General features: G+C 63.7%; 58 protein-coding genes (1 of these 58 cut by a window edge). 11 read left to right on the plus strand and 47 right to left on the minus strand.

Annotated elements, in window-relative coordinates:
- The first annotated feature begins 85 nt into the window (after positions 1-85).
- Both ACODTA_RS25590 and ACODTA_RS25595 read left to right on the plus strand, forming a co-directional pair.
- Entirely contained in the window at positions 86-2,167 is a 2,082-nt protein-coding gene (locus ACODTA_RS25590) for a hypothetical protein (protein ID WP_066969931.1), read from the plus strand.
- 17 nt (positions 2,168-2,184) lie between these two features.
- Complete coding sequence (locus ACODTA_RS25595; RefSeq protein ID WP_066703447.1) at positions 2,185-3,282, plus strand: DUF4238 domain-containing protein; 1,098 nt, start codon at positions 2,185-2,187, stop codon at positions 3,280-3,282.
- Between the two features lie 78 nt (positions 3,283-3,360).
- On the opposite strand, the gene ACODTA_RS25600 is transcribed toward ACODTA_RS25595, so the two are convergent.
- From ACODTA_RS25600 to ACODTA_RS25610, 3 genes are all read right to left on the minus strand, one after another.
- A complete protein-coding gene (locus ACODTA_RS25600; RefSeq protein WP_096367890.1) occupies positions 3,361-3,858 on the minus strand; it encodes a GNAT family N-acetyltransferase in 498 nt (165 codons plus the stop codon).
- 79 nt (positions 3,859-3,937) lie between these two features.
- Positions 3,938-5,341 (minus strand): HEPN domain-containing protein, encoded by a 1,404-nt coding sequence (locus ACODTA_RS25605; protein WP_066703444.1) that lies wholly within the window; start codon positions 5,339-5,341, stop codon positions 3,938-3,940.
- Complete coding sequence (locus ACODTA_RS25610; protein ID WP_066703440.1) at positions 5,338-5,874, minus strand: hypothetical protein; 537 nt, start codon at positions 5,872-5,874, stop codon at positions 5,338-5,340. The genes ACODTA_RS25605 and ACODTA_RS25610 overlap by 4 nt, the downstream gene beginning before the upstream one ends.
- Positions 5,875-5,887: 13 nt before the next feature.
- Here ACODTA_RS25610 and ACODTA_RS25615 point away from each other — a divergent pair, with 13 nt between their 5' ends.
- Complete coding sequence (locus tag ACODTA_RS25615; protein WP_233423699.1) at positions 5,888-6,916, plus strand: hypothetical protein; 1,029 nt, start codon at positions 5,888-5,890, stop codon at positions 6,914-6,916.
- Between the two features lie 52 nt (positions 6,917-6,968).
- Positions 6,969-7,745 (plus strand): hypothetical protein, encoded by a 777-nt coding sequence (locus tag ACODTA_RS25620; RefSeq protein ID WP_066703428.1) that lies wholly within the window; start codon positions 6,969-6,971, stop codon positions 7,743-7,745.
- A 4-nt stretch (positions 7,746-7,749) separates the two neighbouring features.
- Here the strand turns inward: ACODTA_RS25620 and ACODTA_RS25625 are convergent, their stop codons facing one another.
- The gene (locus ACODTA_RS25625) at positions 7,750-8,367 is read right to left on the minus strand and encodes an SOS response-associated peptidase (protein ID WP_066703426.1); all 618 of its coding nucleotides are present in this window, start codon (positions 8,365-8,367) and stop codon (positions 7,750-7,752) included.
- A gap of 57 nt (positions 8,368-8,424) precedes the next feature.
- Here ACODTA_RS25625 and ACODTA_RS25630 point away from each other — a divergent pair, with 57 nt between their 5' ends.
- Positions 8,425-8,946, plus strand: coding sequence for an SOS response-associated peptidase family protein (locus ACODTA_RS25630; RefSeq protein ID WP_066969933.1), 522 nt, complete (start codon positions 8,425-8,427; stop codon positions 8,944-8,946).
- Here ACODTA_RS25630 and ACODTA_RS25635 read toward each other — a convergent pair.
- The 7 genes from ACODTA_RS25635 to ACODTA_RS25665 form a co-directional block, all read right to left on the minus strand.
- Positions 8,943-10,469 (minus strand): hypothetical protein, encoded by a 1,527-nt coding sequence (locus tag ACODTA_RS25635; protein WP_066703424.1) that lies wholly within the window; start codon positions 10,467-10,469, stop codon positions 8,943-8,945. The two genes, ACODTA_RS25630 and ACODTA_RS25635, sit on opposite strands and share 4 nt — an antisense overlap.
- A gap of 109 nt (positions 10,470-10,578) precedes the next feature.
- Entirely contained in the window at positions 10,579-12,237 is a 1,659-nt protein-coding gene (locus ACODTA_RS25640; protein WP_066703421.1) for a hypothetical protein, read from the minus strand.
- Between the two features lie 177 nt (positions 12,238-12,414).
- Positions 12,415-12,828 carry a hypothetical protein gene (locus tag ACODTA_RS25645; RefSeq protein ID WP_228227682.1) on the minus strand — a complete coding sequence of 138 codons (414 nt, stop codon included), beginning with the start codon at positions 12,826-12,828 and terminating at the stop codon, positions 12,415-12,417.
- A gap of 268 nt (positions 12,829-13,096) precedes the next feature.
- Entirely contained in the window at positions 13,097-13,297 is a 201-nt protein-coding gene (locus tag ACODTA_RS25650; RefSeq protein WP_066703418.1) for a hypothetical protein, read from the minus strand.
- A 46-nt stretch (positions 13,298-13,343) separates the two neighbouring features.
- Entirely contained in the window at positions 13,344-16,403 is a 3,060-nt protein-coding gene (mobF, locus tag ACODTA_RS25655) for a MobF family relaxase (RefSeq protein ID WP_066703415.1), read from the minus strand.
- 3 nt (positions 16,404-16,406) lie between these two features.
- The gene (locus ACODTA_RS25660; RefSeq protein WP_030090598.1) at positions 16,407-18,701 is read right to left on the minus strand and encodes a type IV secretion system DNA-binding domain-containing protein; all 2,295 of its coding nucleotides are present in this window, start codon (positions 18,699-18,701) and stop codon (positions 16,407-16,409) included.
- Positions 18,691-18,981, minus strand: a complete 291-nt coding sequence (locus ACODTA_RS25665; protein WP_030090597.1) for a hypothetical protein — start codon at positions 18,979-18,981, stop codon at positions 18,691-18,693. The genes ACODTA_RS25660 and ACODTA_RS25665 overlap by 11 nt, the downstream gene beginning before the upstream one ends.
- A 658-nt stretch (positions 18,982-19,639) precedes the next feature.
- On the opposite strand from ACODTA_RS25665, the gene ACODTA_RS25670 reads away from it, so the two are divergent.
- A complete protein-coding gene (locus ACODTA_RS25670) occupies positions 19,640-19,858 on the plus strand; it encodes a hypothetical protein (RefSeq protein WP_030090596.1) in 219 nt (72 codons plus the stop codon).
- Between the two features lie 113 nt (positions 19,859-19,971).
- Here ACODTA_RS25670 and ACODTA_RS25675 read toward each other — a convergent pair whose 3' ends face one another.
- On the minus strand, positions 19,972-20,199 hold the full coding sequence (locus tag ACODTA_RS25675; protein WP_066703412.1) for a hypothetical protein: 228 nt from the start codon (positions 20,197-20,199) through the stop codon (positions 19,972-19,974).
- 731 nt (positions 20,200-20,930) lie between these two features.
- On the opposite strand from ACODTA_RS25675, the gene ACODTA_RS25680 reads away from it, so the two are divergent.
- The gene (locus ACODTA_RS25680; RefSeq protein ID WP_157077779.1) at positions 20,931-21,095 is read left to right on the plus strand and encodes a hypothetical protein; all 165 of its coding nucleotides are present in this window, start codon (positions 20,931-20,933) and stop codon (positions 21,093-21,095) included.
- 72 nt (positions 21,096-21,167) lie between these two features.
- On the opposite strand, the gene ACODTA_RS25685 is transcribed toward ACODTA_RS25680, so the two are convergent.
- Positions 21,168-21,746, minus strand: coding sequence for a hypothetical protein (locus ACODTA_RS25685; protein WP_030090593.1), 579 nt, complete (start codon positions 21,744-21,746; stop codon positions 21,168-21,170).
- A 211-nt stretch (positions 21,747-21,957) separates the two neighbouring features.
- Positions 21,958-22,932, minus strand: coding sequence for a DUF2493 domain-containing protein (locus ACODTA_RS25690; protein WP_030090592.1), 975 nt, complete (start codon positions 22,930-22,932; stop codon positions 21,958-21,960).
- Positions 22,933-23,444: 512 nt separating this feature from the next.
- On the opposite strand from ACODTA_RS25690, the gene ACODTA_RS25695 reads away from it, so the two are divergent.
- Entirely contained in the window at positions 23,445-23,801 is a 357-nt protein-coding gene (locus ACODTA_RS25695) for a hypothetical protein (RefSeq protein ID WP_066703409.1), read from the plus strand.
- A 32-nt stretch (positions 23,802-23,833) separates the two neighbouring features.
- On the opposite strand, the gene ACODTA_RS25700 is transcribed toward ACODTA_RS25695, so the two are convergent.
- From ACODTA_RS25700 to ACODTA_RS25800, 21 genes are all read right to left on the minus strand, one after another.
- Positions 23,834-24,154, minus strand: coding sequence for a single-stranded DNA-binding protein (locus tag ACODTA_RS25700; RefSeq protein ID WP_062787869.1), 321 nt, complete (start codon positions 24,152-24,154; stop codon positions 23,834-23,836).
- A 399-nt stretch (positions 24,155-24,553) separates the two neighbouring features.
- Positions 24,554-24,745, minus strand: a complete 192-nt coding sequence (locus ACODTA_RS25705; protein ID WP_062787870.1) for a hypothetical protein — start codon at positions 24,743-24,745, stop codon at positions 24,554-24,556.
- A gap of 65 nt (positions 24,746-24,810) precedes the next feature.
- On the minus strand, positions 24,811-25,248 hold the full coding sequence (locus tag ACODTA_RS25710) for a hypothetical protein (RefSeq protein ID WP_030090590.1): 438 nt from the start codon (positions 25,246-25,248) through the stop codon (positions 24,811-24,813).
- Positions 25,249-25,251: 3 nt separating this feature from the next.
- Complete coding sequence (locus ACODTA_RS25715) at positions 25,252-25,512, minus strand: type II toxin-antitoxin system Phd/YefM family antitoxin (RefSeq protein ID WP_489070025.1); 261 nt, start codon at positions 25,510-25,512, stop codon at positions 25,252-25,254.
- A gap of 190 nt (positions 25,513-25,702) precedes the next feature.
- Entirely contained in the window at positions 25,703-26,215 is a 513-nt protein-coding gene (locus ACODTA_RS25720; RefSeq protein ID WP_062787872.1) for a DUF736 domain-containing protein, read from the minus strand.
- 163 nt (positions 26,216-26,378) lie between these two features.
- Positions 26,379-26,699 carry a DUF7673 family protein gene (locus tag ACODTA_RS25725; RefSeq protein ID WP_030090587.1) on the minus strand — a complete coding sequence of 107 codons (321 nt, stop codon included), beginning with the start codon at positions 26,697-26,699 and terminating at the stop codon, positions 26,379-26,381.
- 73 nt (positions 26,700-26,772) lie between these two features.
- Entirely contained in the window at positions 26,773-27,102 is a 330-nt protein-coding gene (locus ACODTA_RS25730) for a hypothetical protein (protein WP_062787874.1), read from the minus strand.
- Complete coding sequence (locus tag ACODTA_RS25735; RefSeq protein ID WP_083216155.1) at positions 27,099-27,293, minus strand: hypothetical protein; 195 nt, start codon at positions 27,291-27,293, stop codon at positions 27,099-27,101. The genes ACODTA_RS25730 and ACODTA_RS25735 overlap by 4 nt, the downstream gene beginning before the upstream one ends.
- Before the next feature lie 45 nt (positions 27,294-27,338).
- Entirely contained in the window at positions 27,339-27,689 is a 351-nt protein-coding gene (locus ACODTA_RS25740; RefSeq protein WP_030090586.1) for a DUF3768 domain-containing protein, read from the minus strand.
- Positions 27,686-28,636 (minus strand): adenine nucleotide alpha hydrolase family protein, encoded by a 951-nt coding sequence (locus ACODTA_RS25745; RefSeq protein ID WP_062787876.1) that lies wholly within the window; start codon positions 28,634-28,636, stop codon positions 27,686-27,688. Before ACODTA_RS25745 ends, ACODTA_RS25740 begins: the two co-directional genes overlap by 4 nt.
- A gap of 56 nt (positions 28,637-28,692) precedes the next feature.
- A complete protein-coding gene (locus ACODTA_RS25750; protein ID WP_030090573.1) occupies positions 28,693-29,529 on the minus strand; it encodes a Mom family adenine methylcarbamoylation protein in 837 nt (278 codons plus the stop codon).
- A gap of 18 nt (positions 29,530-29,547) precedes the next feature.
- A complete protein-coding gene (locus tag ACODTA_RS25755; protein ID WP_066703984.1) occupies positions 29,548-30,831 on the minus strand; it encodes a hypothetical protein in 1,284 nt (427 codons plus the stop codon).
- Between the two features lie 20 nt (positions 30,832-30,851).
- The gene (locus tag ACODTA_RS25760; RefSeq protein WP_030090571.1) at positions 30,852-31,496 is read right to left on the minus strand and encodes a hypothetical protein; all 645 of its coding nucleotides are present in this window, start codon (positions 31,494-31,496) and stop codon (positions 30,852-30,854) included.
- Positions 31,497-31,589: 93 nt separating this feature from the next.
- Positions 31,590-32,348: a PRTRC system ThiF family protein gene (locus ACODTA_RS25765; RefSeq protein ID WP_030090570.1), complete on the minus strand. Its 759-nt coding sequence runs from the start codon at positions 32,346-32,348 to the stop codon at positions 31,590-31,592.
- Positions 32,345-32,998, minus strand: a complete 654-nt coding sequence (locus tag ACODTA_RS25770) for a PRTRC system protein A (RefSeq protein ID WP_030090569.1) — start codon at positions 32,996-32,998, stop codon at positions 32,345-32,347. The genes ACODTA_RS25765 and ACODTA_RS25770 overlap by 4 nt, the downstream gene beginning before the upstream one ends.
- Entirely contained in the window at positions 32,995-33,825 is an 831-nt protein-coding gene (locus tag ACODTA_RS25775) for a PRTRC system protein B (protein WP_030090568.1), read from the minus strand. Before ACODTA_RS25775 ends, ACODTA_RS25770 begins: the two co-directional genes overlap by 4 nt.
- A 10-nt stretch (positions 33,826-33,835) precedes the next feature.
- Positions 33,836-34,831 (minus strand): hypothetical protein, encoded by a 996-nt coding sequence (locus ACODTA_RS25780; protein ID WP_228227686.1) that lies wholly within the window; start codon positions 34,829-34,831, stop codon positions 33,836-33,838.
- A gap of 167 nt (positions 34,832-34,998) precedes the next feature.
- Complete coding sequence (locus ACODTA_RS25785; RefSeq protein WP_030090566.1) at positions 34,999-35,205, minus strand: PRTRC system protein C; 207 nt, start codon at positions 35,203-35,205, stop codon at positions 34,999-35,001.
- 45 nt (positions 35,206-35,250) lie between these two features.
- Entirely contained in the window at positions 35,251-35,682 is a 432-nt protein-coding gene (locus tag ACODTA_RS25790; protein ID WP_030090565.1) for a PRTRC system protein E, read from the minus strand.
- Between the two features lie 33 nt (positions 35,683-35,715).
- Positions 35,716-37,335, minus strand: coding sequence for a PRTRC system ParB family protein (locus tag ACODTA_RS25795; protein ID WP_371421310.1), 1,620 nt, complete (start codon positions 37,333-37,335; stop codon positions 35,716-35,718).
- A 97-nt stretch (positions 37,336-37,432) separates the two neighbouring features.
- Positions 37,433-38,446, minus strand: coding sequence for a deazapurine DNA modification protein DpdA family protein (locus ACODTA_RS25800; RefSeq protein ID WP_062787883.1), 1,014 nt, complete (start codon positions 38,444-38,446; stop codon positions 37,433-37,435).
- Positions 38,447-38,533: 87 nt separating this feature from the next.
- On the opposite strand from ACODTA_RS25800, the gene ACODTA_RS25805 reads away from it, so the two are divergent.
- Positions 38,534-39,022, plus strand: coding sequence for a hypothetical protein (locus ACODTA_RS25805; RefSeq protein WP_030090562.1), 489 nt, complete (start codon positions 38,534-38,536; stop codon positions 39,020-39,022).
- A 3-nt stretch (positions 39,023-39,025) separates the two neighbouring features.
- Here the strand turns inward: ACODTA_RS25805 and ACODTA_RS25810 are convergent, their stop codons facing one another.
- The 12 genes from ACODTA_RS25810 to ACODTA_RS25865 form a co-directional block, all read right to left on the minus strand.
- Positions 39,026-39,526, minus strand: coding sequence for a thermonuclease family protein (locus ACODTA_RS25810; RefSeq protein WP_369805560.1), 501 nt, complete (start codon positions 39,524-39,526; stop codon positions 39,026-39,028).
- Entirely contained in the window at positions 39,526-39,726 is a 201-nt protein-coding gene (locus ACODTA_RS25815) for a hypothetical protein (RefSeq protein ID WP_030090560.1), read from the minus strand. The genes ACODTA_RS25810 and ACODTA_RS25815 overlap by 1 nt, the downstream gene beginning before the upstream one ends.
- A 42-nt stretch (positions 39,727-39,768) precedes the next feature.
- On the minus strand, positions 39,769-40,377 hold the full coding sequence (locus tag ACODTA_RS25820) for a DUF6927 domain-containing protein (RefSeq protein WP_062787886.1): 609 nt from the start codon (positions 40,375-40,377) through the stop codon (positions 39,769-39,771).
- Positions 40,378-40,420: 43 nt separating this feature from the next.
- A complete protein-coding gene (locus tag ACODTA_RS25825; protein WP_030090556.1) occupies positions 40,421-41,362 on the minus strand; it encodes an ArdC family protein in 942 nt (313 codons plus the stop codon).
- A gap of 101 nt (positions 41,363-41,463) precedes the next feature.
- Entirely contained in the window at positions 41,464-43,569 is a 2,106-nt protein-coding gene (locus ACODTA_RS25830; RefSeq protein ID WP_037505400.1) for a ParB/RepB/Spo0J family partition protein, read from the minus strand.
- A gap of 105 nt (positions 43,570-43,674) precedes the next feature.
- A complete protein-coding gene (locus ACODTA_RS25835) occupies positions 43,675-45,366 on the minus strand; it encodes a strawberry notch C-terminal domain-containing protein (RefSeq protein WP_366017764.1) in 1,692 nt (563 codons plus the stop codon).
- Positions 45,367-45,568: 202 nt separating this feature from the next.
- Entirely contained in the window at positions 45,569-46,573 is a 1,005-nt protein-coding gene (locus ACODTA_RS25840) for a tyrosine-type recombinase/integrase (protein ID WP_489070034.1), read from the minus strand.
- Positions 46,570-47,484, minus strand: coding sequence for a tyrosine-type recombinase/integrase (locus tag ACODTA_RS25845; protein ID WP_489070036.1), 915 nt, complete (start codon positions 47,482-47,484; stop codon positions 46,570-46,572). Before ACODTA_RS25845 ends, ACODTA_RS25840 begins: the two co-directional genes overlap by 4 nt.
- Positions 47,478-49,025: a tyrosine-type recombinase/integrase gene (locus ACODTA_RS25850; RefSeq protein WP_489070038.1), complete on the minus strand. Its 1,548-nt coding sequence runs from the start codon at positions 49,023-49,025 to the stop codon at positions 47,478-47,480. Before ACODTA_RS25850 ends, ACODTA_RS25845 begins: the two co-directional genes overlap by 7 nt.
- Before the next feature lie 145 nt (positions 49,026-49,170).
- Positions 49,171-51,624 (minus strand): strawberry notch-like NTP hydrolase domain-containing protein, encoded by a 2,454-nt coding sequence (locus ACODTA_RS25855; protein ID WP_489070040.1) that lies wholly within the window; start codon positions 51,622-51,624, stop codon positions 49,171-49,173.
- Between the two features lie 75 nt (positions 51,625-51,699).
- Positions 51,700-52,545, minus strand: coding sequence for a DUF7146 domain-containing protein (locus ACODTA_RS25860; protein ID WP_030092781.1), 846 nt, complete (start codon positions 52,543-52,545; stop codon positions 51,700-51,702).
- 164 nt (positions 52,546-52,709) lie between these two features.
- Positions 52,710-54,014 (minus strand): replication protein RepA, encoded by a 1,305-nt coding sequence (locus ACODTA_RS25865; protein WP_062787891.1) that lies wholly within the window; start codon positions 54,012-54,014, stop codon positions 52,710-52,712.
- Here ACODTA_RS25865 and ACODTA_RS25870 point away from each other — a divergent pair.
- A complete protein-coding gene (locus ACODTA_RS25870; RefSeq protein ID WP_126000574.1) occupies positions 53,997-54,221 on the plus strand; it encodes a hypothetical protein in 225 nt (74 codons plus the stop codon). The two genes, ACODTA_RS25865 and ACODTA_RS25870, sit on opposite strands and share 18 nt — an antisense overlap.
- Positions 54,222-54,556: 335 nt before the next feature.
- A protein-coding gene (locus ACODTA_RS25875) for an AAA family ATPase (RefSeq protein ID WP_062787893.1) crosses the window boundary here: on the plus strand, positions 54,557-55,723 show its 5' portion. Its footprint extends 36 nt past the window's final position; 1,167 of the gene's 1,203 nt are visible here — the first part of the coding sequence; it begins with the start codon at positions 54,557-54,559; its stop codon lies beyond the right edge, outside the window.

A 55,723-nucleotide genomic window follows, 5' to 3' on the forward strand; every position in this document is an offset into this window, starting at 1 on the left:
ATCGTAGACCCTCACTCTCAGGAGTTAGGGCCTCCGACAATCCCGGGGCGGTTCAACACTGCTTGCGACACGGAATCAGACCGACATGATTGCCAAGCTGGGCCAATCGCCGCGGCCTGCGATGTCCAAGGCGATCGGCGCCGAGATCCGGTCCGCAATCGAGACGCTCGGCGGTCATATCGAAGCAAAACGCCGCCGCGAGGCGACCGTGACGCTCCTCGCGCTGTTGTACATCGATGCCGCCTATGTGGTGCCCCGCCTGCGCCGGGCAGGTGTGCTGCGTGCTTCGCGTTACGGCTACGCCGGCAATCTGATCGGCACCCTCGCCAAGACCGCACTCCAGATACGGCCGTTGTTGAACGCTCCAGAACGCGCTCGCTATTTCGAGTCCGTGATTGCGCTCAGCAAATTGGCCTCCAACGCGCGCGCGCTCTACGACGAAATCGTCAAAATCCTCGGGAGCCGGCGAGATTGCGTTCTCAAGACCCTGCTCGTGATTCTCAATAACCAGTTCTACCAGGGCTGGGTCGCCGACCCTTCGCAGCCGTCCTGGTCGCCTCGCCGCTACACCACGGAAGAATATGTAGACGGCGCCTCGCTGATCTTCTCGATCTATGCCTCGCTGTTCCCGATCACCGACGAATGCTGCAATCACGTCGATATTGCTGCCATCACGACGGACGCGGTGGTCTATGAACGACTGCTCCTCGCGGCCGTGCGCCTCACAAAATTCAAGGACGCGGAAACCCAGATTGATGGGTTGCCCTATCAAGCGACGCTCGAAGGCGAGACCGTCACAATCTCATCGATCGACCCGGACATAGAGCGCTCCGTCCGCTTGGGCTACATTCAGAGCGACAATCAAGCGATCATCCGGATCCACCGTTTCCGGAACTCAAACCCGCCGATGTCCATGAGTGACTTTCTCGACATGGGCTTTGAACGTGACGCCTTTCCCGGCTTGCTCGAACTCGCGGAAAAGCCGGTCAGACGCTATCGAATGATGCTGCCGACGGCGCCGGAAATCTTCTCGATCTTCGCTGGGGACCAGATGTTTCGCGAGGAGGTGGAGAGCCTCCTCCTCCTCGATGTCAACAACTTTGGGAACGTCAGCGATCTGATCGCCGATGTGAATGAGCATGTCACCACCACCGACATCTTCAAATTTCAGAGGTACTTCACCTTCCTGAGCGGTGTGTACCAAAGGGCCTTGGCGCGGATTGAGGACGAGGCCGAGCGCACATTCCTCACCTTCACGTCGACCGTCTTTGTGATGTCTCACGACAATCTCTTCATGCAGATGATGTTGATTTTTAGGAGCGAAGCAAAGGTGCGCTCCCTGATCGATCTGATGAAAATGACCATCAGCACCGGTCACATCGATCTGCAGTATCGACCGTTGATCGACCTCGGCGGCTACTACGTCATTGCCCCTCAGGTGCTGGCCGCCTCGAATCTCGTCCGTAACACCATCGTGGCCAACGGCCTGCGACCGATCGCACTCGGCCCCGAAGACCAGATGGTGAACGCAGTGATCGACGCGCTCAAATCCGCGGGGTTCAAGGTTGAATCCGGCGTGGAACTGCGTGCTGGCGGGCTCGATTTTGAACTCGACATCGTCGCCTGGCGCGATGGCCATCTGTTTTTCTTCGAATGCAAGAACGCCTACCACCCGTGCTCACCACACGAGATGCGCAACAGCTATGATCACATTAAGGTCGGGCGCGACCAGCTGGACAAGCGGCGGCGGGTCTTTTCGGAGACGACCCACAAGAGCCAATTGTTGAAGAAGCATGGCTGGGCGGTCGATCCGTCTGCCGAAGTCCACACCGGAATCGTCACCGCAAATCGTATCTTTCATGGTGCGGCCCTGAACGGCCATCCGGTTCGCCAGGCGCATGAACTCATCAATGTCCTGACCATGGGCAAGCTGAGCGGTGAGGAGCGCAGTCTGTCGATCTGGGCCGGAAGCGAATTCCATGCGCTCGATCTTGTGACCTATCTCGAGGGCGATTCCATCGCCGCCAAACAACTTGCGGCGCTCGACCCCACAGACTGGGAAGTCGCGATGGGATACAGGCGACTTACGCTCGCGACCTATGTCCTTGATCCTCTGAAACTTCAGGGGATCATGGAGGCAAGCTACCCGGCCGTTGAACACGCATGATGCGGACACGCCGATAGATGGCCGACAACAAGAACCAGCACTTCGTCCCTCGGGTCCACCTTCGGCCGTTCACGGTCAACGGAGAGGGGCTGGCGATCAACCTGTTCAATCTCGATCGCATGAAGGCCATTCCCAACGCACCCGTCAGGAATCAATGCTCGGGCGACTATTTCTACGGGCAAAACAAGCTTCTCGAGAACGCGATCAACTTCATCGAGGACCCTTATGGGCCGATCGTCCGCCACTTGTCCGATGGCGGCGCGGTCGGTTCAGCGGTCAAGGTCGTCCTCAAGCGGTTCATCTATCTCCAATACCTCCGGACGGAAGCCGCCTCGCTGAAAGCCAGTGAAATGGCGCTGGCGCTGCAAGATGTTCCTGGATCCGACCTTCCCGTGCCAACGGTGAAGGAGGCATCGAAGGAGGCCGTCCAGGCCGCGATGCTGAACTACAAGGACACGATGCGGATCGTCGACGATCTCACGCTTTGCATCGCGCGAAACCGGTCAGACCTCCCATTCTTCACCTCCGACGATCCGGCCATCCTGACCAACCGCCTGCATATTCAACGGCCGCGCAAGGGCCGACCGAGTTTCGGGGTAAAGACCGCTGGGGCCATCTTTTTCCTGCCGCTCTCACCTTCTCTCTGCGCAATCCTTTACGACGGGGCTGTCTACACCTCTGGCCACCGGGCGCACTGGATCGACATCGATCGGCACCAGGATATCGAGGCGCTCAACGCCCATCAGGTTCTTGGCTGCTGGGCCAACGTGTATTTCCGGGAATGGGGCGATCGCGATACAATTGCGTCGCAGGTAGAGGCCGGTAAACCCGGACGGCCTGCCACTCGGCAAACGGTGACCCAGGCCGTCCTCGAAAAGAGCGACGATTGGGGCGAATATTACGCCGTCAGGAAGCCCACCGATATCAGAAACGGGGAGAAGGTCCTTGTCCATGTAGCGACGAACCACCCAGCCCCTTCGACCTGGCCCTCATTTCTGCGCTTCCGCTCGAACGCGCACGCCTACTCGAATGACACCGGCGCCGGCTTGACCCGCCGATGGTGCCTTGAACAGGGATTCGTGCAGGGAAGCGGCTATCGAAAGATCTCGGTCTAGCGTGTGGGCGCCGATAGCGCGATTTCCGCTGACGCACCCGGCCCGGAACGCAGCGCAAGAAACAGCGAATAGGGCTCTCTACTCGCCGCCAAATGCGGGATGATATGTGACGATGCCGCTGTGGTGCTGCTGATCGAACGAGAGCCGCTGAAAAAACTCTGGCGGGGCTCCTGCTAACCGCAGGTCGGGATCGACGGCAAAGCCGAACCGGCGGTAGTAAGCGGGATCGCCGAGAACCACGCATCCTTTCGAGCCTTGCCGCTTCAGGTCGGTGAGACCTGCCTCGATCAGCGCACTGCCGACGCCCTCTCGTTGGCAATTTGGGTCAACCGACACGGGGCCAAGCCCAAACCACCCGTCGAGAATGCCGTCGATCATGACTGGGGAGAATGCGACATGGCCTACGATATTCCCACCGTTGGCAGCGACAAGCGAGATCGTCAGCGCACCCGCATTGCGCAGCCCATCAACGATTGAGGCCTCGTTGCCGTCACTGTGCTCCGCTGCGAGGAAAGCGGAAGTAGTTACGGCGCGGATAAATTCCTCGTCCGCAGGTTTCTCGGGTCGTATCTGCATCGGTATCATCATAGCAAAGTGTCGAAGGCCCTCAACGGTAGGGCGGCGGCCTATCGATAGGTTCAGCCTGACGAAGGTCTCATGCAATATCGCCCAACAGGTCGCCCATGGCGTTGTTCGAGGTCGGTGTCCAAGCCGTGAGCCGTTCGGCGATTGCACAGAAGCAGCGCGCGAAGGCGACCTGGCCGCGATGAATGTCAATCGCGTGGTCAGGCTCGCCCGTATGAACGATGGCGCTGCGGGCATAGTAGATCGCCAGAACGCTGGCCTGATAGTTCGCCACGCCTGGCACCCCTTTGATGCAAATCCCAATCCGGCGCCGCAGGCGCTCTGCAATCGCGGGGGCATATTGGTCCGTGAGCAGCGTCTCGAACGCCACCGCCAGCGCGACGATCGCCTCCGCCTCGTTCGCCCGGGCACTGAACGACTGCCGGAACCAGTCCAAGGCAGTGAGCAGACGGCGGTAAAGGCGGTTCTCCGGTTTCGAATGCGTGGCGATACTGACGTGACGAAAATAGCCTCGCTCCACCGTGTTCAACGCCTGCGTCACCTTCGCCGCAAGCCGCCGCATGCGGGACGTCGCCAGTGCGGTGGTGGAGAGCGTCGCGGCGACGTCAGAGAGCTTGGCCAGCTCGAGCTGGGAGACGTTCATGGGCACGCGGCGCGTGGACATCGGGCGGCCAGGGATCGCCTCACCGATCATATAATGGGCGATGTCGAGCGTCTCGAAATTGTTGACGAAGGACGAATTGCGGTGCCGGTCGAGCGGCCCGACTGCCTCCTGCGACAGGCTATGCAGCATCAGCAGGTTCGCCGCTGCCACCCTGATCTTGAGTGAATAGACGAACTGGTTCTCGTACATATCGCCAGTGAACGACGTGAGGCGGACCAGCATGAGCGGGTTCTTTCCGAACCACTTTGCCGAGTAAGCGAAGTGCCGGAAATCCGACTTGTCTATGCGCTGCTTCACGCCGAGCCCCCTTGCCATCCGCTCGATGCTGGCGACGGCCGCGTCGAACGAATTGCTCTGGGTACTCACGGCGAAGCCCGCGCTCCTGAAGATCGCCTCGGAGCGGAGCTTGCTGTCCTTCGCGAAGATCCGCGGCATCTCCATCCCGAAACCTGTCAGCGGATAGAGGACGAAGCCCGGCCTGTCGGCGCCTGCGGTCGCGAGCCCGGCGATGACCCGCGCGGGCACATCCCCGCCCCCATTCTTGGCGGTGTGCAGGATATAGTCGTCGAGCAGAGAGCGCCCGATGTAGAACTCGTTCGACCATAGCGTGCGCGCGATCGCCGCGCGGAGCTGCAGGATATGATGCTCGATCGCCTGGCGATCCTTGGCAGACAGCTTGGTTTCGTCCGTGACGAGATCGTCGATGCTGTCGAACTGGGTCAGCAGGTTGTGCTTGGCCTTCAGGAAATCGTCGGACTGTTTGAGCTTCTTGCCGAGCGTGACGGTCAGACCGCCGAGCGTCGAGGTCATTCGCCCCCCTCGCTCTTGCGGGACGCCTGCCATTCTCGCGCCGCCGCCTCGATGTCGAACCCTTCGATCGACAGGCCGACAATCGTGTTGATGAAGGCCTTCGCCTCGGCGATCACGGCTTCAGCCTCCTCGGGATTGCTGAAGGCTCCTTGGTGCACCACGGCATTGCGCACCGTGTTGATCTTCTCGGCCGACGCTTTGAGCGCCTTTCCGATCGGACTCTTGTCCGGCGTCTCGAAATAGATCGGAACGAACAGCCGAGTGACCTTTAGCGGAAGGCCATTGGCCCAACGCAGGAACATGTCGACGATGGTGTCATCGAATTCGGTCTTGCGGGCCCATTCCGTCCGAATGGCATAGTTGGCCGCGATCTCCGCTGCCGTGGCGCAACGGACGATCGCCGCAGATGGCTCTTCTCGAAGGTGCAGGCCGGATAATTTGGTCCATTGTGACTGCAATTTTTCGAGATCGGTGCGTTCGTTATAGGGCTTTGACGATTTCTCGCGATGTGCGTTGCTGTTTGCCTTAGCCATTTGCCCCCCAATTTTGCTGCCCGCCGCCCGATCAGGGCAAGCTCTTCAATATCTTTTCTACGATGAAGGTATAGCTTGCGATGCGGGCGGGCTGATCGGAATTGCCCTGCTTATAACGGGGGATTCCATGACCGCAGTTACGGCGGCGAACGTCTTTTACATCAAGCTGGGCCGGGGCGGTGACTGGGAGACGGAGAGCATCCGCGACGGCGTGCTGCGCTTTGGCTACCGCGAAGTGCCGCACGACCTTTGCGTGGCAGGCGACTGGCCCGGCGTTTGGGACGCGATGAAGGATCGTCGAGGGGACGCCGGCGCTGCAACTCGCGATGTGAAGCAAATCCGGGCATTTTACGAGAGCGACGAGGATACCATCTTCATCACCTTCGTCGGCGGCTTGCTCTATTGGTGTCGGCCGGTCGGCGAGATCGAGATCCTGCCCGACAACAGCCATCGCCGCGCGACCCTGGATGGCTGGCACAGCACGTCGGTCGGCGGCAGTCTGTTGACGGCTGACCGGCTGTCCGGGCGACTGCTCAAGGTCCAGATGTTCCGCGGGACGATCTGCGACGTGCGCGCGGCCGACTATCTGCTGCGCCGGTTGAGCGATGAGCTGTCACCGGAGGTCGCAGCGGCGGAAGAGGCGGAACGCGCCCTCACAGCGGCGATCATTCCCCTGATGCGACTGCTGACCTGGCAGGATTTCGAACTGCTGGTTGATCTGGTCTTCTCGAGTAGCGGATGGCGCCGGCTCAGCCAGGTCGGCCGGACCCAGAAAACGATCGACCTCGAACTCGTGCTTCCGAGCACTGCCGAACGCGCCTTCGTGCAAGTGAAATCTCAAGCCACTCGGGCAGCTCTCGACGACTATGTCGGCCGGCTGGCCGAAGCGGAGGCCTATGATCGCATGTTCTTCGTATGGCACACCGGCAACATCCCAGAGAATGAAGGCCCGGACGGGGTAATCCTACTCGGGCCGCAGCGCCTCGCGCGAATGGTCCTCGACGCAGGGCTGTCGTCCTGGCTCCGGGAGAAGGTCTCGTGAGCACTATCACCCCCGGACCGGCGCGATCACGGCCGGCGCGAAAGGACTGACCGTGGACTACGAACCCTATCCCGACGAGGTGGATGACGAGCCTCGATATCGTCCGGTGGCTGAGATCGGACAGGCCGAACTCTACGAAGCCCTGATGACCCTGGCAGGGTTCGGCGAGAATCCATTTTTGAGGATGCAGGCGAGCCAGCTGTGCCTGGTCGACAACATGCTCAATCACATCGAGCAGGAGATCCTTGAGCATCAGCTCGACGACGAACCGCCGCGCGGCCGGATGGCGCAGCTGTCGGCCCTGACACCCATGTGGATCTATGCGGCCTACGAACTGCTCCGCACCTGGCGCCAACGGTGCGAGGAGGTCATCAAGCTCGCGGAGAATGGCGGGATCAATCTCAAGGCCACCAACCTCGAACGCGATCTCGGCTACCGGCATTACGATAGGGAGCTGCGGGCCCAACAGCTTCGCGATGCTCAGGAGCGACCCGAACTCGTCGATCAGATGCGGATCGATCTACGCCGGACGGAAATGGGCTTCACCAGGCTGGAATTCCTGCGCGTTGCGCTCGCCAAGCATGAGGTGAGCAAAAAGGGAAACAAGAAGCCCATCGCCTTCGCGCCCGGGCTCGCCACCGTCGATCGCCATTGCGGATCGATGCAATATGAGCTCTCCAACGGTGGCTCGATCATCGACTATGTTACGCGGCGCGATATGGCTGAGACGATCCGCTATATCCCCGAGATGGAGAATCCGAGCGACGAGGATCTTGCTGGATTCAGGGTCTATATGAACCCGCCGGATGTCGAGCCCCCGGCGGCCTGAGACCTCAAAGCAGCGACGCTTGCGCCGCGGCCGGTGGATAGACCTGCAGCGGCAGGAGGCTGCCCTTCGGCAGGAGGCCAAGCACCTCCTCTGCTGGTACTGAGGGATCAAGCCAGTCGGCCCACCGGTCGCGCGGTAGCGGGATGATCTGACGGGAATGATAGGGCGCGACATCCTCGCCGGGCTCCATCGTCAGCATGGTGAACGCCTCGCCGATTTCCGGATGCGATCGCCAGATGCCGGCGATGCAGAACCAGGGATGGTCCTTCATCGTGAACAGCCATTTTGTCTTGCGCTTCTGGCCCGGTTCGAGCGGCGCCGTGAACTCATAGAAACCGTCGGCCGGAATGAGGCAGCGGTGCGAAGTGAACTCGCGGCCCTCGGAGCGGAAATTATAGACCGGCCGCCCATTCTGGCCAGGCCAGCTCCATCGCCGATTGACGAGCTCGCCCGATCCCCTGCCCTCGCCGCTGCGCACGATAGGCGCGACGTCGCTGATGTTGATGTCTGCGCGGGCCGCGACATTGGGCGTCCCTTCGGGCATTTTGATCTTGATCTTGAGGTCGTCGAAATCCTCAACGATCGAGGCGATATCGACCTCCAGGCGATAATCATTGCACATCGGTCATCCGTTCCACTGGTCCTTGCGACTCATCGTCGTTCTATATATGTTCTTGTCATGGCGACGCCAACACCGTTCGACTCCGAGGCCCCCCTCGAAAAGCTCTTGCCCATCATCCGGCGAAATCCGGACGATATGCAAGAAATGGAAATGGTCGAGGCCCGGTGGGGCTCCAATCCACGCTTCAGCGGCGGGGCCTCCTTCCGCTTCGTGCGCTCGGAGGGCCAGATCTTCCCCAGCCAGCGCTGTCTGGTGCCCGCCTCGGAATTCCACATGACCGTTAGCGGCGGCAAGCAGTATCGGGTGCGGCTCGAAGACGGCAATTTCTTCTATCTCGCGGCGATCTGGGAGCCGGCCATGGCAGAGTGGCCCCTGTCCTTCCGGGTCATCACCGTCGCGGCCAATCCTGAAGTCAGCCACTATCAGGATCGACACGATGCCATCATCCTGCGCCGGCAACGCATGCAATGGCTCGACCACCTGCTCCCAGAGATCGACCTTCTCGAAACACCGCCGGCCCGCACCTTCATCGTCGAGGAAATAAACGGCGGCCCGAGGCAGAAGAGGCTTGCCGTCTAGTCCGGGATCTGGATTTCCATCGCCGCCATCTGAGCGATCAGCTCTGCCCTGGTGATCCGAACATCAAAGCGCCATTCAAGGAGCCGCACACCGTGGCGAGCCAGCAGCGCGCGCTTTTTCTCGTCGCGGAATTGCGTGAGCTTGAACCCCTCTTCGCCGCCGAAGAGCGTCACGGGCGCGTAGTGCTGCTGCCCCTGATACTCGATGGCGAGGCCCAGCTCCGGCACATGGATATCGACGGACTGCATGCCGAGGAACGCCGGGCGCCATTGATGGACCGCGGAGGGCCATAGGGTTCGAACCAGATCGAGCAGCGCCACCTCGGACACCCAGCCCCGTCCGATCTCGGGAATCGACCTCTCGCGGCGGAACGCCTCTTCGGCAGCGACCATGGCGGTCGCAAAGAACGCGGATGCCCCGGTGTCGGCGGCCCCGATGTTGATGGAGAAAATCCGGCCGCGCCGCGCACCGTGGTTCGTGAACTGCGCCATATGACGCCGATAGGCGGCCCAATCCGAAGCGGGCGGCATGGGCGGTATCATGGTCGACCCGAAATCCGGCCGAAGCCTGATCATTTCCTCCAGGACAGGCGGCTCCAGCGTGAATTGCGCATCGAGATGGCCCAGGAATGCCTCGAATTCCTCCAGCAGACGCCCCGCAATGAGCGATGATTCCGCATGTTTGCGCGCCAGTACGCGAATATCCTGCGCGCGCAGCGGCGATCCTGTCAGGAATCTGAGATAGATGACCTCGTCGAACAGAGGCTCACGATCGCGGCCGGGCACCGCCTCGACCAGCGTAAGTGCCTCGTCGAGCCGATCAGCCTGTGTGAGTTCAAGAACGCGCTGCCAATGCGGATCGGGATCCCAAGGTTCGCCATCGACATCCGGAAGATCACCTGGGAGGCCGGTGCCGTCAGCGCCACGCCATTGGTCGCCAAGCAGGCGTGCCTGCAATCCGTAACTCCGGGCCCGTTGATTGTCTTCCCATACGCGGGCAGTCGGCAAGGCTGGATCGAGGGGATTGGGCGTCCAGGACTGACCTTGGGCGATTCCATCGGGCCGCATCACATAGCCGATGTCGAATCCCGCGGCGGCGTAATCAGCCATGGCGAGATCGCCGATAGCTTCAACGATGCGCTCGAACAGCCGGACCTGATCCTGACGGACCCCGATCGAGAGCAGGACGCGGCCACGCGCCGAGATCTGCCGGAAGATGCCCGGCGCATGGACGGAAAGCTTAACGGCGCGTTGCCGCCGGATCCCCGGCCCTTCGAGGAAGTGAATGCGATGGGTAATGTCGTCGGGGAAGTCGGGATAGCTCAACGGCACCGGCTCCACCGCCTTGGGCACCCGCTTCTTGGGCGGCGCCTCCGGTCCATATTCTGTCAGCAGCTCACCGCAGAGCGCCGATAGTCGAGTGAAATGAACGGCCGTTGCCGAGCCTGCCGCGCGTTTCCCTGCGAGCGTCGCGTAGAGTTTCTGCCACTTTGCCAGGTCCTTTCGATAGAATTCGCGGGACATCCGGCTGCGCAACGTATCCTCATGGAGCTTGGCTGCCTCACGGAACGCCTGAAGACCGGCATCTCCCTCTTCCGGTGACGGGGGCTTGAGCTCCACAGCGCGCACCCGGTCAGTCGAACGACGGCGAGCCGTCGGCCCAGCCCGACGCCTGCCAGCGGATATTGAATTGCTCCTGCAGCTGCGGCTGCATCGGCGCGGCTAGATCGGTCACCTGAAGCTCAGGCAGGAACAGCTCGGGCTTTCGGATCTTGCGACCGCCACCGCGGGCGCGCGTCAACTGGACGTCTTCCACTCCCCGGAATGCGATGGAAACGAGGCCGGAACCGGCCAGGCCCACGTCGGCGAGCACGGCGGCAAGACGCTCGAGATGGGCGGCGATCGATGCTTCCAGCTCGCGACCATTCACCAGGATCTCGGGATCATCGTCGATCCGGGCGCCGATCATCGCCTCGAATTCAATCAGGCCGGGTCGAACAAGGCGCGTGCGCCACCGGGTCTCCGGGTTATTTTCGGTCTGAATGAGCGGCAGGCCATAGCTCCACCATTGGCGCTCATCCGAATCTGACTGAACCCGGACCTGGCTGTCAGGCGGAAAGCGGAGCGCCGCAGCGAGGACGGTCTTTGGATCGAGAGCCGGCCGATCCATCGCAGCGAGCGGCACAATGCGCAGCGTCATGCTGGGCATGGCGACGATCTCGGGAAGCCCTCCTCGCATCCGGTCCGCCGCCAGCTCTGAAATCGCGGTCCGCGCGGCCTCCCAGCGGGGATCCACCTGCGGCGCCGTTGGCGCCGGCGGCGCGACACGAATTCGGGAGCGCCCAACCTTCTCGAACGCATCTATCGCGCCGATCAGCGTTCCGGCGCGCGCATTGAGTTCCCGGATCGCATCCAGGGTGACCTGCTGCGTGCCGTGCCGCACGTCATAGTCGGTCTTCGGCCAGACCATGTTGGGGTTCCGGTCCATCACATGGATGCGCTCATAGACCAGCTCCATGAGAGAGGTGTTCGCCGCGCGAAGCGCCATGGCGGCCTCCTGTAGCGCGGTGTCCTCGAAATCGAAGGCAGCGCCCGCCCAGGTAGCAGCCATATCATCGAGGGGATCGAGTGCCTTGCGCGGATAGGGCGTCCCGAAATTATGCTCGCGCAGGAACTGGCGCAGCAGCTCCGGGATTTGCTGGCGATACCGCTGCAACAGCTCAACATCATGAGGGTGAGGTTCGGCCGGCGGCGCAGCCGCCATAAGAACCTCGTCGTCGAGAATCAGGCGAAGAGCGCTCTCCAGATCCTTCTGAAGCCCTGCCCGCGCCGCCTGGCGCTCCTCGTCGGTCGCGTCGGCCGGACAGTGGAAGAGGATCGGCCGTTTGAAATGGGTGAGGTCGAACGGAAGAGGATGCTCGTCGGGATGGCCCATCGCTGTGTTCATGACGCCGATCATCCTGCCCCACCCGCGCGATTTTAGCGCCCAGCCATGCTCGAGCAGGACATTGGGGTTGGGCGAGAGCTGGCCCTTGGCGCGCGTGGCAACGTGCGTGAGGTCGGACAGGAAGGCGACCGCCCGGTCGATCTTTCCGAAGATGGTGTCCGCGAGCGGCGGCATGCCCGGCACATTCACAGTGTCGCGATCGGCGCGAAGCTCACGATCGGCGGGATCAACGTCGGCGTCCGCATTGACGGTTCGAATGGCGCGGTCCAGCGCCCACTGAATCAAGCCGCGACCGATCCGGTTCTCCGTGTCGCTTTGCCAGGAATAGAAGATTTGGTGCGGCATTCAGGTAGCGATTCTCGTCGTTATGGTGGTCGCCCTCGCTAACATGCCTGCCTGGCCCAAGCATCATGGACGCACTTTCCCTCGTCGAATGATTGTCATCAATGACACTCTACCAGGCGTTTCGGGGTAAAGTGTCATTGATGGCATCTTAGGTTCTGGTGGGGCGGGCCGCCCCGGTCAAAGCGGCGCTGGTCGAGAGCCCATCATCCGCGTCTCCAGATTGCCGCCGGGCCGACGATGCAGGTCGATGACGTGACCCATCGTCGGCGTGAACTCTATCAGACTGGCCACCGTCTCGTAGGATGTGTTCGGCCCGAAATAGCGCCTCGCGCCGTGCCACTTCCGCCCCTCGATCAGGCGGACCCGGTACGTACCCGCAGGCACCGGCAGGGACACCCGGTCATTGGCGGCAACATAGATCGACAGTGCATGGGCGTTCGTATCCGGGTCCACCAATTGCACCACCGTGTTGGAATCGGCTGCCTCGATCGTGAGATTGCTGCGTTTGATCAGACCGATAACATTGGCCCCAACCGTAACCGACCCGCTCCGGAAACGGCTGCGCCGGCTCGAGATCAGGAATCCAGCCATGACGCTGCGCGTCCCCATAGAATGGGATCAGGATCAGCAGCAGGCTCAGCACCGGCAGGGCGAAACGGACAGCGATCGCCGCCGCAGACGGTTGTCGGCGATATCGCTGGTGGCGCGGATCAAGCCAGGCCGCCTCGATCCGCCCCCTACCCTCGTTCCATCTCGTCCGGTTGGCGCGCTGTCTGTGGCGCGCTCGCATATAGTCGCGATCATCGATGCCCATTGGACAGCCGCCTCCTGCCGAATGTCCGGGCCGCCGACGTCCGGATCAAAACCAACCGCCCTTGCGGCCTTCGCCCGCGTCACGAAGGTTTCGGCCGTCGATGGCGGAGCGGCGGATCTCCAGCTCGACCTCATCACCCTTGCGCCGGGTGCGGAAGTCCGCATTGCTGAGGCCGTTGCGCCGGGCATAGTCCTCGGCGGCCTTCTCGCTGCCGAACTTGCCGCCTTCGTCAAAATCCCATGCCATCGTCACTCTCCTTGCTTTCAGCCGGCACCGCGCCGACCGTTCGTCATCAAAGAGCAAGGCCCAGGCTGCGCTCGGGCAGCGGCGGCAGCAGGTCTGCCTTTTCGGGCTTGAGATCCGGGGGCGCCTTGAGGCCGTCGCCCTTGATCGGTGCTGCGGGCTCAAGCGGCCCGTCCGGAAGGGGGGGAAGATCGGCGAGGATGTCCGGCTGATCCGCGAGGTTGATCCCGTCGATCGGGCCGGGATCGAACTTCACCGGCTTGGCGCCGCCCTTCTTGCCGTCGATATCGAGGCGGCCGACCGTCTCTAGGGCCGAGGTCTTGTTGCCGGCATTGTGGTCGAGCTGGCGTTCGAGCTTTTCCTTATCGTCCACGATCATGGTGAGTTCGTCGCGCACCCGCGTCACGCCCACATTGAACAGGCGCTGGTTCGACAGGTTGCGCTCATGGCTGTCCATGACCGTGATCGCCTTGTCGGTGGTGATGCCCTGCGCCATGTGCATGTTGAGCGCGTAGGCGAGGTCCAAACGCGAGAGCATCGGATCGCCCGGCGCCAATGTCAGGGTCTGATTGCCCGCCGTCTCGACGGTGATGCCCGAGGCATCGGCCGAGATGATCCGGGCGAGCGCCGCGTTGTGCAGGTCGCGCGGCTTGTCGTTCGCGGTCCAGCGGATGCGATCCCCCTCGCGGACATGCAGATCCTTCTTCTCGGTGAGTTCGAGCCGGTCCCGCTTTTCGGTGGGCGAGAGGCGCTGCGGGTCGAAGCGAATCTTGCGGCGCCCATCGACCAGTTCGACCTTGCCCGAGGGCAGCACCCTGGAGACGTCATAGCGTCCCTGCGCGAGCCCGACGTCCTGCGCGCCGCCGCGGCCGACATCGAGGGTGAGGCCGGGCCGATAGCTGGCGGCGTAGCGAAGCTCCTCGCGGGTCAGGTTCACGCGGTCATAGACGATGAGATGGATGCCCTCGCCCCGCACGGTGCCCTCGGCGGCAAGGCCGTCCTGGATGCGCTGGTTGATGATGGCGCGGGACTCCCGGCCAGACGCAAACACCTGGGTCGCGGCACGGTCGTCCGCCCCCAGCGCGAGCCACCTGTCGGCGGCCTCTTCGGGCGGGTTCGCGCTTTCGTGGACGTTATCGCCCAGCACCTTCATCGCCTCGCCCGCCTTACCGACATTGGCGAGCGCGGCGACGGTGCGCAGCGTGTCGGTCCGCTGACGGATATTCTCGTCCATTCGGGCCATCGTGCCGCCGGCGGCCTGGATCATCGCGAAGGACTTGCCGGCGTCGATCGAGGAGAGCTGCTGGCGATCGCCAACCAGCACGAGCTTGTCGATGCCGAGCGCCTCGACGATGCTGTGAAGCTTCAGCATGTCGGCGCTGGAGACCATCGAGGTCTCGTCCACGACCAGCATCGCGCCGCCGAGCCGCTCGCGCGCCTCCTCGTAGCGCGGCGTATCGCGCTCGGTCAGGTAGCGCTCGTTGGCGAGCACGAACGAGGCGATCGTCTGGCTCTTGATCCCGGCCCCTTCGGCGAGGTCGGCGACCATCTTGTTCTGGAAGGCCAGGCCCAGCACATCCTTGCCTTCGCCTTCCGCGATCCGGGCAACCGCCTGCAGCATGGTCGACTTCCCGGCGCCGGCGACGCCCTGGACAGTCACGGTCCGATCTTCGGAGGAGAGGATCAGGGTCGCGGCTGCGAGCTGCCCCGCATTGAGCGGGCGATCGGCGACCTCCTGCAGGCGGGCGGGCCCATCCTGCGCGGGGAGTATCGGCACCGCCTTGCCCACGCCCGCATCGACCGCCTTGAGAACGGCTTCCTCGGTGCGCAGCGCCTCCTGGGTGGTCACCATCCGGACGCCCTTGTCGCCGGCGCGGGCGACACCGGGGATTAGCTGGCGGTTGTCGTAGAGCTGCTCGATCCGGTGCTCGACCGTCTCGATGGTGACGCCCTTCAGGCCGAGGTCCAGCGCGGTCTTGGAGAGCTTGTTGACGTCGAACGCCGCCTCGCGTTCGGCGAGGATGCGGACGGCCGAGGCTACCGCCAATTGCGTCCGGGCGACGGCCGGCGATTTGGTGGCGCGGGCAAGGCCGCTGTCGATCAGCGGATCGGGCGAGCGAAGGAAGCCGCCGATGAGATCGCGCGCGCCGGCGATCGCGTCGGTGACCGCCCGGAAGCCCCGCTCCAGCTTGTTGTCGGCGGCGCCCTGCCCTGCCCGGGCCAGCGCCGAGGCGAGCAGTCCTTTGCCGTCGAACCCGAGCTCCGCCGCCTTGTCGATCCATCCTTTGAGGAGCCCGTCGCGGTCCTCGACATTGAGCTTGGGATCGCGGGTGGTGGTGGTCACGCCGTCGCGCCCCTTGGCCGAGACGATGCCGAGCTCGGCCGCCTTCTCGAGGATCGCCTCGCGCCGTTGGCTGAAGGCATCGATGATCGCCTTGGGCACGCCCATGATCTCGAACGTGCCGTGCTTGCCCTTGAGCTCGACCTGGTAGCCGAGCTTCTCCAGCCCGGCGCGCAGGTAGGCGTGGTAGATCGCCCCGACGACCGCGTTATTCGACCAGATCTTGTCGGCGTGCAGCGCCTGCCATTTGCCGTCGGGCATCTGGGTCAGATTGGCGATGACGGAGTGGACATGGGCCTGCGGATCGAGCGCGCGACTGGTGTCGTGCTGGAACAGCGCATAGACGAGCTTGCCGGTCGGCACCGGCACCTTGCGACCCTCGACGTCCTTGCGCCCTTCGGCGAGATTCTTCTCGACCCAGGCCATGGTTTTCTGGACCGCGACCATGTTGGCGGCGAGCACCCGCTTGTCGCCGGCGACATAGGCCATGACCGACACGGACTTGGGCGCGGAGAAGGTGAGGTCGACACCGTTGCGCCGGTTTTCGACCTGGGCGACGCCCTCTCCGCTCGGCAGGACGCCGCTCAGAATCTGCTCGAAGCTTTCGCGGCTGACTTCGCCTTCAAGCGCGAGGGCTTCGGCCCCTGCCCCGCCCCAGGCACTGACCTCGGAGGAGCCATCGGCCGTGTAGTAATTGTCCTTGAAGTCGTCCTTCGCGAAATAGTTCGCGGCGCCTGATGCGGAACGGACGGCGGCGACCGAGAGCATGGATCAGATCCCCATGTCGAGATCGTCCTGGTCACGGCCCGCGGCGAAGCCCTGACGCAGTTCGATGAGGGTCTGATCCTCGACTTGCGGCGCCTGCGGTGACGGTCCGCGCCGGTCGTCGGCGGGCCGCTGGCCGGTCTCCTGCTGGGCGTCCCTGCCGCGCGCGCCGTCCTCCTTGCCGCCGCCCGCTCCCTTCGCCTGCGGGGGCACCGGCCGGTCATCGCTACGCGGGGCGGTACGATGGGTTTCGGCGGCCTGGTCCTCGCTCGGCGACTGCAGGATCCGCGCCGCCATTTCCTTCGCAAGATTGGTTGGCTCGACCACCTCATCCACGATCTGGACGGCGCCGTCCCTGCCGCCGGCCTCACCGCCCTCCTCGTCGAAAATCTCCTCCCCGCGCTTGGACCGGACGGGCTGCATCACGGGACGCTTCAGGAAGCCCGGCGCCACGATGGGGTAGTTCTTCCATTCGAGAAGGATGCGCGCGGCCGGGAAACCGTCGGGGAATTTCACGAACCCGTGCATCGAGGGCAGGTTGGTGATGTCGTCGGGGATCACGAGGGGCTCGACCTGCTTGCGCGGAGTCAGGGTCGAGGCGTCGCGATTGTTGTTGTAGCCGTAGCTATAGGCCTCATCCATCTGCCGCACTTCGCGGTTGCCGATGTACTGCGAGCACTCCTCGGCGGTCTTGAACTCGCTGGTCGCGAGGATGAGCTTGGAGCGGGCGAGCGAGGCGAGATTTCGCGCGCCTTCCTCGCCATAGACCTCGACGAGCTTCTGGAAGCTGTGGAGCCCCAGGATCATTGCGCCGCCGAAGTTCCGCGCGGTCTGCAGGCCCTTCTCGATCGCAGGCAGGCGGTGCAGCGCGCCGACCTCATCGAACATGAACCAGGTCCGCAAGCTGCGCGTGCGCGGCAGCGTCATGAGGCTGGTGATGGCGATGTTCATCCAGAGCGTCAGCAGCGGCCGGTTCATCTCCAGATCGTCGTAGTCGGAGGTGACGAACAGGATCGATCCGGGCGCGCGCTCGGTGGTCATCCAGTGCCGGATCGAGAACGGCTCTCCTTCGTCGGGCAGGAAACGCAGGACCTGCGCATTGGTGTTGAAGACGGCGCGGATCGATTCCGCCATGCGGGCCGCTTCCGGGGCGGTCAGCGGGTCGGCGATGGTGTTCGCGAGGAAGCGATGCACCCGCTTCAAATCGGCGGTCATCAGGTTCTCGGCGAGCGCCAGGTTGGTGGTCTGGCCGCGCTCCTGAAGCCGGACGCACATCTCGATGAACAGGGTGCGGGCCGCGAGCGCCCAGAAGGGCTCGGACGAGCCGCCATCGGAGGGAATGAGCGCCGCGGCGGCCGACGTGAAATGGCTGTAGGTCGAGCAGTCGTTGAAGATCGACCAGGCCGGGCAGCGCTGGTCCATCGGGTTCAGGATCGTGTCGCGCATGGGATCGTAGAAGGCTTCGACATAGGCGCCGGTGAGATCGAAGATCACGGCGCTGTCCTGGCGCTGGCGCATCTGGCTGACCAGACTCCTGAGCTCGGTGGTCTTGCCCGCGCCGGTGGTGCCGATCAGCATGGAATGGGACTGCTCGAGGCGGTGCGGATAGGGGATGCCGGCGAGCGTATAGGGATGGTGGATGCCGCCCGCCTTCCGTGTCGCGAACGGCAATTTGAGCACGGCGGCGGACGAGCGGCCGGGGAAGAACTCGCGCGCGTCCTCCGCGAATTTTTCCGCATTGTGCTGCGCGATTTCGGAGACCAGCACGGCGCGATCGACCAGCATGGCGCCGCGCTCATGGCGTTCCTGAAGGATCGAACGCCCACGCCTGCGCGAGATGTCGACGAACCAGATGGTGAGTGGCGCGACCACGAAAACCGAGACGAGGATCGAGCCGATCAGCGCCCGGATGGTGGTCTCCCAGGCCTGCTGCACGGCCGGGATATAGGGCACCACGGGCATGACCGTTTTGTAGATCTCGCCATTGGGCAGGGTGACGTTGACGCGCTTGTTGGGATTGAGGTCGACCCAGTTCCAGAGCGCCGAATAGATCTTCATGCAGACGAGCTGGAATCCGTGCTCGTCGAGGCGGATCGAGAGGATGACGAACCAGGCCGCGAGGAAGGCGAAGAACCAGACCATGATGGGCAGCCGCGCGCCCGAAAACCACATCAGCATCTCGTGGGTGAGAAGCTGTGAGCCGCGGGTGAAATTGCCCGAGTTTCGCTGCACGCGGCCGCGCGCAGAGTGGTGGGTCAGCGGGATGTTTTTCCCGTTCGAGCGGATGTCCTCACGCGCCATGATATTGCACCAGGCGCTTGTCGGTTTCGGCAACGAGGCGGTCGCGAAGCTCAGGATATTGCTCGCGCAGAATGACGTCGAGCACGAGCTGCTGGAACTCGCTGATCCGGGCCAGGCGGCGCTGGCTCGCGGTCAGCACGTCGGAGGATGAAAGGAAGACATTGAGGGCCGACCGGATGACGTCGGCGACGCTCAATTTCTGTTCGGCGGCGATCACGCTGAGGCGGTCCCATTGGGCGCGCTCCAGGCGGACGTTGTAATGCCGGTAACTGGTAGCCAAGACCAACCTCCTAGCAGGGAGGCTGGTGGGGACTGAAGAATGGCTCTATTTATAGCCGAGCGACCCGGTTCCGGCAAGTTGATCGTCATGGACCAGCAGGCCGTAGTCTCACAGACTACGCGCGAATGGCTGATTTCCGCCGTTTTTGCCCGCCCACCAGCTCGTACTACAACGTAGTCTCCTTTCCTTCCGCGCTAACCCGTTGTGAAACAACGGAACTCATGCACCTTCAGGTGCGTAGGGTGTGCTAATCCCAAGAGCCCGATCCCCTGTCCCTGGGCCTGTTACGATGTCGTCGGAGAGGAGCCGGTTGCCGGGACCGGCGAGGTACGCGCCGCCGTGAGGCGGAACGCGCGAGGCCGGTGTCACCGATCCGATCAGGGCGCGAAAAGCCCCGATGCGCAGCATCAACGTCGGCCAAAGGGCCGCGTTGGAAAGGCGAGGATCGTGACCCGAAGGGCGGAGACAAGGCGCATGCCTTGGCTCCGTGAGGTTGGGCTCTCGTTGCCTGAAGGGCATCGGGAGCCCTAGCGAATAGAGCCGTCGTCGGGCGCAGGCCCGATGCGCCCAGCCCCATGAATCTTCTTCTTCCTGCCCTCACCAACCAGCGCTATGTTCAGCCAGTTCATAGCCCGATTAGCCTTCACAAGAGGCACCTATGGCAAAGACACTGGAACAGGAGAGACAGGCTCTCGAAGAGGATCAGCGCCGGCTGGAAGAGCGGCGCAGGAAGCTCGAAGAGAAAGAGCGCGAGCAGGCGATCGCGACGATCGAGAAATCCGGACTGCTGAAGCTTGAACCTAAGCGGCTCGCCGATCTGACGGCCCGCATCAAGACACTGGGTTTCGAGGAAGTCGAAAAGCGGCTCAAGGCCTGAATCATCCCCCGCCGCGGCAACGCCGCGGCACGGTCATGGGGGGCTCGATGCCCCCCGTGACCGTTCCTCTCCCAGCAAAAAAAGGGGAGAGGCCGCAGCCCCTCCCCTATCGTTCAGAATTCGTCGATGATGCCGCCCGGCGCGGTGTAGACGATCCGGTCGATCATCGCCTGTCCGAGCGCGCCGTAGTCGCCCTCGTCAATGGCGAGGAACCCCAGCTCATCGTGCTCGACCACATGCTGGTCGAAGTAGCTGTGCATCGCGCGGCGCTCGGCATTGGCGACGGCGGCGAAGTAGGCGGCGTGCTGATCGGCGGCGGCGATGTTCGTGATCGTCTGCATGTTCGTCTCCTGTCGTCTTGAATGACAGGGGAATGGCGTCGGGCGGGCGGGACCGTGTCAGGCCTCGCCGGCTTGCCGGCGACCGCAAAGCGGCGGTGGGGGTCACGATTTTCTTCGGCGGCCACCGTCGTTCGAGATTGATGCGCAGCGCCCGATCCGCCGAAGAAAATGGTGGGGCCCCGCCGGGCTTGAGACGGTCTCGTCCGCCCGACAGAATGGGAAGACTGTGAGAGATTTTTCCTCTCGGGGAAGCGCCTCCGGCAAGGCGTAGCGGCGCGCGGACCGACGGGTCCGTGCGGCACGCGAGCGAGCCGGTGTCGTCACGATGAAACGCCGCCCCATCATGGCTTTTGCGAATTATGAGAACGGCGTGCACGGACCCTTCACCGATCTCGGCCAGCGGGCGGAGCGGATGGACAATCCACTGATCCGGGAGGGTGCTGGACAGGGCCGAAACGACTTCGCCTTGGTGTCACAGGAGGTCTGTGTTAGGCGCCGGATTGCGCTGCGAAGGCTGCGGCGCCGGGACTGGTAATCCCGTCGAGAAAGGCAGCTCGGTGTGATCTCACGCCGGGGTGCCTGCGCACATGTCCAGGTGCCTTGGCACTAAAAGCGTAGGCGCATGTCTCGACGTGTTACCAGCCCCGGCTCCCGCGCACGGCGCGGGAGCTCTCCGGGGAGGAGCGACGGCCCGGAAGCTCGCGAGGATGGACCGCGCTCGAGGTAGCGATATGGACCTCTCGGAGACGGACCCGACGGTAACACGGGCGCTTGCGCTGGCATTGATGCGGCAGGCCAAAGAGTATCTGGCGGCGACAAACGATGTCGATGCCGCCGACCAATTGCAGCGCGCGATCGATACCCTGCTGACACCGCGAACGCCGGTCGCGGCATAGGCTCGCAGCGGCATTGCGGGGCGCGCCGCGCGCGGCGACGCGCCCCTTCGCGACGTCTGGTCCGGGCGGAGGCTATGCCCATTCCAGACGGGAACTGTCGTCAAGATCTCCGGTCGCGATCAGGCGGTCGAGCCGGGACAGGTATGGGGCTGCACCCTGCGCTTCGACGCTGCGCCGGATCGCGGGATCAGCGAGGCGGGCACGGACATTGTCGACCGGGATTTCGCCGACGCTCTCCGGTCGCAGTCCAAGCCCTTCGAGCAGCGCGAACGCATTCTGATAGGCCAGATCGAGTTCGAGGCCGAGATCGGAGGTCAGCCCGACCGACAGGGTGATCGGGCCAGTGTCGCCCTCGCGATAGACGCTGACCCGGCGGCCGCGAAACTGGGCCTCATCCAGCACCGTGATGACATCGGTCTGATAGTCGAAGATGCGTGCGATGCTGGCGAGCGCCAGCGGGCAGACACGCGCCTCGAACCGATAGGAGAGATAGTCGTCCTCCGCGAAATCCGGATCCAGCAGGGTCATGTCGAGACGCTCGCCTTGGCCGCGCAGAAATTCCCGGAAGGCGGCGAGCTGGCGGGCGTTGATGACGGCGGTCTGGCGTTCCTGATGGTCGGCCGATGTGGTGATGCGAAACACAATGGACATCTCGTCCTCCCTTGCTGAACGCAGCACCCGTCCCTTCTCCCCTCTGGCCGCCTGGCGGGGCGAAGTCGGTGCGAATGGTGGCCATTGCGCGAGCGCGCCAGCGCTCAGTCCCCCGCGGCGCGAAGGGGCTCGATGCCCCTGAGCGCCGCATGTCCACGCAGAAAAAGATGGAGAGGCCCCGGCCGAAGCCGGAGCCCCTCCAAGCGAGCACTCACGCGCTGCGCTGGGTGCGCTGGTGCGCGAGGCGGACGATGTGCAGCGGCACCCCCGCCTGCCGCAGCTTCTGGGCGAGGTTCTGCTGGATGCCCGAGCCTTCGCAGATGACGGCTTCCACCGGCTTGAGACCGAGAATGCGGTCATTGCGGACGAAGGCGGCGCGGTTGCCCTGACTGCGATCGAGGCGGAACTGGATGACCTTGACGCCGCGCGATGCCGCCCATGCGTGCGCCACGGCATCGCAGCCCTTCGCTTGCGCGGTGGTCGCGAGGATCATCTCCGGGATGCGTGCCTTGATGCTGTCGAGACCGTTCCAGAGCAGGTCCACGTCCTCCCACACCTGACCACCGGAGAACGCCACGACCGGGCCTTCGGGGGCGAACTGCTCGCGGCGCTCCCGGGCTTTCGAGGCAAGATAGTCGCGGGCCTCGATCATCGATGCGGTAAGCGCGCTGGAAACCCGGCTTCCCCGCACCGGCGAGAAGGGCTTGCCGGTTTCGACCCGATAGACCTCGGCGGCATGGTCGCGCATGCATTCCATCGCCTCGCGGCAACCCTGGAGGGTCTGGCAGAGGAGCTGGGTGTCTTCGAGTTCGGTCGCGTAGATCTCGGACGGATCATAGCTGCGTGCGAGATCGCCGAGCTTCTTGGCGGCGTCATCCTCGCGGCCCTCGATACGCTTCGCCACGACATGGAAGCTGTTGGCGAAACCCCACGCCAGATCGGCCGCAAACGGCTCCATGCGGGTGTCGCGCAGCACGTCGAACATGGTCTGCATCATCATCTCGGTGGCGGCCCGCACCTGCTCGGGATCGGGCATGTCAAGTGCTTCGGGCGCTTCGACGATGCTGAGCTTGGCCATCTCGCTATGTTCGATGAACGCGCCCTCGTAGGTCTGGGTCAGTCCGTCATTTTCACGCGACGCGGCGACGAAGCTGGCAAGGTCGGCGAAATTGTTGAAAGAAGTCATAAAAGCCTCCGAACAAGTCGATCTCTCATCCGGGATTGGATGAAAGATGAAATCTCATCGGATGGGCCGACGGGGCTTTGTCAGGGACGCGGGGACAAGTCCCCGCGCCGCCTCGGCGGGGCGTGGGGGAACCGATTTTCTTGGGGCCAGAGCGCAGCGACGGTCCCGGGAAAATTGGGGGGACCGCGCATCCTTGAGAAAGCCCCCCAAGGCACATCACACTACGGCGATGAAGCTTGTCTGATACCGAGATGTTAGAGAGAGAATTGGATTTGCCCCGGCCGCGCGGCGGCCGGGTTAACAGCAAATCGCTCCATACTGTCCCAGGAGAAACCCCCTCCCCATCACCCCCGCAAGGTGATCGTAACCCGGCAGGGCGGAGACGCGGCAAGGCCGTGGCTCCGGGAGCCGCAGGCGAGTAGAGCGCCGGTCCCGGCCTGAGCCTGTCGAAGGGCCGGGATGCGCCAAATGATCGAGCACCGACGCCGCAGGCAATGTTGAAGGAATGAAGAGTGAAGGCCCAGATTCAGGCGAACTATGAGGAGCGTCTATCGCGATATGCTGCACTGTTGCATGGCAATGAGCCACCGGGGCTGGTGGCGAAACTCGCCGTCTATCAGCAGCTCCTGCGGCAACGTGATATTCATGGCGACCGCCTGTGGCAGATCGAGCCGATCCTCTATCCGCTGGCGGAGCAGGACGTGATCGCGCTGGTGAACAGCGTGATCAAGGTCGTCACCGATCAGGAGTGGAAGCTCCGGGATGGGGCGAGCTTCCATGTCGGCGAGTTCTACGCGATCGGCGTCGAGAACATGGTCCACAACCTCGAGACGGGGCGACGCGCGAACTTCCCGGGCCAGTTGAGCTGAAGGGCGGCGCCCGCAGGCGCCGCTCTACCGGGTCAGAAGAAGTCGATCTTGTCGGCGATGATCTCGCAGCCGTACCGGGTGACTCCGTCGCGATCCTCCCAACTCGAATAGTGCAGCCGGCCGGTGATGGCGACGACATCGCCCTTCTTGCGCGAGGCGCCGGCCTTGCCGAGGCCGTTGAAGCAGGTGACCTTGTGGAACTCTGTCTCTTTGGCGGTGTAGCCGGTGGCGTCGTCGACATAGGTCTTGCCGTCCCTGAGCTTCACGCGATCGGTCGCGACAATGAGGGTGGTGACGGCGCCGCGGGTCTCGGGGTCCTTGGCGACGCGGCCGGCGAGATTGACGTTGTTCATGGTAGTGCTCCTCGTTGGGTCCAGCGGCCTTCCCGCCGGTGACACCGAAGAGCGGCGTGCGGAGAGGGTCCGCACCGTAGCGTCAGCGGAGGGGAACCCCTGGAGGGAGTTGGCGCGGGCAGCCGCGAAGCGGCAACACGGGCGACCGGATGGGGTTGCGGGACGTCTTCGTCTCGCCGCAGGTGTCAGGAACAGGCGAAGGAAGGCTGCTGGCCGCGGCGGGGCTCTACCCGATGGACGATCGCGCGGCGCGCTGCTCTTGACCCCGGCGCCGGCGGCGGAGCGCCCTCAGGAGTTCGTGCTCAGCAATCGGTCACGGGCAAGCCCGTTCGGCGAGGCCCGCTAGACGCAGCGATCGGGATTGAGGGCAGAGCCTCGTATTGCTCGGCCTCGGCGGCCTCAGGCGCGAAATGGCAGACGGAGTTTCGCGCGGCGGGACCTTTCGCGCGCGGTATCATGCTCATCAGCCCATCGGTCGGCGGCGATCTCTTCGTCCGTAGGTCGCGCGCCCGCGAGATCGGCCCGCTGCTTGTCGCTCAAGGTCTCGGCCGTGCTCACCGCCCGATTGCCGTGCCGCTGGTTCGTTCCCATGTGTTCTCACTCCGAAGTCGCGATGATCCGCGCCGCGTGGCAAATGCGGGCGCGGCCGATACTGGTCAGGAGGTACGCTTGACCTGCGTGACCTTGCCGGCGTCGTAGGCGGCGAGCCAGCGGGTGCGGATGGTTTCGTAGAAGGCGGTTGGAAGCTGACCGTATGCAACCTCGCCCAATGGATCTCCGGGCACCGTCCGAAGATCGGGCCCGGGCCATTGAAAATAGTTGAGCTCCGTGAGGACGACCCACGAGCGATCATCATCGAGCCCGAGACGAACCTTCGTCGCGTGCGGAATTTCAACGGCAAGGCTCGTGTCGGACGGCGGCGTATGGGTCACTGGCAGGATGGTGACCATCTTGGCGCCTGCCTTATTTGTCGTCGCGAGCAGCACGGCGCAGGGACGGTCTTTGCTGCCTTCTTCGTGACCTGCCTTTGCTTCATGGCTCCAGAGATACGAGTAGCGAATTACTAGGCCGGGAACTGGATCGGGAATTTGCACTCGTCAGGACTCGACCTCGTGATCGAAGGCAGCGGCTTCTGCCGGCGCTCGCGCCGCTCGAACCCCCTCCACGATTTCCTCCGGCACGTCAGTCAACGTGAAGACCTCGCGATCGCGCCGCTTGAGCCGCTGATATTCGGCGGCCGACATCAACACGAGGCTATCGTGGCCATGATGCGTGATGGTAAGGGGCGCAACCAGCGCCTGGCGGCTGATGCGGCCGAAGGCCTTTGACGCCTCAACGGTACTGACAGTCTGGGGCATGGTGATTCTCCTGTCCGGAAAGTACGGAGTTTCCGGATAAATTTCAAGTCCTCTCTGTCGCGCGCGCGAGGACGATAGCTGAGGACACGGTCACAGGGAAACGAAGGCAGGGCCCGCTTGCCGTGAGGCAAACGAGCCCTGCGGGGTTGCCGCGCGCCGGAGGGACGCGCGCGGCAGGGAGAGAGGATCGTCAGTCGGCCATCTCGGGCGTGCGGCGACGGCGGCCATTGCCCTGCGCGGGCTCGCCGCCGAACGCGCCCTCGGCCGAGGATTCACCCAGGCCATCCGTACCGGCGAGGCCGTTCGGCTTGGCCGGCTCGTCCGCACCGGGCAGCGGCGGCAGGCTGTCGTCGGCCGGGGCGGTGTCGGTCGGCGCATCGCGGCGGCGGTTGGGACGCGACCAGACGATGTTGTACGAGCCGTCGTCCTGACGGAACGCCGAGATGTAGAGCGGCTTGTCGAGGCTGGGATCCTCGATCTTGCCGTTGAGGAACATTTCGCCGGTCGCATTGGACGCCAGCTCGAACAGTGAGCCGACCTGGACCCACTGGCGTGCCGCCGAGAGCGCGAGGATCTCGAACTTGGGCGCACGCGGATTGGCGGAATGGACGGTGCGAAGGGCGATGACGATCGCGACCGTGAGCGTCGAGATTTTGCCGGTGTAGGTGCCGCTGGCGTTCTGGGTGATGGTGCCGATGTTCATGGGAAGTCTCCTGAGAAAGTGCGCTCGAACCCCTTGTCCGAACACCTTCTCTCACCCGCTCCTCTCCTCGGCCGTTCGGCCGAGTAAGGCGCGCCAGCGCCGCTCCGACGCGCCACTTCGGCGCCGTCGGGTACTTCAGGGCCTCGCAATCACGCGATGCGTGTCAAGTCTGGGGAGCGCTTGCCGATGGCCGCCACAGGGCAATGACATCCTGCATCTCTTCGGCGAAACCGAGACCGTCGATATAGACGGCGCCGCGGTCGTTCTGGCCGAGAAAGCCGATCACGCTCGTGATGTCGTTTGCCACGTCGATGTCGAGGCCGAACATGTCGGCGATCTCGAAATGACCAAGCTCCGGGCCATTCCACCAGGCCATCAGAAAGTTCGCGACGCGGCGCGCCTGCCCGGTGTCGCCCATGGCGAGCGGGATAAGCCGTGTCAGCGCCGCACGGGCGGAATCATAATCTGTCGGTACGGACGTCATCGGTTTTCTCCGCGCGCAGAGGGTATCGAGGCGACACCCGGGCGCAAGCGTTTCTGCCTCGAACGGCCCGATCCTAATGAATCGAGCCGAACAGCCGCCGCTTGACCTCGGCCTGGTGCCGGCCATCCTTCTCGCCGATCGTCGCGGTCATGTCGGCGAGGAGCTGTTCGGCAAGCCTCGGCGGGATTTCCGCATAGGGCGTGATAACGGCGATCGCGGCCTCGGGCGTGGGAAGCTCGCCCGGTTCCGTGCCCCGCCAGATCAGCGCTTCCCCTTCATCGGGCTCATCATCGGTGCGAAAGCACACCTGAGCATAATAGGTCTGGAGCGGTCGGTCCCAGCCTACCGCCGCGCAGATGACGTCGGGATGGCCGGCCTTGGGCGGGAGAATGTGCCTGCTCATGCGTGTGTCCTCCGCATTCTGTGCGCGACGTGCCGCGCGGCGCCTTCGGCGCTGTTGATGGCCTGACCTGCTGCCGATGCCGCGCGGCGCGCGCCCGCCCTGCGCAGCAGGTTACGGGCTTCGCGCAGGCGTTCAACGGCAATCGCAATGGCTTGTCCGTCCTCGGACGTCGCGGGTGTGATGCGGCGCAAGATTACCTCCATTTTGGTTGGAAATTGGCGAGGCGACTGATCGGCTCAATCGTCGCAGGGGAGCATGATCGTCAGGACACGGACGGTCACCGCGGCGTCGGCAGGATCTTCCGAGCCCCATTCGAGCGAGGGATCGTAATAATCGATGCGAAAGCAGACGATGTGACCCTCGAGCTCGAACTGCCCGTAGTTGCGTTCCGGGCCGTCATCAGGCTTGAATTCGTAGCGCCGGACGGCCGCGAGTACCGCGGCCTGGGCGACGGCTTCGCTGACGATGCGGTCGCCGCCTGCCAATGTGGCGAGACAGGTCGCCGTCATCACGATCCGCGCGTTTCGATCGAGGCCGAGCCGCACGCGGTCATTGAGCTCGGCGATCCGGGATATGGTGCTGGTCATGCTGCCTCCATCAAGCCGGCGTTGAAACTCGCGATCCATTCTTCCATCGTCGGCCGCTCGGCGATCGGCACGATGCTGGCGGCGTCCTGGAAACGGATGAGATCGGTCGGCGCATCGCGACGGATCGCGTCGATCTCGGCCTCGGGGAGCAGCCGCTCGGCGCGGATGAAATCGGTGATCCTGCCGGGCCGGGTCCTGGTCGATCGGCGCCACAATCCCTCGACGGTGCGCAGGCGCGGTTCGGCGCGGGCCTCAATCAGGACAATCAAGCGAAGGCACCACGCCGGCAGGGCGCGTACTTCATCGGGCCGGATGGCGCCGCAGAAGAAGCAGCTCGACTTGGGCGGCACCGGGAGACCGGCGGCCTCGATCCGGGCGATGCAGCGATCGCGCGTCCAGTTCCATTCGCGCAGCGGATAGCGGCACTGGAACAGCGGATCGTCCAGCCCGGCAGCATGGGCATGACGCCGGGAATCGGAGGGCGACGTGTCGTAGCCGATCAGCCGCTCGACCTTCTGCCCATTCGCCCATGCGGCGCGAGCCGGTGCCCATTGCTTCAGGAAAGCGTCTTGCGGCGCCACCTTCCATTTGAGGCTGCAACTATGCCGTCCCAGGCTGATGCTCGGCAAAGTCGCATTGGTCAGGACATTGGCGAGGATCGAATAATAGGGCGGCCAGTGCTTGAAGCGCCTGGGCACGTAGCGGACGATCTCATAGGGAATCCCGCGCGCGTGCATCCACGCGGCGATCATCCGCTGATATTCGTAGGTCTCGGGCTTCTCCGCGCCCGGATCGGCGCTCAGCACCAGGTCTGGCGCCTCGCCGCGCGCCTCGAGTTCGATCAGCAGCGCCGTGGAATCGACACCGATCCCATAGGCCAGGACCACGGGCGGCGGGGCGGCGACCAGAATGGTATCGACCGCTCGTCTGTTGCTTGGGATGTGCATGGAGTTCTCGGCCTCGATCGCGGCCCATCGCCGCAACCCTCAAGATCCCCCTCCCCTCATTCTCGGCCGGCTGTGCGGTTCTCGGCCTCGATGCGAAGATCGAACTGAAAGGTGGGGTGCGCCAACGGCAGGGCCTTTGGATAGGGAAGTCGCGGCAGTGCGCGGCCGTGCCGGCGGGCTTCGCGGGTGAGCTCGAAGCAATAGGCGTAGAGACCCGGCTGCTGATGGCGCACGAGATGGCGTTCGCGTTGCAGCCGCCAAAGCCATGTCGCAGGCATCTCCCCGAACTCCGGCCTGGGCAGGCCAAGCGAAACGAGCTGATCGATGGCGCCGGCATGGCCTCGCTCGCCAAGGCGGATCTTCGAGAGCGTGCGCCCCGCGATCGTTGTGTCGCCGGCGCGCAGGACGGTTCGCGGCCTCGTAATGGCGCGGTGCGCCGCCGAGAGCGCGCAATAGACGCGGCCTATATGTCCGGCGCTTGGGTCGCTGTACGAAACCACGGCCTCGATTCCGGGCTTCTCGCGGCGCAGATGGCGAAAGGCCCGCGCGACGAAGAAGCTCTCCCCGTTCTGGGGCACGGCGTCTGTCAGGATCAGGCGGGCGAGCACGCAGCCGCGTAGCGGATCGGCAAAGCCGGTGTGCCGCGTGATTACGGCTCCGGTGGCCGGAACGGCGAAGACGGCGACGCCTTCCAGGACTGCCCCGGCGCCATAGAGCCCGACCGCGAGCTGCGCCGCAGGATAGGTCGGCAGATAATGATGGCGGGCAATGAAAGCGCGCGCGGCATCGTGTCCGATGATCTCGACGGAATAGGATTTGGGATCGATGACCGTGAGATCGCGGGCCCAGAGCGCCCGGCGCTCGCGCCAGCGCTGGCTGCGGCTCGTTTCCATGTTTTGGATCCTCGAATGTTAGCGGGCGGCAAATCTCGTCGCCCCGCCGAACAGGCGGAGCGCGCGTGCCATCTCGTCGCGCAACCGGGCCTTGCTGCCGACGATGAGCGTCGGCGCGAGGGGTTTCCCGCCGGGGTCGATGAAGCCGTGCGCGAGGGTGCCGTCCTGTTCGATCGAGACGAGATGCCCCTTGCCGGGCGCCGGCCCCTGATAGCGCGCCGTCAGCTCGCCTAGCTTCGCAGTCAGGCCCTTGGTCGCCTTGGACCAACGGATGTGGCCAGCGCCGACATTGCTCCCGGCCTCGCGGCCTCGATCCATCCAGAGTTTCGCGTGCGCCTTGACCTGCAGCGGCGTGTTGCGCGTGCGTTCGCGATTCCGACAGGTTGGCAATGCGGCCGAATGGGTATCGAGAACCCGCAGATATTCGCCGTGCAGCGCGACAAGGATATCCTCGATGTCGATGCCGGCGAGGAGCGCGCGAAGCCGGTCCTCCTGCTCGGGACTGGCAATGAGCTCGTCGGCCCGCTCCGCCGTCAGTTCCTCGGCCTCGGGCTGCGCGGTCACACCGGATATGAAGCCCTTGGTGGCGGTGAGAATGATGGCGTGACCGCCGCAGCGGCCGCCTGTCTTACGATAGCGCTCCAAAATATCGCCTCGGCCGAGCGCCGCCGCCGGATGATCGCCCAGGATGATAACCCGCCGCGACCATGGTGTCGGTCGGGGCCGGTCGCTGGGTTTCGGCCAGTCCGAGGGTAGCGATCGCACCGCACCCCGCGACTGCATCGAGATGGGCGCTCGTTCGGCAGCGCGATTGGCCCGGCGCGCCGCGTCGAAGAGATCGTCAACGTCGCCGCCGCCGTCGGCGAACCCGCAGTCATAGGCCGGGCGTTCTGCGGCCTTGGACGGCGAACAATGGTTCCAACCTACATGGGCCGCGTACCAGCCATCGGCATAGCGGATCGCGAGATTCCAGTCATAACCATAACGATCGCGTCCACGCAGGATCGCCGCATCGCGGTCATCACCGCGTCCTGAGACGGCGCGCTCCTCGGTGAAGCTGAAATTGCGCGCCTGGCGCTCGGCCTCGCTATGCGCGGCAATCGCGTCGTTGACGGGCTTCATCGCCTGGACGCGCGCGCGGGTGTGCGCCATGCGATCTTCAGGTGAAGCCGTCGGCGCCAGGTCCGGAAAGTCGCGCCAGGCTTTCGCGATCGCTTCGGCATGTTCCGGTGCGCGGCCCCGGGCCAGCCAGGTGGCAGTCGAACAGGGGTCGAACTGCGGGATTTTTTCGACATGGATCATGTGGTCGGCCTCGGTCGAGATCAGGCGAAGAGGCGCATCGGCTGTTCGACCGGCGGCGTGAGACGAAGGTCGCGCCGCAGACGGTCGGCGAAACGGTCGGGCGCCATGAGATCATTGACCGATGCCCAGTGATTGCGCGCGCCGCAGTGATCATCGCGGCCACGAACCCGGCGATAGAGGACTTCCCGGCCCGGGCCCGAACAGCCAAGCGAGAGCTGCACCCATGCTTCCTCGCCATGGAGCGTGATTTCGCCGGAAACCGCAGGGCCGCCCTTGCTGGAGCGGATGTCATAGGTTCCGTCGCATAGGCCCAGCGCGTCGGCGAGGCGCCGCATTGCGGTGCGGCCCTCCGAATGGAAGAGCCGCTTGGCGGCCTCGTCATGGCTCACGCCCCGATAGGCGAGGTTGCGCAGGACCGGCGTTCGGCGGATTTCGGCGATCTGGTCCATGCAGGTGCGCCGAAGCTCGAGATTGGACGGACGATCTTCGCACACTGCGCTGAGGTGGCGAACGAGCAGGATCACGGCGGGATCGGTTTCGGCGTCTTTGCCGGCGTTGCGGCAATCCTTGATCGCGGCTCCGATCGCGTGGAGGGTGGTGCCGACGGTGATCAGCGCGCTGGGGTCGAGCGCCTGCTGGTGGCGCATGGCGACGTCGTAAGTCATGGGATGGCCCTCCGGTCTTGAGCGAAAATCCGCTCAAACGGCCCTCTCCCCCTCCCCTTTCTCCCGTGGCCGGCCTCGGGCTCGACCGAAGATTCAAGCAGCGATCGGTAGCGGGATCGGCACGGCCTGCCCGGTGGCGATATTGATGAACGCGCCCGCGTGGCCGATCGATCCGCGGCCAACGAGATCGAAGAGAAGGGCCAGCGCGTGGCTCGCCACCACCCGGTTCACGAAAAGCGACTGGCGCTCGAGGGCTTCGGCCATCGAGCACGACGGCGCGTCGTCGTCAGGCAGGCTCTCGTTCGCGACCTCGGGGAAATATTCGAGGACTGTCGGGAGGATCTGGTGCCCGGCCTCGGGCTCAGCGTTCGGGCAACCGATGATATATTGCCCGTCGCCAGCGCGGTTGCCGAGATCCAGCCAATAGGCCGGCGCATTCCTGGCCGAGGCGATGGCCGCACCGACGCTCCGGCGCGCCGATGCGGTATCGACACAAGTGATGACGATGTCGGTGCCGTCGAGCTTCGCGGCCTCGGGTGCCCGGCCATGCACCGCCGTCCAGGCCAGACCGTGGGCGAGATTGATCCGCTCGGTTAACGTCCGGGCCTTCGAGTTGCCGATGTCGCACCTGAAGAAGGGCTGCCGGCCAAGATTGGCCTCGCTGACGATATCGTCGTCGACGACGGTTACATCGAGCGAACGCGACGAAATCGCCCGCAGCGCCGTATCCAGCGAGGCGAGCCCCATCAGCATCTGCGCGCCGTTGCCGCCGCATCCCACAAGCACGATTTTGATCGCGCGGTTGCCGAGCGCCGCAGGCAGATAGTGGCGAAGGGGCGTCTCAGAGGTCATGATCGTCTCCTGAAAAAAGGGCTTCGCGGCAGCGGGAGGAACATCCCTCCGGCGCACAGTCGCGAGGCAAATGCGGGGCCGTCCGTATGACCCAGACGTCCGACAACCAGGGCGATCTTGGTCGCGTGCGCGTCGTCCGCGTCGTCGGTTGCGCTGAAGAAGGCCGCGCCGTGCCCATGGCTGTGAATGTCGCAGATGAGGTGATGGTGCGGCGGCAGCGCAGGCGGACGATAAGTGAGGTGTGACGGCGTCGCGCGGTCGATCTGGGGGAAGTCGACCCAGAATCGCCGATTAGCCTCATCCCAGAGGATGAAGGCGGCGGCCTCGTTGGGCAGCGCGGCGCGAAAGTGCTCGAGGACTTGCCGCAGCAGCTCCGCCGGTATCAAGCCGCAACGCAGGTCCGCGCGGCGAACTCCAATGCTCCCGTAGGGCAGGTAGGCCGGGATCGGCGGTGTCACGGGCAGATCCAGAGCCAGCCAGGCCCGGCGCAAGATCAGGCAGACACCATCGCGGCCGATTGCGAGGCAGCTGCCTGCTCGGGCTTCGCGAACGGCCTCGATCGCGGGTGATCGCCCATCCGGCGGCACGGGATAGCAAGGCGCCTCCGCCAGTACCGCGGCGGCGGTCGGGTCTTCGGCGAGGGCAGTCATCGGCCGGACCTTCCGTAGATGAGGTCGCCGAGCGTCACTGGGTCGGCCTTGGCGGCGCCTCGCGGGGCGGTCTGGCGACGATCTCCGAGGAACGGCCTCAAGCGTTTGACCGGGAAGCGGGTCGCGCGGGTCGCTGCGAGGGTGTCCCAGAGACGCACGAGACCGCCCTTCCCCGTGATCGTCAGCTCCTGACCCGGATTCGGATGGGTCGACCAGGAGTCGAAAAGCGCGCGCTCGAACTCGGGAATGGCGGACACATCCAGCGATGTCGGCTTCGGAATGTTACCCCAGCAGAGGGAACCGTTGAGGAAGACGTTGAGGATCGGCGAATGAAGCAAGGCGGTTTCGGCCGCGGGCCGCTCGTTCCGCTCAAGCGCAAAGACTCCAAGCCGGCGCCGTGTGGCGACAAGGACGTGTGCCGGATAGGCAACCGGGACGATCGCGCGGCCGCCAAGCGCACGCAGTCCAGCCAGTTTCGCCGAGAGGTCGAAATAGGCCGTCCTCACCTGTGCGGGCACCCACCAGACCAGCAGGTCGGGATGGGCGACAAGCACCGTTTCGGGGAGAATTTGCGGCGGGGCGACGCGGCCGAGCGCCTGCGACCAATGCCGCAGATGCGCCCGGGTCAAAGGCGTTCCAGCGGCGATGGTCGGCGCGCCGATAGCGTCGTGCTCGATCTGATGGATGCTGGCGAATGCCTCGGCATCTTCGCCAGGGGTAAGATGCGAGCCGAGGCCGCGAGCCCCGTCGCTTCTGTAGAGCAGGATGGCGTTGGTCAGCATCATGCCGCCTGCGGTTCGCTCGAACTGCACGCAATGGTCAGTCATGTCGGCCTCGTTATTCGGGAGGATAGAGTTCGATGAGATGTTTGGCGGCCCGCAGCAGCCGCGCGCCGGCGGCGAGTGACGCATGCCAGACATCGATCGCGGTGGAGTGCGTCATTGGGCAAAGGCCCGTCACGTCCATGAAACCATATTCCATGCCGTGACGCCCGACGTCGTCGACCTCGACCGCGAACTGTTCGACGGGAACGAGTGTCAGCGGCGGAAGCGGCGAACATTCCTCGATACCGGGGACATATTCGTAGAGAACATCCATCTCGAGGCGCCAGGCGTGATGTTCGTCAGGCAAATTGGTGAGCGCCGCGTGGGCATCCCGCAATTCGCGCAGAGCCCGACGAAGGGCAGTCGGTAACTTCGACGTGGGCGCTGCCCTCGCGGCGAGCATCCATTCTGGCCGCCTGGCGTTCATTTCGGACGGCATGGTCTGGGCCGCGATCTCGCTGTCGTCAGCCCCATGGAGCGCAACGAGGGCCTCGCGCGCAGCGGCGTCCTCGGTCTCGCCGTCCCAATAGTACATCGAGATGTTGTCGAAGAGGTCATCGTAGCAGAAGATCGGGAGAGCACTTCCGAGCGTGCGCTCGAGCACCCGATACGCAGCCGCGCGCCACGGGATCGGCCGCTTGCTGTCCTCGATCCATCCGAGATCGAGCTGCCCGACACTGTCGCAGACGATCGCGACCGCCGGCGCCCCGCAGGATTCGCCGTTGAGCACGACGACGCGCAGGTCCGCGATCGTGCAGCTCCGCAAGCTTTCGAGGACCTCGGTCTGGAAGACCCGTTCGATATGTCGGCGCGCCTCAGGGCGCGTGCGGTGCACTGTCTCCTGCTCTTTCGAGGCGACCCAACTGCCGACGAGCTTATGGTGGGCCGCCAAAGGTCGATCGAACATCACCGGAATATCAGGGGAGATATGGACGGTCCGTCCTGCCAGATCAGCCGAGCGGAGGAAGGGAGAGTCCTGTGGGTGGCGGGATAGGATCGGCAGGACCATCCTCGCGCGTGCCCGCGTCGAGGATGATCTTCGCATGGAGGGCCTGGGCTTGTTTGCTGCAAGCAGGCCGGGAGAGTTCGGAAGTGTTGCCATGGTCGTTCTCGATCCAATGGAGCAGCGTGCAGCGCGGTGCGGCGGGGATGGCCGCCATTTGAACGCGCGCCATGTCAGCCCTTGGTGCCGACAGCTCGGCGATATTCGGTGACGTGGACACCGCCAGTAACCCCGGCATCGACCAGGTCGGCATTGAGGATCGCCGGGTAGAGGGTGGCGTGGTAGGCGCGCAGCCCCTGCGGGTCATTGGCAAGGTGCGGCGGCTGCGGGAGGTCGATACCGTCATAGCGGTAGACGCGGGCAAGATGGTCGATCTGCATCGGAATGTCCTTGTTGGAATTGCAAAGGGTGTCGGTTGCTTCCGATCACCAGAGGCTGGCGGGCTCCTCCGATTTTGCATCGGCCGGCAGGGCGCCCGCCGCTGGCGCGGCCGGCGTGCTCGCTGCGACTACCGGCTTGGCGGGTGCCGATGCCGCCTTTGCCTTCGCCGCCTCCGCAGACGCCGCGCGCGCGGCCTCGGCCGCGTCCCGCTGGGTCGCGATCTGATCGGCAAGCGCCATGCGTGTGGCAATCAGCCCACCGAGCGCCCCCTCGGCGCCCTTCGCAAGCTCTGCATCGATCTCGGCGGCCGTCGCTGTGATCGAGATCGGACGCAGCTCGCCGGCCTCGGCCTTGTGCGTTTTGCCTTCGGCGACGCGGGGAATGATGATGAGGGTAACGACACCGTCATCGCCGGCGACAAGATCGAAGGCGAGCGAATAGCTGCCCAGCATGGGCAGAAGATTGGTGATCAGCATTGTGGGATTCCTTGATTGGAAAGTTGGGCGAGGTCAGGCGGCCAGTTCGGTGACAACCTCGTCGGCCTTGGCGGGCGGAAGCGAATTGGGCGGCGCATAGCGGCCATCGAGGGCCATCGCGCTTGGCACCCGGCCAGCCCAATCGAACCCGACAGCATTCAACATGCCGGAGATCAGGTCGCCCTTCTTGGCGCCGAGCAACTTTGCGAATGCCTTCTCGCCCATGTGCGCGACCAGGCCGCTCTCGGCGGCAATGAACTTGAGCTCGTCCTTCGTGTATCGTTCGAGAAAAGCGCGATCGACCTGCCAGACTGTCCGGATGTCGATGCCGAAGGCGCCGGCGAGATCGGCGACGTGCGCGAACGACTGGACGTCCCGGGCATATGCTGCCCCGATCGCAGCCAGCACCGTGGTGGCCTGAACCTCCGATAGCTCGCGGATCTCTGCGATCTTTTCCTTGAAACCGCGATCGGGGAACGCGGCGTCGACCAGCAGTGCAGCGCGCGAGGTCAAAGTGCCTGACTTGATGTGCGAAAGCGTGCCGGTCAGCGCTGCCACGAGGATCGCCGCCTGGGCGTTCAAAGGATCGTCGGCCAGCCCGCGGGCGAGCGCCGTGCGCCATGTCGCCTCCCGCAGGTCGGTCGTGCGGCCTGCGATGGACTTTGCGGTAACACTGGGCCCGGTGCTGGTGGAAACCTTGCGCACGACGGTTCCGCGACCGACCAGAGGTGCTGAAGGCGCTGCGTCATCGGTCAGACCGCCGATCTCACCGCCGTCCTCGTTTTCGTCGCCATCGTCGGCGAGAGCGTCATCATCGCCGTCATCGTGTTCGATCGCTGCGGCGGCGTCCTCGGCCTCGGCGGCCGCCTCCGCATCACGGCGTGCAGCTTCGACCGCCTCGGTCTTTAGCTGGAAGCAGGTAGCGTTGGTGCAGTGGCCATCGTCGACATGGGTGTCGAACAGGGCGCGCTGCGTCCCTGAATTGAACGGACAGGTGGTGCATTCCGTTTTGTCGAACAGGGCATCGGCGAGGCGCTGCGTGACCTTCATGAGAAGATCGCGGGTCTTTGCGATGTCAAGGCCGGCCGCGATGATCGTCTCGAGCGCCTTGTCCTGCTTGTCGGCGGGAACGGCGGCGAGCAATTCGGCGTGTCCGACCTTGATCCGGCGCTCGTCGAGCGCGGTTTTGACGGTCTCGGAAAGGTCGGCGAGCGCGAGCCGGCGGTCCAGCTTTGCGCGGGACCAGCCAAGCCGCCGTGCAGCTTCAGCCCGGTCGCCTTGGCACGCCGCGAGATAGCGAACGGCCGCGTCCGCCTGCTCGGTCTCGGAAGGATCATCGCGATCGTCGTTTTCGGCAATCGCCGCGTCGAGCGCCTCCTGGTCGGTCATCTCCCGGATCAGGACCGGCACCTCGGCGTTTTCGCCGAAGGCTTCCATTGCGGCCCGGTAGCGGCGACCGCCCGCGACGATCGTGAAATGCTCCGGCAGGTCGGCAGCGGGCCGAACCAGCATCGGCTGCAGCATGCCTCGCAAACGCAGGGAGGCGACGAGTTCGTCATGCTTCTTCCGGTCGAAATAGCGGCGCGGATTATAGCCCACGGCAATCCGGGCGAGCGGGACCATGGCGGTCCCGACAGGGTGCGATGCGGTCAAGGCGGTTCTCCTAGTGAGAATGGCGGTGCACGCGCTTGCTCGCGACGCGCACCCTTTCGGTGAGCCTGATGCTCACCCTTCCACTCCCCCTCCCCTTTCACCGCTCCGCCGTCTGGTCATGGAAGATGTCGGCCGCCCATTGCTCGAGCCACGGCTCGAACATCTCATCATGATCAAGATCGCCGGACTCGATGAGATCGCGGATTTCGGTACGGGCCTGCGCGATTGCGGCCTCCCAGGGATCGATCGGCGGAGGATCTGCGTCAGCAGGCCGTTGCTGCGGAAGGCGGCGCGGCCGCTCGGTTAGTCGGTGGTACTGACCGGCGAGCCATTGCTCCATGTAATCGGCCACGACGCGATCGGTCTTGGAGATCCCCGCCTTCAGGGCTGCCCGACGCGCACCGACGCCATAGGCCTGGCTGTCGATCGACGCGACCCGGTGTGCGAAAGGCAGAAGGAAGGGCAGTGCCGTGCCCTTGACGCCGAATGCGTGGAGCAGAACACCGGCCGGAAGAATCTGATCGAGATGGTCGATGACCGCGATCAGGCCTTCCGGTCCGTGAATATCGCGCCGGCACATGCTTCCGACACCGATCAATGCGCCGGGGCGGAGCGAACCCCAGAGCGCATCGACACAGCGCTCATAGTCGGATGGTCGCCGGCCCTGGATCACAGGCATCAGTCTGTCGGCTATTCCGGCATCCTCGCCCAGGATGCGGCAGTCGCGATTGGCGCGGATGGTGCGCGACAGGCGGTCGAAGACTTCGTCGCGATCTCGCGCGATCTCAGCCTCGACGCAGTAATCGGCACTTGCCCACCATTGGAATGGATAGGCCGCCGCGAGCGATACATAGTCCGACAGGGACCACGGGAAGCCACCATAGCGCGCAGTCGCGACGAAGCCTGCGGAGTCCAGGCAGAGGCCGGACAAACCCCGTGCATTCTGGAGTTGCCCCAGGCGCCATCCGGTCCATTCCCGCCAGCCGCGCTTTTCGGACCAACGTGAAAGCGCGTTCGCCGAGATGAGCGCGGTCCGGCCAAGCGCGCGTGCCCGCTGAAGGATCGGCCCATCGTTCAGGTGCGGAAGGCCGACGATGACGTTGATGGGCATGATGCGCGCTCCGCTCGCAACGGAAGCACGCGGACAATTGACGGTCGCGCATGTTCACGTTACGTTCTAATGAGTAGGAGATTTGCCATGACGACGCCCAGCATCCGACACCTGTTCGATCTCGACATAACGCTGCGGGATGCGGCGCTGGATATGGAGAACCGGCCGACCCGTCGGATGATCGCCAATGCGGCGATCGGCATTCATGTCGAGGACGCCTACTATTCGGTGCGGGAGCTGCGCGAGGCGGTAAGCTGGGTGCATGAAGGGGTTTCGGCGGGCAAGCTGAAGCTGGCGGAGATCCTGGGCAATGATGGTGCCGACGATTTTCAGCGCTGCATCTATTTCTGCCTCGCCGGCCGCGGCGTGGTGTCGATGCTCGACGATCTTGAATGGCTGGAGGATCTGCTGGAGCGGCGCGGGCGCATCGCAGGCGAACAGAAGCGCCTGAAGGAGACGGTGATGCCGCTCGTGAACCCCTATGTGGCCGACGCGCCCGATGGGCCGTTGGTCAGGATGGACGGAAATTTCGAGCAGGGACCATCTTGGTGGGCCGACCCGACTTTGTCGGCCTGACCATCAGCGCTCGCAGCTCAGGCGGTTCCCGTGCCGCCAGCGCGACGGTTCGATCCAGTCTCCGGCAAAGGCCCCTGCCCTTTGCCTCCTGGCCGAAGCGAAGGCCGCATTATATGCGCGCAGGCGAGCGGGATCGTCTCTGAGATAACTCGCCTGCGGGGTCGCGAGACCCGCGCGGATAAGACGCTCTCCCAAATCCGCGCCGTCGACTGTAACGACCGCAACGGGGCGGCCATAAGAAGACGAAGACACGAGCCGGATCGTCGCGGCCTTGGAACGCAGGGCGTTCGCGGCGAAATCCTGTGCGGCCTTCCCACACTGCCAACATCCCGAGGCGCGCCGACAGAGCTGCCCGCGCTCGAATGCGTCGACCCCAAGCAACCGGAAATCGACGGCCACGGTATCGCCATCGAGCGCCCGCGCCTTCGCGTCGAAACTCTGAGACCATGAGGGCGATGTGAGAGCGGCTCCGCCCGCGAGGATGATGGCCGCCGCGATCCGGATCAAAATGTCATCTCCACCTCGACATGATCATCGGCCGCCGGCGTCGTGCAGACCCGGAATGGTTGCAGCGGATCGCCAGTGCGGACGATCGACAGCCTACCCGGCCGCTCGTCGAATAGGCGACCTGCGACGCGATTGGCGTTCTCGCGGCTGCAAAGCTGCAGACGCTTGGGCGACAATTCAAGACACGCGGCAAACATGATGGCTTCTCCCTGCTGCGGGAATGATACTGGCTGACGCACTCATGCAAAGATCGTCTTGTGAACCTTAGTGACCGGCAGGATCGTCCAGTCGCGCTCCATGAACCGGCTGATCGCATAGCCGCAGCGAGTCGCGGGATCGCGGAAACTCAGGCGGCGGCCGCGCTTCACGACGATAAATTCGTCACCCACATGACCATCGGAGAAGGTCAGCGCCTGGGCCAGTTTGATCCGGTCGCCGTCCTCGATCTTGCGCGATCGGCGGGCCAGGTTGGCACGGCACCGCGCGCGCCAGTCGAGGGCGTGCTCCCGGTCGGTCGGGGTCAGAAGGTCGAGAATGTGGCGGGGACAGCTATCCTCATAGGGGCCGACAGATTCGTCCATATCCTTGTAGCCGAAATGCTCGCCGGACTTGCTTTTGGGATTCCACATCACCTTGCAGACGATCGCGAAAACCTCCTTGCCGACGCCGTCGATCATCACCTGAGCCGCAGCATAATAGGTGCGATTCTGGGGGCAGGATGAGGCGAGCACCTTCAGTCCCTTGATCGTCCCGTCCGCCTCGCGGCTATAGGTGAATTGCGCGTCCAGATAATCCTTGGCGGTCTTGTGTCCGCCCATGTGGAAACGGGACATGGTGAGCCAGCCCATCGGTATCTCCTGTGATGTCGGGGAAAATTCGGATTAGCGGCGGTCAGGCCGCCTCGAGGATCTGCCTGACCCCCTCGGCCGATGACGCCGTGTCGTCGCTGTCGCCAAACGCCAGAAGGTAGTTGAAGGCCTGCTCAGCTTTCGAGGCGGCGTGAATGATTGCGGTCTTGTCCGCGCGCAAAATGCCGAGCCAGTGGGCGACGTAGCTCGCATGATTGTCGTGCAGTTCGTTCGGCAGATCCAAATGCGCGCAAATCAGGCCGCTTCCGATCTCAGCCACAAGCTCCTCGAAACTATAAGCTTTGTCGCCGAACCGCTTGCCGAAGGTCCGGGCAAGGCGCGAGCTGCCGCCTGACCAATGAACGGTCTCGTGTGCCCTCACCGAGGCGTAATGATCCATCGTTGTGAATGACCGCCGGTGCGGCATCTGGATGAAATCAAATGTCGGGTGGAAGAAGGCGCGATCGCCGCCATGTCGAACATCTGCCGGCACATGATCGAAGAACTCGTCGATGGCAGCTTGCCGCGCAGATGGATCGATCGGCGCAGGGGTCGCGTCGTCCGGATAGAAATAGGCGGGCAGCCCATCGATCTGATCGGCGTTGAACACGAGATAATGGCGAAGGAAACGAATGCTGCGTTCGCTCTCGGCACCGGTCACCCGGTCCGACTCGGTCTTTTTGAAGCTCGAATAATAGACCGAGAGCGAGCCGTGCTCCCCCCGGCGAACATGGCCGCCGAGCGCTTCGGCCTGGCGATACGTCATCCAGTAGCGCGAGCGATAGCCGTTCGCGTCTGCGATCGCCCAAAGATAGACCGTGTTGATCCCGGTATAGGGCGTGCCGCAGTGTCGGAGCGGACGGCCACCGGCGCCGGCAACCCGCCAGGGCCGAGTCCAGGGCGGGACGCCTTCTTCCAGCTTTCTGATGATGAGGTTGGTGATTTCGGCCGCGACGTCGCGGCTCGGACGGGCTTTCGCAGGCATGGCTGATGCTCCAGCGGGATGACGATGGGGTTCGGGAGAGGCAAGCGTGCGGGAGGGGACGATCGCGCAAGTGGCGCCGACCGCCCCCCTGTCCTGCTGGGTCAGGCTTCGACCGGCTCGATCACCGTATCGTCCGCGACCGAAGCGCCTTCCGCCATGTGATCATCCGACAACGCAGAGCGATCCGGCTCGCCACCGAGACGATCGGTCGGGCACGGGGCCGCAGCACCAAAGCGCATCGCGTCCGGCACCCATGCGAGCACAGCGTCCTTCGTCTCGGGCTCGACAATGGCCGCCCCGGCGAAGAGTTTTTCACAGCTCTCCGAGATCTCCGCCTTCTTCAGGGTGGCGTGCCGAGCCGTCAGCGCGCCGCCGCCGACGTCATGAAGCAGGCTCAAAATGCTGCCCTTGTTGACCCGATCGAAGAAGTTTTCCGCGGTCGGACGCCACCAGCTCGCAACGTCGATCTCGAGGATCGAGGCCAATCGATTGTGGATCGCGACCTGGCCGCTGGCCCCGCGCGGCTTGGCCTCGATCGACATGGCAACGATATAGGCCAGCCACTGCGCCTTGCTGTCGTCATCGAGCGCGCGAAACCCTTCGAACCGATCGATTTCGTGATCGTGGTCGCACCATCCGGCATCAAGGCCATCATGCGCTTCGGCCAGGTAGGACCGGGCGCGTGAGCCGGGCAAATCCGCCGTGACGGGATCCTGCGGGGCATCAGCGCAGATGGTGGTGCCATATTGAACGATCTCGTCGGCAGAACCGCCGCCGGCGAAAACCCGGGCGTCGATCATGACGAACAGCGCGTAATCGAGCGCGAGCGCCGGCTGAGCGAGCAGACAGGATGCGAGAATATCGCGGCGTTGTATGGCAAGCTCGTCGTAGAGCCGATTGCTGAGCGGCTTGCCGCCAGGTGCCACAGCTTCGGGTCGGCGAGCTGGCTCGGGCGAATCCTTCACGCCGACGCGAAACCTGCCCGCCCCGCCCTCGTCGGGTTCGCCGGGATTTCCGCCGCCCGCATCATCGATCGCGTCGGGTTCTTCGACGATGAGCTCCTGCTCGCTATAAAATTGGGTGTCGAGACGCATCTCGCCCTGCGGCGTCAGAAGCAGAAACGCGCCGACATGCGGCCGCAGCTCATCTGGCAGCACGGGCGCGCGATGCTCGATCGCCTCGGCCTCGGCGATCAGTCGGTCATCCTCCTGGTCCAGGGCCTTGTAGGCATCGGGCGAGATGGATTCGTCCTGCATTTCGGCCTCGAGCTCGGCGCGGCGCGCCTCGATCTCGCCAAGGCGGGCGGATTGCTCCTCGGTGAGCGCGGGCGGCTGCAGGATGGCACGGTAGAGGCCGTGGGCGGCGTTGTGGGCGTAGTTGCTGGCGATCGGCCTGATCCAGGCAAGGCCCGTCTCCTCACCGATGCGTCTCGCTTCGGCCTCCATGATGTCGCCGGCGAGACGGTGCGCGATCTCGGGATTGTTCCAGCGGTCGTTGCCGTCGGTGAAGAGGTCGCCATCGACCTTGCCGCCTGCCGCGCGATACCGCTCCTCGCCGACCAGAATCGCGATCGGATCGCTGGCCTTGAGCGTCTCATTGGCGATGACGCGGCGGATGGTGTCGGCCGTTACGTGGCCATTCTGGTAGCTGTTCCAGACCAGAAGCTGCTTGTCGTGGCTTTCGGTCGACGCATAGGCTTTGGCGATGTCGAGCGTGATCTCGCTTTTGCTCAAGGCGTCGAAGATCGGCGCTGCCAGCGAGGCGAGGCGCAGGCGCCCCTCGACGAAGCGACGTGTCACGCCGAAACGCTTTGCGACAGCATCGAGATCGCCGGTCGAGCCGATGAAGTGCTGAAAGGCGCGGCATTCCTCGGCGGGGGTCATCTTGAGCTGATGGAAGTTGGTCGCCGTGGACGTTTCGGACAATTCGGCATCGTCGCCGGTAAGGATCATGACGGGGACATCGAAATCGGCTTCCGAGATCGTACCGCGCTCGGCGAGCAGGCGAAGCGCGCGCCAACGGCGTCCGCCATCGAAGACCTCGAAGGTGCCGCGCGGCTTTTTGGCGGGCGTGACGAGCAGATTCTGAAGGACGCCCTTGGCCTCGATACTGGCGGCCATGGGTTCAATCTGAAGCTGTTCGTCCGGTGCGGTACGGACGTTGATCGGCGAGAGCCGCAGCTTGGCGAGTTTGATGGTCTGGATCACCGGGGTCACTCCTCTTGGCGTCCGGCAATTCCCGGACACCACCCCGTTCCCCCTTCCCTCTTTCCCAAGAGCGGCCTCGGTCGTTTGACCAAGGGCGACCCGCGCTCACCCAGGATCGGCGAGAATGCGCCCAAGGATGTCGGCGGCGATGCTCACCGGAAGGAACACCCGTGTCCGGTACTGAATGATCTCGGTGAAGCAGCCCAAGGATTTCAGCCAGGCGAGCTGATCCGACGGCGCCCCGACTATCTCGATGCGATGATTTCGGTTCACCATCGCGCGGCGGATCGTCATGGGGAATGGGCGGGCAACATCAACGCTTCGACCGGAATGGGCCGATTTGATGATGTCCGAGGGCGGCAGGTTCTCGGCGCGATCGATGCCGAGCTTGGTGAAAAGCTGGACAACGTGCTCGTCGAAAACGAGGCGGCCGAGCCAGCTATTTCCCGCTTTGTCAGCGATGCGGTTGACCACCAGATGATCGCTGGGCAGCGCCGACCAGATCGGCAGAAGCAAGCCGGTCGCGAGGCGGATCGTCTCGGTGTCGACCTTGTTCGCCGCTTCATCGGCTTCGGCCTGCCATTTCGCGCAGAAGGCGTCCCGATCGACTATTTTCCAGGCGCTCTCGAAGAGCTCATGCTCGCGGATATATTCCCGCCGGGTCGGCCTCGTCAGCTCGAAGCGCGGGATCGGCGTTCCGTCCTTCTCCTCCATGAGCGCTCGGGCGCGGGTCTGCAGCGCGACCATCCCCGACTTGGCGTTGAGCAGAAATACGGCGGTGCTATCGCTGTCGGCGATACGCAGCACGCGCTCCAAGGTGACAGGGGTCCGCCGCCGCGCGATCTCGATGGTCAGCAAGTGCGACGTCGCCCCGCTGACCGGGTCGGTCCGGAGCAGTGTGTCGTCGATCAAGGTGGCGGAATCGACGAGGATCGTCTCGACACCGACATCGAGCCGGCCAGCCTCCCTCGCCGCCGATACCCGTGTCTCGACCAGGGACAGAAACTCATCGAAGATGCTGTTCTGCAGGCCGATGGGAAGCGCGAGGATGCGATTTAGCCATCGCTGGATGGGCGGCAGTTCCTCTTTCAGGACGCCGTCCTTGTCGCAGAGCTCGAGACCGGTCCGATCCTCGAATTCCGAATGCGAGATGCTCTTGAGCTTGCCATCGACCAGCAAGTGGAACCACGTCACCAGCGCAGCGCAAGCATATTCGCTCTCCAGATTATCAGCCGGGTCGAAGAGATTCTGACCGCCGGTCTGGCGCTGACCCCGTGTGAGTGCGCCGAGGCTGTCGAGCCGCCTCGCAATCGTGCTGGTGAAGCGGAGTTCGCCTTTGCAGTCGGTCGTGACGGGCCGGAACAGTGGCGTGCTCGCCTGATGGGTCCGATGGGTTCGGCCAAGGCCCTGAATGGCGCGGTCCGCGCGCCAGCCCGGCTCGAGCAACAGATGGACGCGTTGCTCCTGGTTCGGCACGTCCATTGATGCGTGATAGGATCGCCCCGTCCCGCCGGCGTCCGAGAAAATGAGGACGCGCTTCAGCCCCTGCATGAAGGCCGCGGCCTCGGCCTGACTGGTACGGGTCGAACGGGTTTCCAGCTTCTGCCGGCCGTCGCCCGTCGAGATTAGGCGTTTTGTCCGCCCAGTGACTTCCGCGACACGATCATGCCCGAAATGCTCCAGGATGCCGTCGAGCGCCGACATGATCGGCGGCAATGCGCAAAGATGCTCGATCATCAGCGCGCGGGCAGCTTCGGCTTCGGGATTGTAGACGGGATTACCCGTCTCGTCCGTCATCGGCTCGGAGCGCTGCGTGCCTGTGTCGTCGGTGAAGACGCGCATTTGGCGAGTAGGGAAAGCGCGCTCGAGATAATCGATGACATATTCTTTGCAGTCGCAGTTTATGTCGAGCGTGGCGGCGGGAGGCGCAGGTTTCCTTCGGTTTTCCATGATTTCACTCCAGATAATGTGAGGGTCAGACGGATTGTTCGGAGATGGGCTAGGCCCGCCTTCGAACGTCGGTAAGCATGGTAATCAGGGCATCGGATGGTGGCTTGAAGCGCCCGGGCCTGATGGCGGGGGCACCGTGAGCCGCGAGGATTTGCAGCTTCTCCTCGGGATCGGCGCGCAAATAGGTCTCGGTGCTCTGGATGCTGGCGTGGCCAAGCCACAACGCGACCTTGCGGATGTCCCCGGTCGCCGCGAGCGTGAGCATCGCACAGGAATGCCGCAGCACGTGCGGCGTAACCCGCTTGCCAAGGATCGACGGCTGCTTCGTTGCTGCGGTCTTGACGTGCTCGGCCAAACGGAACGCAAATCCGTCGCGGGTCATGGGCTGCCCGTTGGCATTGAGGAATATCTCGGCAGCTTGCGCGTCGGGCCGGATCGCTAGCCACGCGCGCAATGCGAACTGGGTCTCCTTCCAGAGCGGCAGGACCCGTTCACGCCGACCCTTGCCCATGATGTGCACGGTGGACAGGGAGCGGTCCGGAAAATCGCGCAGCTGTATGGTTACGAGTTCCGACACCCTCAGCCCGCCAGCATAGGCCAGATGCAGCATCGCGCGATCGCGGGTGCCAAGGCGTGTCCGGGGATCCGGAGCATCGAGCAGAGCCTTGATCTCGGTCCGGTCGAGATAGTCGATCAGCGCCTTGTCGGTCTTCTTGGTCGGGATAGATCTTACGCGGAGGGCCTGATCAAGGCAGGCCGGAATCCGATACTCGATGTACCGGAAGAAGGACCGGATCGCGGCGAGCCTGCCATTGCGGGTCCGCACGCAACTGCCGCGCCCGGTCTCGACATGGTCGAGGAAGGCCAAGATCATGTCGGGGCCGAGATCCTCGATCTCAAGATCGGTCGGCCGACGCTTCAGCCGACCGGCAGCGAACTGGACGAGGAGAACGAAGCAGTCGGCATAGGTCTTCACCGTGTGCGGACTGACAGCGCGTTCGCGTGGCAGATGTTCACGCAGGTATGCCGAGAGATGCGGAGCGAGCGCCGTCATGCCACTTCTCCCCGGTGAAGTTGTTCGCTGGCGGCAGCGACGTCACGCAGCAGCACCGGAGTGGCTTCGAGATACCAATACGTGTTGGCGACCGACGCGTGCCCCAGATAGACACTGAGTCCGGCCATGTGGTGTGCGATCACCTCCCTGTCGGGTGGGCAGGACTCAAGGGAACGCACGGCGAAAGTGTGCCGCAAGTCGTGTAGCCGCATCCCGGCCGTTCCAGTTGGTCCGCGGTATCCAAGCTGTCGGGCCAGTCTGACGAACACGATGTGCGCGCGCACTTTATGGGGAGCTCTTCCCCGGATGGTCACGAACAGGTCATTGCCTATGACGCCGAGCCTTGCCCGGGTGGCGAGATATGCTTCGAGCGCCTGACGGGTCGATGGCTGCAACGCTACAAGCCGCTGTTTACCGAACTTGCCGTTGCGGACGATCAGGCCATCCTCGACCAGATCGCTGCATTGTAGCGCAAGAGCCTCGGAAATCCGGAGGCCTGTCGCCGCGAGCAGACCGAACAGGTAATGGTACGTGTATGGGCTGATCGTGCCTTGGGGTGGAACGTCCAATGCTGCAGTCATGATCGCCCGCACCTGATCCGGTTCAATGATGGTCGGCGCAGGGCGTGCTCGCTTGCCCCGGCCGAAGACGCCGGCAGGCGGAACTTCGTGGCCTGAATCCTCGGCGTGAGCGAAAAGGCTGAAGTTGCGCACGGTGTCGAACCTCCGGCGGCCCACGTTCTGCGAGCTCGACGTTTGGCACCAGTCGTAGATCCGCTGGACCTGGGTGTGCCGATCGCCGAAACCCTCGGCGTAGGCAGCGTACTGGCGGAGCATCCGGTCCTGTTCGGAATACTTGCGACCCAGGCTGCGATGCAGAGCGACGTATCTGGAAGTGTGCATGTTCAGCATGACAGGTCTCCGGGCCAGGGCTGCGCGATCTTCATGAGCATCGGCAAATCGACCTTGGCGTAGATGGCAGTGGTCTCGGGCGAGCTGTGACGCAGGATGGTCCCAACGGACTCCAAGCCCGCGCCCGCGCGCAGCAAGCTGGTGGCAAGCGAATGCCGGAACATGTGTGACCCAGTTGGCAGACCCTTGATCCCGCCGCGCTCCCGCGTGCGAGCTACAATGCCGGCGATCTCGGCGGAGGAGCGGAACGGCCGAAACGGGGCTTGGGCGCGTAAGAACAGATGCGGGTCGACGGCCTTGGGACGAGCCGTATCCAAGTAGGCAAGGATCGCGTCGCCGACATCTTGGGGCAACGGCAGACGGTCGGGCCGACGCGTCTTGCCCTTGACCCGGATGTACCCGCCCCGCCAATCGATATCGTCGAGCCGCATGTCCCGGACATCGCCCGCTCGCAGTCCGAGCCTGGCGAGCAGGAGAATGATGGCCTTGTCGCGGACTTCCACCGGACGACCTGTCGGACAGGCTGCAACGATCTTCTCGATCGTGGCCGGGTCGACGTGGCGGGGCAGCGTCGAAAGGCGGTAGCGCTGCACCGATGGAATCGCGTGCAACAATGCCGGACGACAAACCCCCTGCACGATCAGGAACCGGATGTAGCTCCTCATTATCGTGACGAGCAGCGATGCCGACCCCGGCGTCTCCTTGCTTCGTCGGTTGAATGCGCTCCTGAGAGCGGCGGCATCCCATTGCGACGGCTCGCCCAGCATCGGCATGAGCCGCGTGATGTCGGACCGGTAGCGACGGATCGTCTCGTCGGTCGCGCCGCGATGTTGCTTGAGCCATGTCAGATATGCCGACATGTGCGGGTCAGCGTCCACAACCGGTTCAACCGATGGGATGACACCCCGACCTCGCAGAAACTCGACGAAGTGCCGAGCGCAGCGCCGCCGCCGCTTCATACCCGAGGCGGCCAGCTCTCCTCGCTTACGCCAGACCGGACAGCGACAATCATGTGCCGCGTACTGGTCGATGATGGTGTCGTCGATATCGATCCACCGCCGTCGTGCAATGCGAAGCCAGGCCACGACATGCTCGGCCTCGGATCGATAGGACTGCGCCGGTCCCTGTGCGAGTTGCAGGTGATCGATCGCATCGGAATAGTCGGTGAGGTGCCGTGGCAGATCGTCAATCCCGTCGTCGACTTCCACGTAGCCTTGATCTTCCAGGAAGCGGACGAAGCGTCTGACCCGCGCTGCAATGTCCGCCTTATATCCTGGCTGCTGCGCCGAATACCGGTGGCACCGGCACCGGTGCTTCTCGAACCGCCGAACAGCCCGGTCGCTGATCTTGCGGATCGCGATCCCATGCAGATCCAGCCAATGCAGGAAATGGCGGACAGCAGCGCCATACAGAACCGCGCAGGCTGACCTCTCGTCGAGCGACAGAGAGGAGAGGAATGCGGTGAGTAGGGTGCCGTGACTGGGCGGGTCTTCGACCCGGAGCGCGGTCGCTCGAAACGGCAATGATAATCTTGTTCGCATGTAGCTTCCTTCGACTTGTTGAGGTCGAAGGATCTGTAATCATCTGGAGTGAAATCATGGAAAACCGAAGGAAACCTGCGCCTCCCGCCGCCACGCTCGACATAAACTGCGACTGCAAAGAATACGTGTAATGTTGAGCTCAGCATTAGACGTATTCACGAGGGCTGAGGTCGATTTCGAGGTCGACGCGCTCATCCGGGCTGAGCATGCCCAATCGCCGGTCGAGGATGGACTCGGCCGTCGTCACCAGTTGAAGCACCACCGACTGGCCCGCCATAAGATGCTCGCCGACCGCGGCGATGACCGTTGGCAGCTTCATCGAAAGCAGCACCTGGCCGAAGAAACGCTGCTTGGTGGACTCGAAGCGCGAGCGGGCCGATGCCTTCGCCCCGCTATTCAAAGTGGTGTTCTCGAGACCATCGACGACGCCGGTGAGTTCCAGGGCTTTTTCCATGTTCCGGTGGATGATGGACCAGGCATTGGCGTAAGTGTCGTAGATCTCGATCTGCGCGGGCGTCAGTTCGTGCCGCAGGATCTCATATTCGACACCGGCGAAGCTCAGCGCTCGCGCCATGTAGAGCCCAGTCGCCTTGAGATCGCGTGCGACCAATTCCATGGCGGCGATCCCGCCCTGGCGAATGCTGGAGATGAATTGCTCGCGATTGGCGAACGCCGTCTCCGGTCCCCAGAGCCCGAGCCGCACGGCATAGGCAAGGTTGTTGACCTCGGACGCCCCCGTCGCAGAGGCGTAGAGGATCCGCGCGGCGGGCAGATGGTTCTGGAGCCGAACGCCGCTGATGCCCTGTTGCGATCCCTCCTTGGCTCCGAGTGCGCCCTCGCCTCCTGCGACACCGCCCATCTCGTGCGCTTCGTCGAAGGCGATGACGCCGTCGAAATCGGCGCCGGCCCAGTCGATGATCTGCTTCAGCCGGCTATGTTCCCCGCGCATCGATCGAAGGGTCGGATAGGTGACCAGAAGGACGCCCTGGTCAAGCCTGATGGGTTCGTCGATCTTCCAGTTCGATATGGGCTGAATGTCACCGGCGAGCCCGCCGAGGGCCGTCCAATCACGGCGAGCATCTTCGAGGAGGGGCGCGTTCTTGGTGACCCAGATATTGCGACGCCGCCCCTGAAGCCAGTTGTCAAGAATGGCGGCCGCGATTTGGCGACCCTTGCCTGCCCCGGTTCCGTCCCCGAGGAAGAAACCCTTTCGGTAGCCGCGGCCCTCCTCCGAGATAACGAGGCCGACACCATCCTTGTCCGGTGAGAAGCGCCCAGGGATCGTCTGAGCCCAGGCATGGCCGGCGTAAACGACGGTTTCGAGCTGGGAGGCCGAGAGCAAACGCTCTGTGACAGTCCGCTCCGGCAGCGAAGGGACGTAATCGGGGATCGGCGCTGGGATTGATCCCATGGCAACGGATTCGACGAGCGCAGTCGGGTGTTCGCCGGCTTTGTCGAAAACCAGGCGGCTTGGCCGATAGGGCAGATAGACGCCGGTCTGTTCGAGCAGCGGCGCCGGGGTTTCGAGCCTGGTGTAAGCAACCGGCAAGACATGGTTGCGCACGGCAGCGTGAAAGGCCCGGGGCATGGGCTTGGCGCTTTTGACCGCTCTGAAGAGCGAGATGCCTCCGCCCCGCTTCGGCGCGGGTGCCGGCTGATCTGCGACAAGGGACAGGCGAGGTGTCACGGTGAGAACGTCGAGCAGTTCCGCGATTGATCCACCCTGGATGACTTCTGGTGCGAGCCTGCCGGCGACCTTGTCGATGACGAAGATTCGCACGTCGATAGACGTGCCGTGTTTGAGATAGCAGCCTTCAAGTCGAACAGAGGCTTGCACTGTCGATCCGCGAAGGACGGTCTCGTAGTGGTCGCGCATTCGGGTGGTCGGTCCGAACCAGTCGGGCATGATGGCAACGAGGCGGCCCCCAGTCTGCAATCGGCGAAGTGCAGCCTGAAGATGCCGAACGGCCGCAAGATCATCGACGCCGCGGCCGAGCGACCGCGAAAACGGCGGATTCATGAGGATCAGGGAAGGACGCGGTGCGTCGCCAAGAGCAGCATCAAGAATCGCCCCATCATGGCCGGTGATCGTTGCGCCGGGGAAAACGCCGTGCAGGCGATCGCGGCGGATCGGATCGAGCTCGTTGAGATGCAGCGATCGATGAGCCCCAAGCTGTGCAACGAGCAAACCGTTGCCGGCGCTGGGCTCGAGAATGACGTCATCCTGCCGGACATCTGCGAGCAGAATCGCGACGGCCGCAATGTCGACAGGAGTCGAGAATTGCTGCCATTCGATCTGGTCTTCGCTCCGCACGGTCTGAGTGGGGAGGCGCTGCGCGAGGTCAATCCGCGCGGCGACATCGGCGAGGCTGGCCAGAGGCGCCAATGATCCACGGAGATGAAGGGCGAGTGCGTGCTCTAGCACCTCGAAGCTTGAGCGCTGCGTCCAGCGTCCTTCGGCATCGGTTCCGCCGAACGCCTGCACCATCGCCCGATTGAGATGTTGACGGGTGACCGGCTCGCCTGACGCCAGTTGGGATAGAAGGATGTGCGCAGCGGCACGGTCGCCGCGCTCGGCGGTCTGAAAAAGGTCGGTCATTTGGGAATCTCCTGCGCGGCTGCATCTGTCGCAGCGACACACCCTCGATCCCCCTCCCCTCTCTCCGCCCCGGGATCAGGTCCGGCAGTGCGCGTCGAGGAACTTTGCCCAATCCTTGAAAGCCGGCGGCGGCGGGTCGCGGCGGATGATGAGCCCGGGACGGGCATATTTCGCTTCGGCGGACGCCGCGGCGCGACGCCCTTCTGGATCATTGTCCTCTGCGATCAGCAGGGTCGTAATGCCGGGTGGAATGACCAGTTGATCGAGCCGCCTGGCGCCAAGTGAGGCCCAGCAGGGGATGTCCTTGATGCGGGTGTAGGCGCCGGCAGTCTCGAAACCTTCGGCGATCGCCAGCGTCTCGCCCCCTGCCCGGCCCCGCCATGCGCCTGTCCCAGGCACGCCGAGCATGACTTTTCGGAGGCACTTCGCTGTCGCAGGGTCGAGAAAGTTGCGCTGGATCGCGACGAGCTGCCGGATCTCGCGAACAGCAATCAGCAAAGCCGGTCGATAAACGGTTTTCGGCTTCGGGAGGTATGGGCAGCGCGAATGGAAGCGCACGTCGGCAGGCGCTGGCAACAAGTTGCGTCGCTCAAGATAGCGCTCGGCCAGCGTCCCTTTGACGCCAACGGCCTGCTCCCAGATGCGCGAGACATTGGCGCTGCCTTGCGGTCGATCCTGTTCCGGTATTGCATAATGTTGGCCGGTTCGAACCCGACGCAATTCCCGCAGAACATCATCGCGTGCGCAACCCGCGAAGCACGTCACCAGAATGCCGCGGTCACCTTGGCGGATCGAAAGACTTGGATCGTTGTCGCCATGTGCCGGGCAACGGGCCATAGCCCTGTAGCCGGTCCAGGTGCCGCCAAGAGCGCCTACGAGGTCAACAAGTTCCTGGGTCGGTCGTTTGGCCGTGAGTGGCATAGGACTACCTCCTGCTCGGTAGCCACATCCCCCCTTCCCTCTTTCAGCGCATGGCGCTGTGACCCGGACCTATCAACGATGAGGGTCGGCGCGCTCACGTTGATCGCTTCATCGGGCACGACTCGGGCTCGTTCGCAGGCGACGAACGGCTCGGACATCATCGGTCAATCGTCAGGCCGGTTCTTCCGCCGATCCGCATATTTGATCACGAAGGCCTCCCAGAGCCGCATCCATTCGGTGTCGGTCCGGGGCCTCTTGATATCGGCGAATCCCTTGCGGAATGCGTTGGCCATATCGTCGACTGACCAAGGATGGCCCTTAGTGAGACCGACACTCCGAAACGCCTGTTCGCGGTCGCCATAGGAAAGCGTTCCCGGCGGGAATGCGTGAAGCGGTTCGTCTGATTTCGCTGCGGGTTTCGTTGCCTGCGGAACGGTGCGAACCGATGATCTCGGTGCCGTTTCGACGCCTGGCGCCCCAACAAGTCGCAAATGGGGTCCGACCAATTTACGCTCCATCGGCGCTGGAGACGGATGAAGGACCACCTTCCTGCCGGAGAGATCGACGTTCGCGTTGGGATAAACCGCCGAGACGAGCTGCATCGTCTCCCGCACCGTTTGACGAAAGCGCTTGCTGTCAGCCTCGTTGCCGAGGTGCTTTGCCAGTTGATCCCAAGAAATGATCTGCCCCTTGTCGGAGCCGATCCGTGGGAGGCGATAGGCAAGATAGGTATAGAGATCGAGCGCCGTTGGCGTCCCTTTAAGCTCCCGGATCGCTACTTCGTTTAATGGGACAGCGTGCTCGATAAGGTGACTGTAGAAGACCTCCGACATACGGATTTCCCGCGCGAAGGTGCCGTTCTTGTCGAGTGAACCAGCATATTCATTTGAGATCTTCACATCGCGGACCGCAAAGGCGTTGTCGTCCGTTTCGGTGCCATCCCAGCGAATCTGCCACTCGCACGCCAGCAAGCGGTCGACCTGTTCGCGCATCAGATTTGCGGTGCCACGGGGGCCATAGGACACCGTTTGATAGCCAAGCCGCCGCATCCATTCCGTGAAGTTGCGGCCGAGATAGACGTCGCGCGAACGCTTCATTACCGCCTGTGAAAGCAGATAGATGAGCGCAACCCTGGGATAGGCCCCATATGGAACACCCAGGCTTCTCATGACCGACTTGCCATCGATATTTTGAAGAACCGGCCGAGGGTTGATTGCCAGCGCGTACTTGCCGTCTTCCCGGATAATCGGGAGCGTGTCGTCCTTCGGGCGCTTGGTCGGGAGCGACATGGCGCAAAGCGCGGAATGGAGAAATGCCGGGACAGGCTCTTCGTCGTGGACTCGCAGGAAGGCGTCGAGCGTCAATTGGGTTCCGGCAGTGGAGGCAAGCTTCCGGACATTCTCTGCACCGCCATCGATCATGGCGAGTGCATATTGGTGCCCAATCGGCCTATGCTGATCTCCGTTCATTGTTCCGCCCTTCCCCGAATCTCCGGGGTCTGTGATGGCGCTGTCTCAACAGGTTTGGGTTTCGAAATCAACCCTGTTGGCAGTTTTGGCGGGAAATCAGGGGTGAGAGTTGCAATTCGACCGATGATCTCGGTGCCGCTTTTGCCGAATCGCCCCTTCCCACTTTCAAAAATCGAAATTTTGAAGCCGATTCGCGAATCGGATTGATTCAGGGATTCATGTAATAGGTATGCGCTCCGAGATCATCGGTCTGTTGGCACCGAGATCATTGGTAGGACGCACCGAGATCATCGGAAGGTACTGAGATCATCGGTATTTATCCACAGGGCATCGCTCGGTGCAGCCGGACGCAGCAAGTTTTCGGAAAGCTTGCACCGACTCGGAGATCATCGGTGCGTCTCTACCAGGGCGCATTGGCATTACCTTGAAATCCGAAACGGCTCGGAGATCATCGGTAAAGTTGTAAGTTCGATGGCCAAATCGTTGCTCGAAACTGCCAACGTCGCTATTGTGGGCCATCAAACCCACAAAAGCGGAATCTCATGGCCACTGATCCCACAAATGTCCCCGCCGATGACCTTCTGGAAGGTGGCCTGGATGTGCTTCACCGTAAAGCGCTCACGATCCTCAAGCGGATCCGCGACAGCGCGGTCGATCCAGAGACAGGGCAGAAGCGAGCCCCCACCTTCCCTATCTCCAAGGCTGCATCACTTGTCGGACGCACCGCGTCGGCGATCCGAGAAGCTGAACGCGACGGGCGTTTGCCGGAGCGTGGGCGGACGGCTTCCGGTCATCGCGTCCAATATACGCTCGAAGAACTCGATCATATGCGTGAGGTGTTCGGAACGCGTCCGTGGCGCAGCCCGGAAGATCCACCCGCCATTCTCTCGGTCTGCAATTTCAAGGGCGGTGTCGGCAAGTCCACGATCGCGCTGCACCTGGCTCAGCACTTCGCGATCAACGGCTATCGTGTGCTGTTTATCGACTGCGACAGCCAAGCTTCATCGACAATGATGTTCGGCTACCGACCAGACGTCGATCTGGAGGAGGACGACACGCTCTATGGGCATTTCCATAACCCGGAATTGCTGGGTGTGCGAAAGATCATTCGGAAGACCCACTTCCATGGGCTCGATCTGATCCCTGCGAATTTGCGGCTCTACAATCTCGAATACGAGATCGCCGGCTACCTCGCGCGCAATCAGAACCTGAACATCATCGACCTGATCGCCGAGGCCATCGACTCGGTGGTAGAAGATTACGATGTGGTGATCATGGATCCGCCTCCAGCACTCGGCATGGTCTCCATGGCGGTCCTTCAAGCAGCCAATGCGATGGTGATCCCCGTGCCGCCAAGCCTGGTCGACTTCGCATCGACGGTGTCGTTTATCGACATGGCGAAGACCACGATGAAGCAGCTCGAGCAGCTCGCGGGGAGGGGGCGCCCGGCTTACAATTTCATCCGTCTCGTCGGCAGCCGGGTCGACGACAGCAAGTCGATGCATCGTGAGATACTTTCGATGATGCGGAGCGTTTTCGGAGGCTCAATGTCTTCTTCGGTGATGGTCACCAGTGCGGAGATCGACAATGCCAGCTCGCGGATGAAGACGGTCTTTGAACTGGAAAAGCCCGTCACTTCGCACGAGGTTTACAACCGGTGCATGAGGCATCTGAATGAGGTTTGCCGAGACATCGAAGAAGACGTTTTG

It is taken from the genome of Sphingomonas sp. FG14 (assembly GCF_057809675.1).

What these genes read in the sequence shown, in the direction of transcription:
- ACODTA_RS25590 (WP_066969931.1), top strand. Translation starts at nt 86, where the DNA reads ATGATTGCCAAGCTGGGCCAATCGCCGCGGCCTGCGATGTCCAAGGCG.
- ACODTA_RS25595 (WP_066703447.1), top strand. Translation starts at nt 2,185, where the DNA reads ATGGCCGACAACAAGAACCAGCACTTCGTCCCTCGGGTCCACCTTCGG.
- ACODTA_RS25600 (WP_096367890.1), bottom strand. Translation starts at nt 3,858, where the DNA reads ATGCAGATACGACCCGAGAAACCTGCGGACGAGGAATTTATCCGCGCC.
- ACODTA_RS25605 (WP_066703444.1), bottom strand. Translation starts at nt 5,341, where the DNA reads ATGACCTCGACGCTCGGCGGTCTGACCGTCACGCTCGGCAAGAAGCTC.
- ACODTA_RS25610 (WP_066703440.1), bottom strand. Translation starts at nt 5,874, where the DNA reads ATGGCTAAGGCAAACAGCAACGCACATCGCGAGAAATCGTCAAAGCCC.
- ACODTA_RS25625 (WP_066703426.1), bottom strand. Translation starts at nt 8,367, where the DNA reads ATGTGCAATGATTATCGCCTGGAGGTCGATATCGCCTCGATCGTTGAG.
- ACODTA_RS25630 (WP_066969933.1), top strand. Translation starts at nt 8,425, where the DNA reads ATGGCGACGCCAACACCGTTCGACTCCGAGGCCCCCCTCGAAAAGCTC.
- ACODTA_RS25635 (WP_066703424.1), bottom strand. Translation starts at nt 10,469, where the DNA reads ATGTCCCGCGAATTCTATCGAAAGGACCTGGCAAAGTGGCAGAAACTC.
- ACODTA_RS25640 (WP_066703421.1), bottom strand. Translation starts at nt 12,237, where the DNA reads ATGCCGCACCAAATCTTCTATTCCTGGCAAAGCGACACGGAGAACCGG.
- ACODTA_RS25645 (WP_228227682.1), bottom strand. Translation starts at nt 12,828, where the DNA reads ATGGCTGGATTCCTGATCTCGAGCCGGCGCAGCCGTTTCCGGAGCGGG.
- ACODTA_RS25650 (WP_066703418.1), bottom strand. Translation starts at nt 13,297, where the DNA reads ATGGCATGGGATTTTGACGAAGGCGGCAAGTTCGGCAGCGAGAAGGCC.
- mobF (WP_066703415.1), bottom strand. Translation starts at nt 16,403, where the DNA reads ATGCTCTCGGTCGCCGCCGTCCGTTCCGCATCAGGCGCCGCGAACTAT.
- ACODTA_RS25660 (WP_030090598.1), bottom strand. Translation starts at nt 18,701, where the DNA reads ATGGCGCGTGAGGACATCCGCTCGAACGGGAAAAACATCCCGCTGACC.
- ACODTA_RS25670 (WP_030090596.1), top strand. Translation starts at nt 19,640, where the DNA reads ATGGCAAAGACACTGGAACAGGAGAGACAGGCTCTCGAAGAGGATCAG.
- ACODTA_RS25675 (WP_066703412.1), bottom strand. Translation starts at nt 20,199, where the DNA reads ATGCAGACGATCACGAACATCGCCGCCGCCGATCAGCACGCCGCCTAC.
- ACODTA_RS25680 (WP_157077779.1), top strand. Translation starts at nt 20,931, where the DNA reads ATGGACCTCTCGGAGACGGACCCGACGGTAACACGGGCGCTTGCGCTG.
- ACODTA_RS25685 (WP_030090593.1), bottom strand. Translation starts at nt 21,746, where the DNA reads ATGTCCATTGTGTTTCGCATCACCACATCGGCCGACCATCAGGAACGC.
- ACODTA_RS25690 (WP_030090592.1), bottom strand. Translation starts at nt 22,932, where the DNA reads ATGACTTCTTTCAACAATTTCGCCGACCTTGCCAGCTTCGTCGCCGCG.
- ACODTA_RS25700 (WP_062787869.1), bottom strand. Translation starts at nt 24,154, where the DNA reads ATGAACAACGTCAATCTCGCCGGCCGCGTCGCCAAGGACCCCGAGACC.
- ACODTA_RS25705 (WP_062787870.1), bottom strand. Translation starts at nt 24,745, where the DNA reads ATGGGAACGAACCAGCGGCACGGCAATCGGGCGGTGAGCACGGCCGAG.
- ACODTA_RS25715 (WP_489070025.1), bottom strand. Translation starts at nt 25,512, where the DNA reads ATGCCCCAGACTGTCAGTACCGTTGAGGCGTCAAAGGCCTTCGGCCGC.
- ACODTA_RS25720 (WP_062787872.1), bottom strand. Translation starts at nt 26,215, where the DNA reads ATGAACATCGGCACCATCACCCAGAACGCCAGCGGCACCTACACCGGC.
- ACODTA_RS25725 (WP_030090587.1), bottom strand. Translation starts at nt 26,699, where the DNA reads ATGACGTCCGTACCGACAGATTATGATTCCGCCCGTGCGGCGCTGACA.
- ACODTA_RS25730 (WP_062787874.1), bottom strand. Translation starts at nt 27,102, where the DNA reads ATGAGCAGGCACATTCTCCCGCCCAAGGCCGGCCATCCCGACGTCATC.
- ACODTA_RS25740 (WP_030090586.1), bottom strand. Translation starts at nt 27,689, where the DNA reads ATGACCAGCACCATATCCCGGATCGCCGAGCTCAATGACCGCGTGCGG.
- ACODTA_RS25745 (WP_062787876.1), bottom strand. Translation starts at nt 28,636, where the DNA reads ATGCACATCCCAAGCAACAGACGAGCGGTCGATACCATTCTGGTCGCC.
- ACODTA_RS25750 (WP_030090573.1), bottom strand. Translation starts at nt 29,529, where the DNA reads ATGGAAACGAGCCGCAGCCAGCGCTGGCGCGAGCGCCGGGCGCTCTGG.
- ACODTA_RS25755 (WP_066703984.1), bottom strand. Translation starts at nt 30,831, where the DNA reads ATGATCCATGTCGAAAAAATCCCGCAGTTCGACCCCTGTTCGACTGCC.
- ACODTA_RS25760 (WP_030090571.1), bottom strand. Translation starts at nt 31,496, where the DNA reads ATGACTTACGACGTCGCCATGCGCCACCAGCAGGCGCTCGACCCCAGC.
- ACODTA_RS25765 (WP_030090570.1), bottom strand. Translation starts at nt 32,348, where the DNA reads ATGACCTCTGAGACGCCCCTTCGCCACTATCTGCCTGCGGCGCTCGGC.
- ACODTA_RS25770 (WP_030090569.1), bottom strand. Translation starts at nt 32,998, where the DNA reads ATGACTGCCCTCGCCGAAGACCCGACCGCCGCCGCGGTACTGGCGGAG.
- ACODTA_RS25775 (WP_030090568.1), bottom strand. Translation starts at nt 33,825, where the DNA reads ATGACTGACCATTGCGTGCAGTTCGAGCGAACCGCAGGCGGCATGATG.
- ACODTA_RS25780 (WP_228227686.1), bottom strand. Translation starts at nt 34,831, where the DNA reads ATGGTCCTGCCGATCCTATCCCGCCACCCACAGGACTCTCCCTTCCTC.
- ACODTA_RS25785 (WP_030090566.1), bottom strand. Translation starts at nt 35,205, where the DNA reads ATGCAGATCGACCATCTTGCCCGCGTCTACCGCTATGACGGTATCGAC.
- ACODTA_RS25790 (WP_030090565.1), bottom strand. Translation starts at nt 35,682, where the DNA reads ATGCTGATCACCAATCTTCTGCCCATGCTGGGCAGCTATTCGCTCGCC.
- ACODTA_RS25800 (WP_062787883.1), bottom strand. Translation starts at nt 38,446, where the DNA reads ATGCCCATCAACGTCATCGTCGGCCTTCCGCACCTGAACGATGGGCCG.
- ACODTA_RS25805 (WP_030090562.1), top strand. Translation starts at nt 38,534, where the DNA reads ATGACGACGCCCAGCATCCGACACCTGTTCGATCTCGACATAACGCTG.
- ACODTA_RS25815 (WP_030090560.1), bottom strand. Translation starts at nt 39,726, where the DNA reads ATGTTTGCCGCGTGTCTTGAATTGTCGCCCAAGCGTCTGCAGCTTTGC.
- ACODTA_RS25820 (WP_062787886.1), bottom strand. Translation starts at nt 40,377, where the DNA reads ATGGGCTGGCTCACCATGTCCCGTTTCCACATGGGCGGACACAAGACC.
- ACODTA_RS25825 (WP_030090556.1), bottom strand. Translation starts at nt 41,362, where the DNA reads ATGCCTGCGAAAGCCCGTCCGAGCCGCGACGTCGCGGCCGAAATCACC.
- ACODTA_RS25835 (WP_366017764.1), bottom strand. Translation starts at nt 45,366, where the DNA reads ATGACGGACGAGACGGGTAATCCCGTCTACAATCCCGAAGCCGAAGCT.
- ACODTA_RS25840 (WP_489070034.1), bottom strand. Translation starts at nt 46,573, where the DNA reads ATGACGGCGCTCGCTCCGCATCTCTCGGCATACCTGCGTGAACATCTG.
- ACODTA_RS25845 (WP_489070036.1), bottom strand. Translation starts at nt 47,484, where the DNA reads ATGCTGAACATGCACACTTCCAGATACGTCGCTCTGCATCGCAGCCTG.
- ACODTA_RS25850 (WP_489070038.1), bottom strand. Translation starts at nt 49,025, where the DNA reads ATGCGAACAAGATTATCATTGCCGTTTCGAGCGACCGCGCTCCGGGTC.
- ACODTA_RS25855 (WP_489070040.1), bottom strand. Translation starts at nt 51,624, where the DNA reads ATGACCGACCTTTTTCAGACCGCCGAGCGCGGCGACCGTGCCGCTGCG.
- ACODTA_RS25860 (WP_030092781.1), bottom strand. Translation starts at nt 52,545, where the DNA reads ATGCCACTCACGGCCAAACGACCGACCCAGGAACTTGTTGACCTCGTA.
- ACODTA_RS25870 (WP_126000574.1), top strand. Translation starts at nt 53,997, where the DNA reads ATGCTGATCTCCGTTCATTGTTCCGCCCTTCCCCGAATCTCCGGGGTC.
- ACODTA_RS25865 (WP_062787891.1), bottom strand. Translation starts at nt 54,014, where the DNA reads ATGAACGGAGATCAGCATAGGCCGATTGGGCACCAATATGCACTCGCC.